Genomic DNA, 55,621 nt, shown 5'->3' on the forward strand with positions numbered 1-55,621 from the left:
CGAAAAGAAGATCGCCGATGAAAGATTGGCTGCTCTCACCCATGAGAACGAAAACGACAAGATGAACCTTTCGAAAGTGAACGCCAACCTTTCACAGCTTACGCTGCAACAGGCATCGGAACAGATACAGCTCGATGTCCAGAGGCAGGAATGCGAGGACCTGAGAGCCGAAATCGCGACACTGAATGCCCGGATCAAGGAATTGCTGCCCTACGAGCGGCTCCACAAGGCCACCAACGGCAGACCGCGCGAGGGCGGCGTGGTCGAGATTGCCGGCGTGGTGGCGGAGAAAGCACGTGCAACGGGCAGGCGGCGTATCCGCAGGAACCTCCGCGTGGCGCCGTAGCCGACTTCGCCGATCCCTGGTTCCCGCGACGTCGCCTCGCTCTCCGTCTCGACTTCGCCGAGGCCCTGCCGGGGCGAGCCATGGGGTCTCGCCCGTCCTTCGGACCCCACAAGGGGGAGGTGGGACGCCAGTTCACACCGCCGCGAACACCACGGTCTGGGCCAGTCCGCCGCCCTTGCGGTTTTCCAGCGTCACGGTGCCGCCATAGCGCTCGATGATTTCCTTGGCGATGGCCAGCCCCAGCCCGGCGCCCGGGATGGATTGCAGGCGGCCGGGATCGGCGCGGAAGAAGGGCTCGAACGCCTTGTTCAGGAGCTCCTGCGGAATCCCCGGTCCATGGTCGGAAATGGTGAGCACGGCGCGGCCGTCGGCCGCGGCAAGGTCGACGCGGCACGCCTTGCCATGGGTGGCGGCGTTGATGATCAGGTTGCGCAAGGCGCGGCGCAGGCCGAGCGCGCCGGCGCGCACCGAAACCGCATCCAGATGGCCGATCGCCACGACATGGCCGAGCGATACCATCTCGGTCGCGATGTCTCGCACTATCCTGTCCAGTTCGACCGGTTCCACGGCATCCTGGTTGACCTCCTCGCGCACCAGCCGGATGGCGCTGTCGGCGATGCGGTCGAGCTCGTCGAGGTCGTGAAGCCATTTGTCGCGCTCGTCGTCGAGGAACTCGGCGCGCAGGCGCATGCGCGTCATCGGCGTGCGCAAATCGTGGCCGGCGGCGGCGACCAGCCGCATGCGGCTCTCCATGGCGGTCCGCAGCCGCGACGAGAGCTGGTTCAGCGCATGCGCCGTCGCCTTGACCTCGGCCGATCCCACTTCCGGCACCGCGGCCAGCACGCCATCCGATCCGATCTTGGAGACGGCCGCCTCCAGCATCTCGAGCGGCCGGATCAGCACCGAGGTGAAATAGACCGAGACGGCCGTGGCGCCAGCCACGATCAGCGAGATCCAGCCGGCGAGCACCAGCCATTCGCGATTTGGCGGGTCGATGTGGGGAACCTGCATGATCGCCCAGCGACCGTCGGGCAGGCGCACCGAGGCGATCTGGCCGGGCTTGTCCACCCTGTCGCTGACGATGGCGGCAACGTCGAGGCCCCGGCGGTGCAGGATATCGCCAAGCATCGCCGTTTCCGGCCCGGCCACCTTGCCGCCGACCGGATGATCGCTGAATTCGACCCGCAGGACGTCCGGCAAAGGACCAGGCAGCAGCCGCATCACCAGTTCCATCTGCTGGGCAACCCAGGGCACGGTTAGTTCCGGCGGCGGCCCTCCACCCCGGACGCTGATGACGGCGGCCGTCGCCGGGCCGACGACGCCGACGATCGAGATGACCAGCAAAAGGATGAGGCGACGTCGCAGCGAGTTCACGCGTGGCCCTCCACCGTCTCGACGCGCGCGGTGAGCTGGTAGCCGCCATTGCGCACCGTCTTGAACAGCGGCCCGTCGCCGGTCTCGGTGAATTTGCGGCGCAGCCGGCTCATCAGCACGTCGACCGAGCGGTCGAGCGGATCGCGCTCGCGGCCCTGCGTCAGGTCGAGCAGCTGGTCGCGCGACAAAAGCCGGCCGGGGCGGTCGAGGAACACCTGCAAAAGGTCGAACTCGGCGCCGGTGAGGTCGACGGCCACCCCTTGATCATCCGTCACCTTGCGGGTGTCGGGCTCCAGCCTGTAGCCGGCGAAACGGTAGGCGCGGGGGCGGGGCGCCACGGGCGCGTCCTCGGGCGATGAGCGCCTGAGCACGGCGCGGATGCGGGCGGTGAGCTCACGCGGATTGAAGGGCTTGCCGAGATAGTCATCGGCGCCGAGCTCGAGGCCGATGATGCGGTCGACATCTTCCTTCAGCGCCGTCAGCAGGATGACCGGCATATGCGGCTTGCGGTCGCGCAAGCCGCTGCAGATATCGAGGCCGGAGCCGTCGGGCAGCATGACATCGAGCACGAGCAGGTCGAACTGGCCCGCGCCGAGCTTCTGTTCGCATTCGCGCCGGTCCGCCGCCACCGAGACGCGAAAGCCCTGGCCGTCGAGATAGCGCTGGAGAAGCGTCCTGATCTCGCGGTCGTCGTCGACGACAAGGATATGGGGTTGTACCTGCATTGCTTGCCCGTTTGCCTGTTCGTTTCGGATTATAGGGAGAGCCGCCGGCAAACGGCATGGAAAATTGCAACGCAATGTTGCCAGTGCCCCGCTGGAAACATTGGGAAACAAATCTCCTTTTTGCGGAAACCTTGGGAAACACACCGAAACAAAGCGGAAAAGGATGGTTCCTATCCTCCTGGCCATACGAAGCATGAGAGAAAGGAACAACATCATGCGAAGCACACTTCTCGCGCTCGGCCTGTTTTCCGCCGCGGCCATCCATCCGGCGCTGGCGGCGCAGCCTGATCCCGCCGCGCCCGGCGATGCGCCACCGATGATGGCAATGCAGGATGGGGCAATGCAGGATGGACCGGACCACGGCCCGATGGCCTGGTTCAGCCAGAATGGGCCCGGCCCGCACGGGCCGATGCGGCATGGCCCGCAAGGCTTTGGGCCGCAAGGTTTTGGCCCGGAAGGCTTCGGCCCGCACCGCATGGGACCGCCGCCGGAATTCATGCTGGCGACGCGGCTTGCCGCGCTCGAGACCCGCATTGGCGTGCGGACCGAGCAGCTCGATGCCTGGCGCGACTACACCAGCGCGTTGCAGGCGATGCTTTCGCCGCCACGTCCCGATCACGGACCCGGCGGTCCGGGCGGACCTGGCGGGCCGGAGGCGAAAGGCCCCGACGCGGCGGGCGGCAAGCCCGATGCCTTCGCCTTCCAGGAAAGGCTGGCGGACGACGTCACCGCCCGCGCGGTTTCGGCCGGCAAGCTGAAGGACGCCATCACCGTGCTGCGTACCAAGCTGACCCCCGACCAGCTCGAAATCCTAGCCTCGGCGGAACGCCCCCACGGACCACCCCCCGGCCCCTGGGGCGGCCCGCCGAATGATGCAGCCGGGCCCCGGGGCCTGCCCGACAGGCAGCTCCCGCCGCCCCAGCCCGGGAACGGCGAGCAACCCTGACCGGCTGCGCCGGCCGGCCCGGTACCCAACCCGTTCCCGGGCCGGCCGGTCCCCTTGGCGGGATGGCGCCCCGCCATCCCACCACTCGAAATCCCCGAAATGGAAGCACGGCAATGTGGGAAGCCATGATACCGCACCGGCTGATCGCATCGGTCGCCCCCAAATTCTCGGTCGGCCCCAAATTCCCTGTCAGCCCCAAATTCTCGATCGGCCATGCCAGACGCGGCTTGCCGCTGACCGTGCGTGCCATGCCGACGGCCCTGCCGGTCAACGGGTGAAGGGCCCGATCCGCCTGAGCTTCGCCGCCTGGTGCTTCCGCTTTCGGAGCGGCCCATGGCGGCCATGGCCGCAAGATCGCGAAAGGCTTGGCTTGTCGCCGCTGATCGGGATACTGATGCCGATGGGCAGCGCGGCCAGGAACTCGATTTTCGTCGGGTACGCTCCGGGGGCGGAGAAGGAACGCGACATGAGCCGCCTCAGGGCATTGCTCGACGCCGCCCACGGATTGGCGCGGTCCGTCATCATGACGGCGATCGCCATGATGGCGGCCCCGCAACCGTGCCAGGCCTCGCCTCGATTGGCTGGCTCCTGGCGGAACCATCCGATGCCGACAGCCAGGCGGCGACCGCAACTCCAGCGAAACATCATCCAGGACATGTCCATGCAGTCTAGCCAACCCCCTTGCCGGCACGCCGGCGCGCGCCCCGGGCCGCAATGCTGGCCGTCGCCCTTCTTCTGGCGGCTTGCTCGCAGGAGGAAAGCAAGGCTCCCGCCGGCATGGGCGCGGCCGGGCGTCCCGAAGTCAGCGTGGTGACGGTGCATCCGCAGTCGGTGGCGATCACCGCCGAATTGTCTGGGCGCACGTCGGCTTCGCTTACGGCGGAGGTGCGTCCGCAGGTCAACGGCATCATCCAGGCACGGCTTTTCCAGGAAGGCAGCGAGGTCGTCGCCGGACAGCCGCTCTACCTCATAAATCCGGCGAGCTATCAGGCGGATTACGACAGCGCGGTGGCGTCGCAGCAGAAGGCCGAGGCCTCGGTGCCGAGCGCGCAGGCGAAGTTCGACCGCTATGCCGGCCTGATCCAGCAGAATGCGGTCAGCAAGCAGGACTATGACGATGCGGCGGCATCGCTGGCGCAGGCCAAGGCCGACGTCGCGTCCGCCAAGGCAAGCGTCGAAACCGCGCGCATCAACCTCGATCACACCAAGATCACCGCGCCGATCGGGGGCCGCATCGATAAATCGTCGCTGACGCCCGGCGCCCTGGTCACCGCCAACCAGGACACCGTGCTGACCACCATCCGTGCGCTCGATCCGATCAATGTCGATGTCACACAGTCGAGCACCAATTTGCTCAACCTGCGCCAGGCCATCACGGAAGGAAGGCTGAAGTTCAGCGGCCCCAATGTCAGCGTCAAGCTGAAGCTCGACAATGGCACCATCTATGCGCAGACCGGCAAGATGGAGTTCGCCGGCGCGAATGTCGACCAGACGACCGGCACATTCGCACTGCGGGCCGAGTTCCCAAACCCGGACCGCCTGCTGCTGCCGGGCATGTATGTGCGCGCCGTCGTCGAAGAAGGCGTTGCACCGAACAGCTTCCTGGTTCCGCAGCGCGCCGTCAGCCGCAACGCCAAGGGCGAGGCCACGGCAATGGTCGTCAAGGCCGACGGCAAGGTCGAGGAACGCATCCTTGCCGTTGGCAACAGCGTCGGCAACAACTGGCTGGTGAGCCAGGGGGTCAGCGATGGCGACCGGATCATCGTCGAGGGCATGCAGCTGGTGCGCGCCGGCGCCGAAGCGACGCCGGTCGAGGTGACGATCGACGAGGCGACCGGCGAGGTCAAGGATCGCGCGCAGGGGACTTCGGCCGTCACCACCCCTTCCAAGACGGCCAGCACCGGCCAGTCGACCGGGAACTGAGCCATGTCCGCATTTTTCATCAACCGGCCGATCTTTGCCTGGGTGATCGCCATCGTGATCATGCTGGGCGGCCTGCTGGCGCTCAACTCGCTGCCGATCTCGCAGTACCCGCAGATCGCGCCGACCACGGTGAGCATCAGCGCCACCTATCCCGGCGCCGACGCCCAGACCGTCGAGAATTCGGTGACCAAGGTCATCGAGCAGGGCATGACCGGCATCGACAATCTCGACTACATGACGGCGACCTCGACCTCGACCGGCTCGGCCTCGATCACGCTGACCTTCACCACGGCCGCCGATCCCGACACCGCCCAGGTGCAGACGCAGAACAAGCTGCAGCTGGTCCAGTCGCAGCTGCCGCAGGTGGTGCAGAACAACGGCATCACCGTCTCCAAATCCTCGACCGGCTTCCTGATGGTCATCGGCTTCGTCTCCAGCGACGGCAAGATGAACTCGACCGATCTCGCCGACTATGTCGACGCCACCGTCAACGACACGCTGAAGCGCGTCGAGGGCGTCGGCACGACCCAGCTTTTCGGCTCCGGCTATGCCATGCGCATCTGGCTCGATCCCGACAAGCTCGCCAAATATGCCCTGATGCCGAGCGACGTGGCCTCGGCGATCGAGGCGCAGAACACGCAGGTCTCTGCCGGCCAGCTCGGCGGCCTGCCGGCGCGCAAGGGCCAGCAACTCAATGCCACGGTGACGGCCAAGAGCCGGCTGCAGACCGCCGAACAATTCCGCAACATCATCCTGAATTGCCAGACCGACGGCTCGCTGGTTCGCCTCAACGATGTCGCCACCGTCGAACTCGGCGCCGAAAGCTATACGACGCAAGCCCACTACAATGGCAAGCCGGCGGCGGGCCTCGCCGTCAGCCTGGCGACCGGCGCCAACGCCATCAACACCGCCGAGGCCGTGCGCTCGACGATCAACCGCCTGAGCTCGACCCTGCCGCAAGGCGTCGAGGTCGTCTATCCCTACGACACCTCGCCCTTCGTGCGGCTGTCGATCGAGGAGGTGGTCAAAACGCTGGCCGAGGCGATCGTGCTGGTGTTCCTGGTGATGTTCATCTTCCTGCAGAACCTGCGCGCCACCATCATCCCGACGATCGCGGTGCCGGTGGTCCTGCTGGGCACGTTCGGCGTGCTGTCGCTGTTCGACTATTCGATCAACACACTGACCATGTTCGCCATGGTGCTCGCCATCGGCCTCCTCGTCGACGACGCCATCGTCGTCGTCGAGAATGTCGAACGCGTGATGCAGGAGGAGGGCCTGTCGCCGAAGGAGGCGACGCGCAAGTCGATGAACGAGATCACCGGGGCGCTGATCGGCATCGCCACCGTGCTGTCGGCGGTGTTCGTGCCGATGGCCTTCTTCGGCGGTTCGACCGGCATCATCTACCGGCAGTTCTCGGTCACCATCGTCTCGGCGATGGTGCTCTCCGTGCTGGTCGCGCTGGTGCTGACGCCGGCACTTTGCGCCACGATCCTGCGGCCGCCCAAGGACCATGCGACGCAGACCGGCCCGTTCGGCTGGTTCAACCGCGTCTTCGACCGCGGCGCAACAGCCTATCGCGACGGCTCGCATGGCATCATCAACCGCGCCAAGCGCTTCCTCGTCGTTTTCCTCGCCATCGTCATTGCCGTGGGCTGGATGTTTGCGAGGCTGCCGAGCTCGTTCCTGCCGGAAGAGGACCAGGGCATTCTGATCACCAGCGTGCAGCTGCCGGTCGGCGCGACGCAGGACCGCACCGAGCGCGTGCTGACCCAGGTCACCGACCACTATCTGAAAGAGGAAAAGGACGCGGTCGAAGGGGTGTTCAGCGCCTCCGGCTTCGGCTTTGGCGGCGCCGGGCAGAATGTCGGCATCGCTTTCGTGCGGCTGAAGGATTTCAGCCTGCGCAAATCGACGGCCATGGCCGCACAGGCGATCGCCGGCCGCGCGATGGGAGCCTTCTCCAGGATCAGGGACGCGCAGGTGTTCGCGCTCGCCCCGCCCGCCATCCAGGGGTTCGGCAACACCAACGGCTTCGATTTCTACCTGCAGGACGTCAATGGCGCCGGCCATGACGCGCTTCTCCAAACGCGCAACCAGCTTCTGGCCCTGGCCGGGCAGAGCAAGGTGCTCGCCAACACCAGGCCCAACGGCCAGGAGGACCAGCCGCAATTCTCGGTCGACATCGACCAGGAAAAGGCCAGCGCGCTCGGCGTTGGCCTGTCGGACATCAACGACACGCTTTCCACCGCCTGGGGTAGCGATTACGTCAACGATTTCATCGATCGCGGGCGGGTGAAGCCGGTCTACCTACAGTCGGACCCGAATTTCCGCATGCAGCCGGAAGATCTGGAGAAATGGCAGGTCCGCAATTCCAGCGGCACCATGGTGCCGTTCTCGGCCTTCGCCTCCAGCCACTGGACGTTCGGCTCGCCCAGGCTCGAACGCTACAATGGTTCGGCGGCCGTCGAGATCCAGGGCGCGGCGGCGACGGGCGTCAGTTCGGGCGCCGCCATGGACGAGATCGACAAGCTTGTGGCGCAACTGCCCGCCGGCTATTCCCACGAATGGACCGGGTTGTCGCACCAGGAGCGGCTGTCCGGCAACCAGGCGCTGTCGCTCTATGCGATCTCGGCGCTGGTCGTGTTCCTGTGCCTGGCCGCGCTCTATGAGAGCTGGTCGATCCCGTTCGCGGTCATGCTCTCGGTGCCGATCGGCATCTTCGGCGCGCTTCTGGCGGCGACCCTGTTCGGCCAGTCCAACGACGTCTATTTCAAGGTCGGGCTGCTGACCACGATCGGCCTCGCCGCCAAGAACGCCATCCTCATCGTCGAGTTCGCCATCGAGCGGCAGACCGCCGGCATGGGGCTCGTCGAGGCGACGCTGGAGGCGGCGCGACAGCGCCTGCGGCCGATCCTGATGACTTCACTGGCCTTCATCCTCGGCGTCACGCCGCTGGCGATCGCCAGCGGCGCCGGCTCGGGGGCGCAGAACTCCGTCGGCATCGGTGTCATGGGGGGCATGATCGCGGCGACGGTGATCGGCGTGTTCCTGGTGCCGCTGCTGTTCGTGACGGTGCGCCGCATCTTCAGGGGCGGGGCGGCGACCGAGACCAGGCCCGAGGCGACGATCCATGACAATTGAGGGTAAGGGTATGACGGGTGATGATATCGCCAGCAGGGGGGCCTCGGCGCAGATCAGCAGCGCACCGGCAAGACGCGCTGTCGGGGCGCGGCTGATCGTCGTGACGCTGACGGCAACGGCGCTCGCCGGCTGCGTCGTCGGCCCGGACTACCAGAAGCCCTTGCTGGCGATGCCGGCAAGCTGGAGCGGTCACAGCAAGGCAACGCCGGCCAAGCCGGCGCAATTGTCGAAATGGTGGCAGCGGCTGCGCGATCCCGAGCTGAACACGCTCGTCGACGAGGCGGTTGCCGGGAATCTCGACGTCGCCACGGCGAAGGCCAAGATCCGCGAGGCGCGCGCCAGCTATCGCCAGAGCAGCGCGGCGCTGTTCCCGTCACTCGACGGCTCCGGCTCGGCCACCCGCAACAAGTCGGCCGCGACCACGTCGGGCTCGAGCGCCGTCTACAGCGAATATCAGGCCGGCTTCGACGCCAGCTGGGAACTCGACCTGTTCGGCGCCAACCACAGGAGCGTCGAGGCCGCCCGCTATGGGCTGGACGCGTCCGAGGAGGAGCTCCGCTCGACCCTTTTGACCCTGGTGGGCGATGTCGCCTCGTATTATGCCCAGGCGCGCGGCTATCAGGCCCGCGTCGCGCTTGCCCGGCGCTCGGCCGCATCGCAAAGGCAGACCGCCGAACTCACCCGCACCATGGCGCAGGCCGGCACCGCGACGGCGGCCGATGTGGCGAAAGCCATGGGCCGGGCAAGCAGCACCGAAGCCGATATCCCGACGCTGGAGGCAAGCTATGCCGAGGCCGTGCATCGTCTTTCCGTGCTCACCGGCCGTCCGCCGGCGGCGCTGAGCGAGCGGCTGAAGCGCGGCGCCCCGATCCCGGCGCCGCGGCTGCCGATGCCGACCGGCATTCCCGCCGACATCCTGTTGTCGCGCCCCGACGTGCGCATGGCGGAACGGCAATACGCGCAATACACCGCCAAGATCGGCCAGGCGGAGGCGGCGCGCTATCCCTCGGTCAGCCTGACGGGGGACATCAGCACTTCCGCCTACAAGCTTGGCGACCTCGGCAAGAATTCGTCGATCGGCTGGTCGTTCGGGCCGACGCTCAGCGTGCCGGTGTTCAATGCCGGGCAGTTGAAGGCCGCCGTCGAGGTCGCCGAGGCCCAGCGCGATCAGTATTTCATCGCCTACCGGTCATCGGTGCTGAGCGCGCTCGAGGATGTCGAGAATGCGCTCGTGCTTCTGTCGCAGGAGCGTATCCGGATCGGCAAGCTTGCCTCGTCGGCGAAATCCTACGGCGAGGCGGCACGCATCGAAGGCACGCTGTTCAAGGCCGGCGAGACGAGCCTTCTCGACGTGCTCGACGCCCAGCGCTCGCTCTACTCGGCCGAGGACACGCTGCTGCAAAGCCGCGTCCTGCTGGCGACCAACTACATCGCCCTCAACAAGGCGCTCGGCGGCGGCTGGGACGGCGTCGTCGACACCACGACGCCCGAGATCATCGACGTCAAGACCGGGCCACGCCCGGCGAAGCTGGCGGCGCCCTGACCGGTTGCACGCTGCAGGGTGAGGTATCGAACGGCCCCCATCCGGCACGGCCTTTCGACGCCCCACCGCTGTTCATGCTCAGGCACGCCTGCGGCGCGCCCAGCCCCGCTCGAAGACCACGCCGCGAGGGGCACCTGCAGAGCTCTTGTACGACTTCTCCGGGCCCCCTGCACGTGTATCGCCGAGGTCGTTCGCAGATCTTGTGAACCTCCTCCCGGCAGGCGGTTTTCTCACCATGAGGAGCTCTCATTTTTTCTTGCTCGAGGCTCTTGAAGCTGTTTTCGACGGTCCCCAAATCGTTTGCCGTCGAGGCTTCAAAGCTCGACAGCAGGCGGCGCCGCATTGGGCGGCGCACCTTGTACCCATGTTGCTTCAAGGAGAATGTGGCTATGAGAACCTTTGACTCGCTTTATCGCACCACCGTCGGCTTCGACCGTCTTTTTGACATGCTCGACAACAGTAACCGGACCGACTGGCCGCCTTACAACATCGAGAAGACGGGCGAAAACGACTATCACATCGCCATGGCCATAGCGGGCTTCAGTTCCGATGAGGTGGAATTGACGCAGAACGGTCACGAGTTGGTGGTCGTCGGCCAGAAAGCCACCAGCACGGAGGGGCGCCAGATCCTGCACCAGGGCCTTGCCTTGCGGAACTTCAAACAGGTATTCAAGCTGGCCGACCATATGAAGGTGGTTGCGGCGAGCCTCGAAAACGGCCTGCTCAGCATCGACATCGTCCGGGAAATCCCCGAGGAACTGAAGCCTCGCCGCATAAGCATCGGCGCCAGCGATGCCGTGGCGGTCGGCAAGCAGATCAGCCAGGACGTGGAAAAGTCGCGCAAGGTTGCCTGACGGCCAAGCTTTCAACCCCTAACGCTGCGGTCCCCTCCCGGTTTCGGCCGGGAGGCCCTGATTGCGGAGATTGGAGATGAACCAGCAGACTGAAATATCCCGCGCTGCAACCCAGCGCGCCACTTTGTTCGAAGGTCTTTCCTTCCTTCTCGACAGTCCCGAGCGTGTGCTCAACCATCCGCGCATGAGCCTGGATGAAAAGCGTGCCTTGCTCGCATCGTGGGCGTCGGACGCTCGTGCAGTCGAAAACCAGCCCACCTTACGAAAACTGGACAACGGGACGATTATCCCGCTCGAGGAAATACTGCGTGGGCTGCGGGCTCTCGATCAAGACGGTGGTCGCGGCAAGCGTCCGTTGAATCGGGTCATGCCGTCGCACACCGCGTTTGATCGCCGCAGCGCCCTCATCAGTGGATGGAGGCATAAATGGCGGTTTACGGGCAAGGATGATGACGATGATCCACCGCCATGCCCGGCGTCGGTCGCCCCACGCTGGCCCCGCGGGGGGCAAAGTGGCCCTTGCGTGGCGGCTGACCGCGAACCAATTTATGCCTGACGGATAGGCTTCTCGCTTGACGCAAGCCAAATCAAACCCGCTGCGCAGGCCCGTAGCGGGTTTGGTGTCACGTCCTTGCGCTGCGGAGCATAACAAAAGAGCACACTGCGCCGACGGATTTCAAGAAGATGATCCGACGCCTCCAAGAGGCTATTTCTTCCGGATAGTGCCGTGATTCAGGTCGAAGGCCTGGGTGTGTCCGGCCTGCTTTTGAAAATCATCCTGCAACTCGCCCCATTCACCGAGATACGCGCCGCAAAGACTGCAATGAATAGCGGTGTGTTCTTCCGCCTTGTCCGGGATGTCCATCAGGATTGTGCCGCAAGCCTTGCAATCCAGCTTGTGGTCGAGCCGCTTGCCGTCCATCGTTGCTGGAACCCTCCGCTCGACAAGGGCTATTTTATCCGCCTGCCTGTGTACAGTCCATACGTTTCACAGCGGGGAGCGGGGCGGTCACCATTGTTGACTCCGGCGACCACGAAAGCGTAAGTCGTGGTTCGCGTCTCGCGTCCAAGGCGCTGCGTTTCAACTGTAAAGGCACAAAATGGACGAAAAATATTCCAATGCGCGCGAGCACTTTTTCGCTGCAATCAGGACGCTGGCAGCCTCTGCCGACAGCGTTCAAACCCGCCTGATCGATGCCAATTTGAACATTTTGCACGTTACGATCGACGAATTCGATGGTGATCGCGAGCTCAAATTCAAGTTTGCAAAGATACTGGACCTAATGGCCATCGATCAGGACGATATGGAAACGGTCGCTGTCGAGACAGCCGCGCACATGACGGATTTTGAAGCCATTAAAGTCGCGGATCTGATTTGCGATTTCTACTACGAGCTAACATAGTTCGGCGGCATCGGCGGACGTTTGAGCTTCGCCCGCCCGCCGGCCCGAATGTAGGATGTCGGCCAATCAAAAACGCTATTTGCGGTTGAGGTTGATCTCGCTGATGGTGATGTTCTTGCCGGTCGCCGGGTCCTTGTCGATGGTCGTCAAACGCATCCCGTTGTCTCCAACCTTTTCCAGTTTCAGCTGGGCGGCCCGGTCGCCATTGACTTCTTTTGCCCAATGGATGCCGAGGACCAAAGCGTTGCCTGAGCGATTGCCGCTCAGGCCTGCCGGGCCTGTGCTCGATCCGGTGTATGTGCCGGCATATGTTTTGCCATCGGTCTTGACGTCGGCGCCGATCGCTCGCGAGAAGACCACATAACCCGTACATTTGCCATCAAGGGACAACGAGCTCTCGGTTGCGTCGGACGCGAATTTACAGTTGATCTTGATGGGCTGAGAATCTGCGTCGACTTTGACCGTGCCCTTGCCAACCCAGCTGCCTGCGAAAGATTTCAGAAAGGACCCGTCAGACGCCTGGGCGGGGACCGCGATGCAAAGCATCGCTGTGGCCAATAAACCAAATAATCTTGTCATGATTGATTGTTTCAATCCAATGGAGGAATAGTAAAATTGGGATGTGGATGGCTTAGGCGGCGGCAACGACTTTCTCGATCTCCTGCGCCGAATGACCGGTGAGATCTTTTGCGATTTCGCCAACAAGCACCGCCGAAAGTTTCTGATGATAGTGCTTGCGCAGTTCCCCAAGCGTCCGGGGAGCGGCGATGATGATGAGATTGGCGATCTGTCCGCCGAGCACCTGCCGGTTGAGGAGATCGGCTGTTCCCGCAGCGAAACTATCTTCCTCGATCTGACTGCTGTCCGGATTGGCGGAACTGCTCTGATGGCGCGCGCCCGACCCCTTGTTGTCGTTTGTCACGTCTTCAGCCACCGAGGCCGTGAGCTTTGGATTGGCCTCGTCTCCCGAGTTCCGGAACAGGTTGAGCCTCTCGCCGTCAGCTACCGCGACGGTCGCACCCTTGGGAATGTCCATTTGTTGAGTCTCCGCTGTTGCGCCAGTCGTTGGCTAAACCGATGGATTGCCTGCTGACATTGTTCTCAACGCCTCAAGTCGACATTGGATGCCTTGTGTCGGAGCCTTTGTTGCAATCGCTCCATCATGGCTGACCGAAGATTGCCCGGCGGATTGCTGATGAGGCTCGTCGCGATGTCGAGGCAGCGGCGCCTGCCCCGCGAACAGGGAAGCGACCGATCCCGGCAGGCGTTTGTCCCGTACTTGCTCTCCGGCACCTTGCCCTACTAGCCAGCCGCCTGCTGCCTCACGACAGCCATGCCGGTTCAGCCTATCCCCATGCCGCCGGGCCGTGCGGATGCCCGACAGGGCAGGGAAGGATGAAACCAAAGTGACATCGACGCCGATTGCCCGTCGTGAAGCGGCGCCCTTGCCCATCGCGGCGCTGATGGGCGCCATGGTGTCGATCCAGATCGGCGCCACCTTCGCCAAGGGGCTGTTCCCGCTGATCGGCGCGCAAGGCACGACGACGCTGCGGCTGGTCATCGGCGCGCTGATGCTGGTCGCGGTGCTGAGGCCGTGGCAGAGGCGGCCGTCGCGCGCCACCTTGCCGTGGCTGGTCGCCTATGGCGTGACGCTCTGCGCGCTCAACCTTCTGTTCTATGCCGCGCTCGCCGGGATTCCGCTCGGTATCGCGGTGGCGCTGGAATTCTCCGGCCCGCTCCTGGTGGCGACGGCGACCTCGCGGCGCGCCAGCGACTTTGCCTGGATCGCGCTGGCGGTGGCCGGCATCGTCCTGTTGTCGCCCTTCGTGCGTTCGCTCCAGCCGCTTGATCCGACCGGGGTGATGCTGGCGCTGGCGGCCGGCGGCTTCTGGGCACTCTACATCGTGCTCGCCCAGAAGGCCGGCGCCGAGCTTGGCACCCGCACCACCGCCTACGGCATGGCGATCGCCGCCGTGCTGGTGTTGCCATTCGGCGTGGCGCAGGCGGGAACCGCGCTGCTCGCGCCGTCGATCCTGGTCAGCGCCTTGCTCGTCGGCCTGTTCTCCAGCGCGCTGCCGTTCTTTCTGGAGATGGTGGCGCTGACCCGGATGCCGGCGCGCATCTACGGTACGCTGACCTGCCTGGAGCCGGCGCTGGGCGCGTTGGCCGGCTTCCTGTTCCTGCATGAAACCCTGACCGCGCCGCAACTGGCCGGCATCGCCGCCGTCATTGCCGCCGCCTTCGGCACCGCGCTGACATCGCGGCCGCCGGTGCCGTCGCCGGAATAGGCTTTCCAGATCTCGCAATTTGCCGCGCCCAACCTTGCTCAAGGAGACCGGTGGGGCCGTGGCCGACCACAGCTTCGCAAGCTTGAAGGACACCACTGCTCCCCCATGGACTTCTCCAAAATACAACCCATATGGATTCCATGGAGCTTTGAGCGTGACCTTCGCGCGGGTGGCCCTTCTTGCCGCGGCCTTTGTCGCCGTGGCTGTCTTTTCTCCCTTCTCTTCGGCCGGGAGCGAGAGGGTCGCGCTGAGCGTCGCCATTGACGGCGCCATCGGGCCCGCAAGCACCAGGCAGCTCGAGGAAGCGCTTGACGTCGCCGCCGGGCGGGACGCCGCGGTCCTCATCCTTCAACTCGACACGCCCGGCGGGCTGGTCACCTCGATGCGCGAGATGATCGCCGCTATTCTCGCTTCGCCGGTGCCCGTCATCGGCTATGTCGCGCCGGCCGGCGGCCATGCGGCGAGTGCCGGCACCTATATCCTCTACGCCACCCACGTGGCGGCGATGGCGCCCGGCACCAATCTGGGCGCCGCGACGCCGGTCGAGATGGGCGGGCTGCCGTCGCTTCCCGGCGGCGAGAAGGACAACGGCCCGGCCAAGGACGAGAAGGACGCCACCGGGCAGCCGGCGGGCGACGCGATGATGGCCAAGGTGACCAATGACGCCGTCGCGCTGATCCGCTCGCTCGCCGAACTGCGCGGGCGCAATGGCGACTGGGGCGAGAAGGCGGTGCGTGAGGCGGCGAGCCTGTCGGCCAATGCGGCGCTGCAGGAACATGTGATCGACTTCGTCGCCCACGACACCACGGAGCTGTTGCAACTGGCCGATGGGCGTACCGTCGACGTGGCCGGCAAGAAAGAGGTGCTGGCGACGAAAGGGCTGCCGGTCGAGACGCTGGAGCCCGGCTGGTTCATCCGGCTGCTCGCCATCATCACCGATCCCAACACCGCGATCATCCTGATGCTGGTCGGCGTCTATGGCATCATCTTCGAATTCACCAGCCCGGGCGCCGTGGCGCCCGGCGTCATCGGCACCATCTGCCTCGTGCTCGGCCTCTACGCGCTCAACCTCCTGCCGATCAACTATACCGGCCTTGCCTTGATGCTGCTCGGCATCGCCTTCCTCGTCGTCGAGGCCTTCAATCCCACCGTCGTGCTTGGGCTCGGCGGCGTGGCCGCCTTTCTGTTCGGCGCCGCCATGCTGCTGAGGGTCGAAGGGCCGGGCTTTGCCATGTCATGGGCCATCATCGGTCCAGCCGCCGCGCTGACGCTTGGGCTGGCGCTGCTGACCGGCACCTATGTCTGGGCGGCGCGCAGGAACCCGCCGCGCGTCGGCGGCGAGGCCATGCGCGGCTTGCCGGCCAAGATCCTCGACTGGCAAGGCGGCGAGGGCCACGTGCTGGCCCTGGGCGAGCGCTGGCGGGCGAAGGCCGACGAACCCATCGCACCCGGCGACAGCGTCGAGGTGACCGATGTCAGCGACCTCGTGCTGACGGTGCGGCGGCGCGATGCGGCAAGGAACGGAGCAAAACAATGAGCATCGGTTACGTGGCCTATCTGTTGCTTGCGCTGGTCGTGGTCATATTCCTGTCCGCGGCCATCCGCATCCTCAGGGAATATCAGCGCGGCGTGGTCTTCACGCTCGGCCGCTTCACCGGGGTCAAGGGTCCCGGTCTCATCATCCTCGTTCCCTTCGTCCAGCAGATGGTGAAGGTCGACCTGCGCGTGGTGGTGCAGGACGTGCCGCCGCAGGACGTCATTTCGCGCGACAACGTCTCGGTGAAGGTCAACGCGGTGCTCTATTTCCGCATCGTCGACGCCGAGCGGGCGGTCATCCAGGTCGAGGACTTCATGGCCGCCACCAACCAGCTGGCGCAGACCACGTTGCGTTCGGTTCTCGGCAAGCACGAGCTCGACGAGATGCTGGCCGAGCGCGACAAGCTCAACAGCGATATCCAGGAGATCCTCGACCAGCGTACCGACGCCTGGGGCATCAAGGTCTCCAATGTCGAGATCAAGCATGTCGACCTCAACGAGAACATGATCCGCGCCATCGCCAAGCAGGCCGAGGCGGAGCGGCTGCGGCGCGCCAAGGTGATCAACGCCGAGGGCGAACAGCAGGCGGCGGCGAAACTGGTCGAGGCGGGCCGGATGCTGGCGGCCGAGCCGCAGGCCATGCAGCTGCGCTATTTCGAGGCTTTGCACGACATCGCCGGCGAGCGCTCGTCCACGGTGGTGTTCCCGCTGCCGGTGGATCTGCTCAGCCAGTTCATGAAGGGGCAGGGTGGAGGCGGAGGCGGCTGAGCGCGCAATCTCCCCGCAAGGGGGGAGATCGGCAGTTTCGGCGTCGGCAGATACTTAAATCAGTTTCTCCAGCGTGATCGGCAGGTCCCGCACGCGCTTGCCCGTCGCGTGGAACACCGCGTTGGCGATCGCGGGCGCGACGCCGACGATGGCGAGTTCCCCGACGCCCTTGCCGCCGAGCACCGAGGAGTGCAGGTCGGGGATGCCGACCGAGATCACCTCGATGTCAGGGATGTCGGCATTGGTCGGCACCAGATAGTCGGCGAGGTTGTTGTTGATGATGCGGCCGTGGCGGCGGTCGACGATGCCTTCCTCAAGCAGTGCCTGGCCGATGCCCATGATGATGCCGCCCTTCCACTGGCTTTCGGCGAGCTTCGGATTGTAGAGCCGGCCGGAATCCAGCGCCGACACGACGCGTGACACGCGCACCGTGCCGAAATCCTCGTCGACGCGCACCTCGACGAAATGCGCGCACCAGGAGTGGCGGGAATAGTCGCCCTCGGTGTGCGGCAGCGACATGGCGATGGTGGTGTAGTTCTTGTAGCGATCCTCGGCGGTCGAATTGGCCGGCATCGTGTCGCCGGTGGCCTCGATGTGGTCGCGGCCGATGCTGGCCAGCAGTTCGGCGATGGAGAGATCGGGGCCGTCACAGCGCGGCGAGGCGATGCGGCCGTTGGCGACGACCAAAGTGTTGGCCTGCAGCGCGTGGAAGGGCGAGCGCGGATCGCTGATCGCCAGCCCAACCAGCTGGTCGAGCGCGGAGGTCGCCGCCTTATGGACCGCGCCGGTCATGACGCCGGCCAGCCGCGAGCCGCCGGTGACGCCGGCGCGGGGAAAGCGGGAGTCGCCCAGTTTCACCACCACGTTGTCGGCCGGCACGCCGACCGTCTCGGCGGCGGTCTGCGCCAGGATGGTGTAGGTGCCCTGGCCCATGTCGATCGAGGAGCTCTCGACCTCGACCGAGCCGTCGGCGAGGATGCGCACGATCGCCTCGCCATAGGCGCGCCGCACCGGATAGGTGCCGGCGGCGACGCCCCAGCCGATCAGCTGGTTGCCGTCGCGCATCGAGCGCGGTTCGGGCGTGCGCCTGGCCCAGCCGAAGCGTTCCGCTCCCGCTGCAAAAGCCTCGCGCAACTGCCTGGTCGACCAGGCTTTTTTCGCATGGGGATCCTGCTCGGCATAATTCCGCAGCCGAATCTCCAGCGGGTCGATGCCGACCTCGTAGGCGAGTTCGTCGATGGCGCTTTCGATGCCGAAGGCGCTAGGGTTTTCGCCCGGCGCGCGCATGGCGCCCGGCACCACCGAATTTACCCGCACGACGTTCTGCCGTGAGGAGAAATTCGGCGTCGCGTACATGATCGAGGTGACCGATCCAAGCGGCTCGACCCACATGCCGTCCATGGATGTTTCATTGACGCCGCGATGCACGATCGACTGGATCACGCCGTCATGGTCGGCGCCGAGCGCCACCGTCTGCCGCGTCGCCGCGCGCCCGCCATAGCTGGTGAAGGTCTGCGGCCGCGTCATCACCAGCCGCACCGGCCGGCCGAGCATCTTGGCGGCACATGCCGCCACCGCGCCATGGCTGAGCGCCAGCGCCTTGGAGCCGAAACCGCCGCCGATATAGGGCGAGACCAGCCGGACATTCTCGAACGGCACGGCGAACCATTCGGCATAGGTACGCGCCATGCCGTCCAGCCACTGGCTCGGCTCCCATACGGTCAACTGATCGCCTTCCCAGTGGGCGATCAGGCCATGCGGCTCCATCGGCGCCTGGTATTCGCGCGGCGTGTTGTAGGCGGCGCCGACCCGGACCGGGGCCGAGGCGAAAGCGGCTTGCGCGTCGCCCCATTCCTTGGTCATGGTGTCGATCGGAATGCCGTCGCCGGCCTTGCCGTCGCTGAGGTCGACGATGGCCGGCGTCTGGTCGTAACTGACCTTGACCAGGGCGGCCGCGGCGACCGCTTGCTCGAAGGTTTCCGCCACCACGGCAGCGACGTGCTGGCCCGAGAAGGTGATGTCGCGCGCCAGCGGGCAATAGGGTCTGTCGGGTGGCGGCGTGCCGAACCAGTCCGAGGCGGTCCTGAGGCTGATGATGGTGTCCGGCGTCAGCACTTGCAGCACGCCGGGCGCGGTTTCAGCGGCGGTGGTGTCGATCGCGCGCACCTTGCCCGATGCAATCGTGCTCTCGACCAGTACGGCATAGGCGAGGCCTTCGAGCTGTTGCTCGACGGCGTATTTCGCGGCGCCGGTGACCTTGGCCGGGCCGTCGACGCGCGACAGCCGGCCGCCGACGGCTTCCGCCGTCACGCCATCCGAAGCATCGCCATGTCTTGTGTGAACGGTCATGCCGTCTCTCCCAATTTGAGGATGGCGCGCGCGACGACGCGCGGCGCGAGCTCGATCTTGTAATGGTTGGCGCCATGGTCGACGGCGCCTTCGACGGCGAGCAGGCTGGCCGCGTGGACGGTTTCCGGCTCCAGCACCTTGCCTTTCAGCGCCGCTTCCACGGCGCGCGCACGCCACGGCTTTGTGGCGACGCCGCCGAGCGCCACGCGCAGGTCAAGGATGGTGCGGCCGTCCGCCTCGAACTCGATGCCGACGGCCGCACTGGCCGCCGCAAACTCGTAGGATTGCCGATCGCGGATCTTGAGGTAGGTCGAGCGGCGGGCAGCGGCGGTCCCGGGGATTTCGATGGCGGTGATCATCTCTCCCGGTTCGATCGCGTGTTCCCTGTCGGGCGTGCTGCCGGGCAGCAGGAAAAAGTCGTCGACCGAAACCCGGCGCTCGCCGAGATGGACGACCGCGTCGAAGGCGACCAAGGCCACGGCGAGGTCGCCGGGATACATGGCGATGCAGGCCTCGCTGGTGCCGAGCACGGCATGTCCCCTCGTGACGCCGCCGATCGCCGAACAGCCCGAGCCGGGCTGCCGCTTGTTGCAGGCGGGGAAATTCGAGGGATCGCGGAAATAGGGGCAGCGGGTGCGCTGCATCAGATTGCCGCCCATGGTCGCCATGTTGCGGATTTGTGCCGAAGCCGCCTGCCACAACGCTTCCGAGACGGCGGGGAAGCGGCTCTTGATATCGGCATGGTCGGCGACATGGCCCATTTTGGCCAGCGCGCCGATGGTGGCGCCGCGCTCGGTCACCTCGATCGAGTCCAGCCCCTTGAGATGGGTGATGTCGACCAGCGTGTCGGGCTCGGCCACGCCGCATTTGGCGAGGTCGATCAGCGTGGTGCCGCCGGCGAGCAGCATGGCGCCGGGCAGGGCGGCCGCCTCGCGGGCAGCATCGGCTGAAGCAGGGCGCAGGTAGGAAAAATCCCTCATGATGAGACCTCCAAAGCTGCCTGGCGGACAGCGGCGACAATGTGCGGATAGGCGCCGCAACGGCAGAGATTGCCGGCCATGTATTCGCGGATCTCGTCATCCGAGCCGGCATGGCCCTCGCGGATGCAGGCCACCGCCGACATGATCTGGCCGGGAGTGCAATAACCGCACTGGAAGGCGTCCTGCTCGAGGAAGGCAGCCTGCACGGGATGCAGTTCGCCCTCCCGTGCAAGCCCCTCTATGGTGGTGACGGCGCGGCCTTGGGCCTGAACGGCCAGCGTCAGGCAAGCCAGCACGCGCTCGCCGTCGACGTGGACGGTGCAGGCGCCGCACTGGCCGTGGTCGCAGCCCTTCTTGGTGCCGGTCAGGCCGAGCCGGTCGCGCAAGGCGTCGAGCAGCGTCACGCGCGGCTCGAGCTCCAGTTCGTGATGGTTGCCGTTGATGTCGAGATGGACAGGGATTTTCGTCATGGGCGTCTGGCTCCAGTTGCTTGACGCGAAGTCGGTTGATCTCATGTTGGGCAGGCGGGACAGCCGGCGGCCCTAGCGCCAGCCGTCCGGCCCATCGCTTTCGCTCCGGGTGTTCGTCGTTCGGAAAGCCAGGCCCTGGCTTTCCGGTTGTTACGCGGTCTCCCTCAGATCAGCAGGTCCTCGATGCGGATCGGAAAGCGCCGGGGCCGCACGCCGGTCGCGTGCCAGACCGCATTGGCGACCGCGCCGGCGGTGCCGGTGATGCCGATTTCGCCAACGCCCTTGATGCCGAGCGCGTTGACGTAAGGGTCGTCCTCGTGGACCAGCAGTGCCTCGACCGACGGCACGTCGGCATTCACCGGGACATGGTATTCGGCGAGGTTGGCGTTCTGGATGCGGCCCGAGCGCCGGTCGGTGATGGCTTCCTCATGCAGCGCGAAGGAGACGCCCCAGATCATGCCGCCATAATACTGGCTGCGCACCAGCCCGGGATTGATGACCCGTCCGGCGGCGAACGCGCCGACCAGCCTGGTGACGCGGATCTGCCCGAAATCGGGATCGACCTTGACCTCGGCGAAGACGGCGCCATGCGCGTGCTTGGCGTAGGTCTCCTGCGATGCCGGGTCCGGAGCGCCCTTGCCACGGCCTTCGATCTCCGTGAGGCCGGCGCGCGCAAGAATCTCGGCATAGCTTTCGCTGCGATTTTCATCGTCGCGCCGGTACAGGCGGCCGCCGCGTGCCAGCACGCCTTCGTTGCCCGCGCCGAACAGCGGCGAGGCCTCGTTGCCGGTGGCGAGATCGGCGAGCCCGGCGATGACGGCGGCACCCGCATTGTGGATCGCCATGCCGGCTGTCGCCGTGTGACCGGAGCCGCCGGCAATGCCCGCATTGGGCAGGTCGGAGCTGCCGGCCCTGAAATCGACCTGGTCGATGTCGAGCCCCAGTCCGTCGGCGGCGATCTGGGCAAAGGCGGTCCAGGCGCCTTGCCCCATGTCCTGCGCGCCAGTCTCCATCAGGCCGCTGCCATCGGCCTTCAGCACCGCACGCGCCTCGGCCTGGAACATGATGGCGGGGAAGGTCGCCGTGCCCATGCCCCAGCCGGTGAGGAAACCGTCGGCGTCGCGCATCAGCCGCGGCTGAAGCGGGCGGCTCGCCCAGCCAAACGCCTCAGCGGCTTGGCTGTAGCATTCGCGCAGCGCCTTGGAGGAAAACGGCTTGCCGGTCATCGGCTCGACCTCGGCATAGTTCCTCAGCCGGAATTCCAGCGGGTCCATGCCGCAGGCTTGAGCCGCCTCGTCGATGGCGCTCTCCAGCGCGATCGAGCCGGTGGCTTCGCCGGGCGCCCGCATGAACAGCGGCGTGCCGGTGTCGAGCCTCACTGCCTCGTGCGACGTGGTGATGGTGGGGCTGGCATAAAGCGTGTGCGAGGCGTCCGCCGCCGGTTCGAAGAAATCGTCGAACGTGCTCGACGCGGTCCTGGCGTGATGGTGGATGGCGGTCAGCCGCCCCTGGCCATCCATGCCCATGCGCAAGGTCTGGCGCGTCGGCGCGCGATGGCCGACCGGCCCGTACATCTGCTCGCGCCGCAGCACCAGCTTGACCGGGCGGCCGACCAGCCGCGCCGCCAGGATGCCCAGCACCTGCGGCCCGGAAATCATGCCCTTGGAGCCGAAGCCACCGCCGAGGAAGGGGCTGCGGATGTGGATGTTTTGCGGCGCGATGCCGAACAGGCCGGCGATGCGGCCCTGCGCCATGGCCAGGCCCTGGCTCGGCGTGTCGATCGACAGCCGGTCGCCATCCCAGGCGACGACGATCGCATGCGGCTCCATGGCGTTGTGGTACTGGGCCGGTGTCTCGTAGGTCGCCTCGATCCGCGTCCTTGCCGATTTGAGGCCGGCCTCGCTATCGCCCTTGTGCTGCACCGCCGGACCGCCGACGCCGACACCGCGCGGCACGAAGCTTTCGGCGTCGTCGAGACCGACGCGCGCCGGCAGCGCTTCGTAGCGCGGCGACAGCAGCGCCGCTCCTTCGGTCGCCGCCTCAAGCGTCTCGGCGATCACCACGGCGATGGTCTGGTTGGGGTAGCGGACCTGATCGTTCTGCAACAAGTCGAGCCGGAACATGAAAGGATGGTCCTTGGCATCCGGATCGGCGGCCAGCGCCGGCCGGTTCGTGGGCGTCATCACCTCGACCACGCCCGCATGCGCCTTGGCCGCCTCGATATCCAGCGCGGCAACGCGGCCGCGCGCGATGCTGCTGACGGCCAACACAGCATGGAGCATGCCGGGCGGATGGTTGTCGGCCGCGAAGCGGGCCGCGCCGGTGACCTTGAGGAAGCCATCGCGACGGGTCAGCGGCTGGCCGATGCTGGAGCCCTGCCGGGCATGGGTGGGTTGCTGGTTGAGGCTGAGTTCAAGCGTCATGGCGCGCTCCAGGAATGTTCGAGAACGGGGAGGCGGGAAGGGCCGGCAGCCGCTCGGGCGTTCCCGCCAGGGCAGACATTAGCGCCCTGACCACGATGCGGCGGGCAAGCTCGATCTTGAAAGCATTGTCGCCGGAGGGGCTGGCGTCGGCCAAAGCGGCGTTGGCCGCGCTGGCGAAGGTTGCCTCGTTCGCATCGGCGCCGAGCAGGACGGCTTCCGCCGAACGCGCCCGCCATGGTTTGGCCGCGACGCCACCCAATGCCAGCCTTGCGGCGCGGATCTTGCCGCCGTCGACGACAAGTGCCGCGGCGGCCGAGACGACCGCGAAGGCATAGGAGGTGCGTTCGCGCACTTTCAGGTAACGGGCATTGGCGGCGAAGGAGGCCGCCTCCGCCGGCAGCCGCACCGCCACGATCAGCTCGCCGGGCTCCAGCGCATTCTCCCGCTGTGGCGTGTCGCCGGGAAGCCGGTGGAATTCCGCCAGCGTGACGTGGCGCCGGCCCTCCTTGCCCTCGATTTCGACCACGGCGTCGAGCGCCACCAGCGGCACGCAGAAGTCCGACGGATGGGTGGCGATGCAGGCATCGCTCCAGCCAAGCACGGCGTGAAGGCGGTTTTCGCCGCCAAGTGCCGCGCAGCCGGCGCCGGGCTCGCGCTTGTTGCAGGCGCTGGCGGTGTCGTAAAAATAGCTGCAGCGCGTGCGCTGCAGGAGATTGCCGCCGACGGTGGCGGCGTTGCGAAGCTGCGCCGAGGCGCCCGACAGCAGCGCTTCCGCCACCGCCGGATAAGCCTTGGCGAACGCCGCGTCATGGGCGAGATCGGCGTTGCGCACCAGCGCGCCGATGCGCAGGCCGCCATCGTCGAGCCGTTCGATGCGGTTGAGCTCCGGCAGCCGCGAGATGTCGACGATGCGCTCGGGGCTGGTGATGCCGCCCTTCATGAGATCGAGCAGATTGGTGCCGCCGGCGAGATAGGCCGAACCCGGCGCGGCCGCGGCCGCGATGGCATCGGGGATGGTGGCTGGCTTGATGTAGTCGAAGTCTTTCATGCCGCGGTCCTCCGGTCGGCTTGGGCAAGCTGCTGCTGGGCTTCCAGGACGGCCTCGACGATGCCGCCATAGGCCGCGCAGCGGCATATGTTGCCGCTCAGCCCCTCGCGGATGCGTTCGGGATCGTCGCCGGCCTGCCCCTCGGCGATCAGGCCAAGCGTGCTCATGATCTGGCCGGGTGTGCAGAACCCGCACTGGAAGCCGTCATGGGCGATGAAGGCGGCCTGCACCGGATGCAGTTCTTCACCACGGGCGACGCCTTCGATGGTCATGACATTGGCACCGTCCTGGCTGACCGCCAGCGTCAGGCAGGAATTGATGCGCTTGCCGTCGACCAGCACCGTGCAGGCGCCGCACTGGCCACGGTCGCAGCCCTTCTTGGTGCCGGTGAGATCAAGCCGTTCGCGCAGCAGGTCGAGCAAGGTTACGCGTGGATCGACCTCCAGTTCGTGTCGGTGTCCGTTGATGGTAAGCGTGATGGGAAGGCTGGTCATGGGCGTCTGGCTCCAGTTTGCTTGACGCGGATGGGAAATGAACTGGTGCCTTGCCGGCGAAGGGCAAGGTAACCTTGTGGTCAGGTGTTGGCGGAAGTGGAGATGGCAGCGAATCTCGCGTGAGACAGGCGGGCAGGGGAGATGTCGGCTTGCAGGTTTGAAAGACGTGACATACCGGTTCCCCTGATTATATGATAAAGGTGCTCCACTAAAGCGGAGGCGCCTCCGTTTATTACGTGGGGGTTGACCCGGCTGGGTTCAAGCCCTCGACACGACGTGGAGAAAGAAATTGGCCGCAGAGCCGTCCAGCGCTGGACAGAAGACCGACGCCGCCGAGGCCAAGCGGCTGCGTGCCGATGCGCAGCGCAACCGCGACCGGCTGGTCGAGGTGGCCGCGATCGTCTTCGCCGAGCGCGGCATCGATGCCTCGCTGGAAGAGGTCGCGCGGCGTGCCGGCGTCGGCATCGGCACGCTCTACCGGCATTTTCCGACGCGCGAGCATCTGGTCGAGGTGGTCTACCGGCGCGAGGTGGAGGCGCTGTGCGCGGCCGCCGGCGAGCTCGCCGAAAAACATCCGTCCGATGTCGCGCTGGAACAGTGGATGCAGCGCTTCGTCGACTACATCGCCACCAAGCGCGGGCTGGCGACCAGCCTGCGCATCCTGCTCACCACCAATTCGACGCTGTTTTCCGACACGTCGGGAAGGGTATCGCAGGCCCTGCGGCAACTGGTTGACGCAGCGGTGGCCGACGGCACCATCCGCGGCGACGTCGACGCCTCCGACGTGCTGCACGCGCTTTCGGGTATCTATTCGGCCCCCGACACCCCGGAATGGCGCGACCGCTCGCGCCGACTGGTCAAGCTCTTGATGGACGGGTTGCGGTTCGGGGCGGGGAAGGGCGCGAAGGGCGGGTGAGGGAGATATGGTGGCTACTGTCGTGCCGCCGGGTTCGTTCTTCGGTTGATATCACCGAGTCGGTTTGGGATTTCCGGTAACTTGCTCGATGCCAGTTCGCATTGGCGCCATGCGACGAGCAGCATTGTCTTTTCCGAAGGACGTTACGATGGTACACTCACGAAGCCTACGGGAGTCGCGAATGGGCCGTTCCAATCAGCCGAAAATGCCAAGTCTAGACCTTCTCTCGAATGCAGAGCCGCTTCGAGATCGGCTTGAGACGGAGAAAACCACGAAAGCCGATAGGCAAGAGTTTTTTCTGCCGTTTACGGGGTTCGCTTGGTTTTATCCCGAAGAAGTTAGAATCATTGATCATCCGGCGTTTCAGCGACTCGGCCGTATTAATCAACTTGGTCAAGCAGTCTATGTATACCGTGGGGCCACCCATAAGCGGTTGGAACACGTCCTGGGCGTAGTCGCGCTCACTCAGCGGATGATATCCGCCATCGAGTTTAACTCTGAGAAAATAACATCCCGCAAGTGGAAACGCGGTTCTGCCAATTCGGTGCCGTTAACTGAAAGCGAAGAACGATTCGTGCGACTGGCCGCTCTGCTGCATGATATTGGACACATCGCTGCGGGACATACAATAGAAGACGAGCTTGAGCTCGTCGGTAAACATGATGCCGACGAAAGGCTAACACTCATCTTCGACAAGAAGGATTGGAGTCAGCACACAGCGGTTGGTCGGGAGTCGCTAAGCGATCTCGTGAACCGCTTGTACCGAAAGTACCTTCCTGATTCTTTGGTGGGATCTATCGATCCTACCGACATAGCGCGGCTTTTGATAAGGAAATCCCCGCCTGGTGACGACGATAAGCACGCCAGAGAGCGAATTATATTGGATGGGAGTGCTGATATACGGCGCGAGGTCTGTGCAAATATTGTTGCAAACACAATATGTGCCGATCTATTAGATTATATACATAGGGATTGGCATCATGTGGGGAAATCTCGATCTTTTGACGATAGAATATTTCAATACATGGAAATCCGCTCCCAGCCGTCGGCAAATCATGCACCGATAACAGAGCTTCGCAAGCCGACGCCGCCGTCACCCCATGACCGTTTTGTAATCGCGCTGGAAAACAACGGACGCATCAGGACCGACGGGGTCTCGGCAATACTGGGTCTGCTCGAATGGCGTTACGAGCTAGCTGAAACGGTGCTTTTTCACCGCACGAAATTAGCTGCGGGCGCGATGTTGGACCGTGCGTTGTTTGAGCTGTGGGGACGGACAGCGGAAGAATCGAGCCAATTCGAACAATCCCTAGTTGAACGAATTCTAATGATGAGTGATGAGCAGTTGATCGATGGGGCGCTGTCTGACGCTGCAATAAACAAGACGGGAAGTCAAAGCGCTAGGATCATTTTGGAGAAGCTTAAGTACCGTGAATTATTCAAAGAATTCGAAGTTGTACAATTGGAGGCTCTTGAAGAGCGACCGAGAAAGACGCTGAAGCAGTTCTACGCTGGACTTGACGCCGGCAGAGGCGTTGGCGCCGCCAATCGTGCTCGAGCAGCACGCTTGATGGAAAAGGATTTGTCACTTCCTGCGGGAAGTGTCGCGCTCTATTGTGCAATTGTGAAGCCGAAAATCGCCGAGGTTTCGATTGCTGTCGACGACGTAGTTCAGAAACTCAGCGATTTCGAGCTTGAGAATAACGACAAGCTTTCCGGTGGACACCTAAGCGCCCAGATTAAGCGTTTTGGGCGACTAAATAAGCTTTGCGTCTTCGTGGACCGGGTTACGCTTGCCGGTCTGTCGGAGCCAGAAAAAATGGAGATGTCGGACTACGTCTTAAATGTAGTCTTGAGCACTGATTCAGTCGATCGACTTGAGCGTCGTGTATCCGAGCGTGCTGAACTTACTGTCCAACGAAGGGCCGCAAGGGGGGCCAATAGTTTGCGTTTTCGCCCCGATCCTGCGGATGTCGCCCGGAACGACCCGTCAGTTGCGGAAACTTATCCCAACGGGGCTCCGAGCGTGTGGAGGTTCATCGAGCAAAACTGAGGACAGACGATGGGTATTCAAGAATATCGGTCCGTATTGGAGCAAAAGGCTTCAGAACTGCTGACGTGCTATCCGGCAGTTCCTATCCAGATCGGCCGAATCTGCGATTACCTAGGTGTACAAATTACACGCTCCGATAGTGTGCAGCCAAACAAAGCATATATGCGCTTTTCACGACGGTTAGGCGAGAAGACTGAAATTCGTCTGTCTTCAGATAGTCTCTCGCCTTCCTATGCCCGGTTTTGCGTTGCCCACGAGATTGCTCATCTGTTGGTCTATCGAGAGTTTTCCTACACCCCTCAAAGCGAGGTGGAATACTGGAAGCACGAGGCAATTTGTGACGAGTTTGCTCGCACACTTTTGGCGCCAAGAGCCTTCGTAGCTCGCTTCTTGCGAGACGAATGGAGTACTCGATTCCCAATAACGGATCGGGCAAGGGACCTCGCTCGCATAACAGAAATCCCGATTCTCCAAGCTGCTGCTCGCATCATGGCTGTTGGCACAAACGTATTTTATGTTGTCAAATCGTTCGAGAAGCGAATGACGATTTCCGTTCCTGGTGTCAAAGGGAAAGGCCGTGAGATACCGATCGGTTGTCAGTTGGAAGTCGACATACAGAGAGCCAAGACTGGCTGCCCAGCAGCACGAACGGAACGGGTCGGCGACTACTTTGGTGCTGTAAGACTTAAGCCATTCGAGCGCGATATGCACGTCAACATTGAGGCTATTGCATTTGGACCCAACGTGTTGGTAGGTGTTGCTTCGCCGACGTTAGCGCTATCGTCATCTTCGCTTTTCGAAAGGCCGTTATTGTTGTCGGATGACGCTGCCTAGGACATTACACCCGAGACCCATAGATTCGCGAATAATCGCGCTCTCTCCGTTAAAGAGCTGCACGCGCTCTCCGGCATCTACTCGGCCCCCGATACCCCGGAATGGCGCGACCGCTCGCGCCGGCTGGTCAAGCTCTTGATGGACGGGTTGCGGTTCGGGGCGGGGACCTCGGCGAAGAGTGGCGAGTGAAGGAAGCGGCATAGCCTCCCGCGACCGCGAAACCACCGAAACCACGCAAAGTCCGATGCACGCCCGAGCCTGTGATCCCTCAAGCCACGCATTCTTCCGACCTGCGCATCAGGACGCCACAAGGCTCGCACAAGCGCGGGGAGCCAGAGTGGAGACGCACATCGTGCAAGCGGCGTGGAGGCTGAACCGGCCGTAACCACCGCGTGACGGAAGGCTTGAGGGCTTGAAAAGCGCGGCAGTTCAAATCGAGGCCCTTGACGAACCGAATCTCATCATGGGCAAGGCGCCCATCGTGCGGGCCGTCTTCGAGGGGCGCGATATTTCTCCCTTGTGGGACGCGCTGTTCGGGCGCATTTCGGCCGATATCACCGATGCCGCGGCGTTCCTGGATGTGTCGATCCTGCTTCATGCGATCGGCGAGGAAGACAAGGCGGCGCTCAGCCAGAAGGCCGCGCTCGAGATCAGTCGCAAATATCTGATACGCAACGGACGCGGTACGGGACCGAACGTCCTTGTCTTCATGACGGCCGGCGACTTCATGGCCAACACGCCGATCGAATTCCTGCTCGAGCACTCCGACGCGAACCTGCTGCTCTACTATGTCGACGCCGATACGGCGGACCTCGGGGATGTTCCCGAGCACGATGTCGCCTTCGTGGCTGTCGGCGAGTCCGCCGAAAACCTGGCCGTGCTGGCAAACCTCGACCGGCTGCTGCGCGACTGGACCGGCCCGATCCTGAACAACGCGCCGCGCCTCATCATGGCTTTGTCCAGGGACGGGGTCGCGGAAGCGTTGAAGGACGAACCGTCGATCCTGGCGCCTGCCGCCGCGCGCGTCGATCGGACCGCGCTCGATAAGCTGGCTTGCGGGGACATCGAGGTCGACGCACTCCTCGTGGCGAAGGCGTTTCCGGTGATTGTCCGCCCGCTCGGCACGCATGCCGGCAAGGGAATGGAGAAGATCGCCACGCGATCCGAGCTTTCGGCCTATCTGAATTCGCACCCCGAGACCGAATTCTATGTCACGCCCTTCATCGACTACAGCGGGACGGACGGCAAATTCCGCAAGCAGCGCGTCGCGTTCATCAACGGGCGACCCTATGCCAGCCATCTCGCGGTTTCCGAGCACTGGATGGTCCATTATCTCAACGCCGGCATGACCCAGCACGAAGACAGGCGTGCCGAGGAAGCGCTGTGGATGGCTAATTTCGACAGCGATTTCGCGGTGCGCCACGCGCGTTCCTTCGATGCGCTGCATCGACGTCTCGGGCTGGACTACTTCGCCATCGATTGCGCCGAACTCGCCGACGGCCGCCTGCTGGTGTTCGAGGCGGATGTGGCGATGATCGTCCATTCCATGGATTGGGAGAGCATCTTTCCCTACAAGAAGAGCGCCATGCGCAAGCTCTTCGCGGCATTCGAACACGCGCTGGCACGGCGCGTGGCGCGGACGCTGCCAACACCGACGACCGAATGTGCCCATACCGGAAAACCGGCCGTCTACCAGAGAACCCACGACGACTGCCTGGTCTGTGCCCTGGCGATGCTCACCGGCCGAACCTACGAGGAGATCGAGGACATCGCGCGAGGCTGCGATCCGGCCTATCCGCTTGGCGGCCCGATGAGCCATTCGATCATGCGCGGCGTTGCCAACAAATGCGGTTTCGTCCTCCTGAGCAGCATCTACATGCTGTGGGCCAAGCCGGCGATCATAGGCGTGGTGTCGCCGACCGTTCCCAACACCGGCCACGCCGTTTTCTGGGATGGCGAGAAGATCATCGATCCGGGTTTCTGCGAACGCGTCGATCGTGCCTATGTCGACCGGTGCGGGTTGGAATTCACGCAGCGGGCGAGCGATCTGCAACCGCTGATCAGCCATGACATCCAGATCTCCTACCTGGCCGGTGCCGTGGCGGCCAATGAACCGCTTTGATCGCCTCGCTACCGCAGCCCTGACCACGGAGACCATCATGCCTGCAACTCAGCGCGGGATCCTGCAGGTGCCGGCGAACCCGGTCCCGGAAACGGAGGGCCCGGAGCGCCGTTCCCCGGCCTCCGTTTCCTTCCTGCTCGGCACGGGTGGCGACAGGCGCATCTGGCCGGATGCGATCACGCGCCGCAACCGCTATGGAACGCGCGCAACCCCGGCCGACGACGAGATCTCATTCTCATCGACAACGGCAAGCAACATCTCGCGTGAGGGTTTTCAGGCGGCTGGGGTCGAATTGGCGCGCCTCGTGGATATCGCGTCGCCTTTCCCTGTAGATCAATGGTTCGCCGACATTCGCGACCGGATTGCCGGCAATCTTGGCTGTGCGGGGGCGGACGTCGTTCTCGCCGCCTCCGGAACGGATGCGGAGCTTCTCGCGCTGTGCATGATTGCAGGCGTCTCCAGGCGCCCCTTGACCAATGTGCTTGTCGCGCCTGACGAGACGGGGAATGGCGTGCCACGCGCGGCAGCGGGGCGTCATTACTCGGATCTGACGGCACTCGGCAGCGCCGTCGAGGCTGGCGCGCCGCTTGACGGCCTGCCGCCGGACCGCATCGAAGTGCGCACGATTGCCATCCGCAACGAGACGGGCGAGCCTCGCCATCAGCACGAAATCGATGCCGAGATCATCGCCACCGTCGAGCTGGAATTGAGGCGGGATCGCGATGTCCTCGTCCACGTGCTCGATGCGTCGAAAACAGGTTTGCCGGCCGTAACGCGGCAGGCCGCGCGCCATGTCGCGGCGCTTGCTCCCGGACGGGTGCGGGTCATCGTCGATGCCTGCCAGTTCCGCGGCTCGATTTCGCGGCTGGGGCAGGATCTGGCGGATGGCTTCGTGGTGGCCTTGACCGGCTCCAAGTTCATCGCCGGCCCGCCTTTTTCCGGCGCGCTTCTCATCCCGCCGTCACTGGCCGAGGAGCTTGCGGCGAGGTCCGATATCCCGGCGGGCCTGGCGGAATACACCGCGGCGCAAGACTGGCCGGCGGCCCTTCGCCAAAGGATGAGCTTCGCGTTCAAGTCGGAATTGAATTTGGGGCTGGGTTTGCGCTGGATCGCGGCGCTCGCCCATCTCGAGCGCTATGCCGCGATCGACGAGGCCCGGCAAAGCCTCGTCAAGGAAGAGTTCGTCCGACTGGTGCGGTCTCGCATCGACGCCGTGAAAGGCATCTCACTGCATCAGGACGATGAAGGCGATCATCTCGGCTCACGCGCCATGGTCCCGTTGACCGTCACGAACCGCGCCGGCGCTTTCGCGTCGTTCGAGGAGTGCCAGGCTATTCAGCTGTCGATGCGCGGTCTCAACGGAGGCCCGATCTGCCATGTCGGGCAAGCCGTGCGCCTGGGCTCGCGCACGGTGCTGCGTGTTGCCGCCTCCGCTCCCGATGTGATCGGCGTTTCGACGCGACTGTCGGCCGGCCAGTCGCTGCAGCAGGCGTTTGGTCCGATCGAATCCAGGCTCGACGTTTTCTTCCAGAAACTGGCGGCGGTCCTGCACCATCCGCGAGATGCCTGATGCCGCGATCCACCGAGCAGAGCGACCCGGCCGCCGATAGTGCGGCCGAGACCAGCCTCGATCCAGCGGACTGGGATCAGTTTCGCAAGACCGCGCACGGCATGCTGGACGACATGATCACCCACATCGAGACGATCAGGCAGAGACCGGTGTGGCAGCGGCCGAGCGATGAAACGCGCGCGCGGTTTGCCCGGCCGCTGCCGAACGAACCTCGCGAACTGGGTGATGTCCTCGATGATGTGCGCACGCACATCATGCCGTTCGCAACCGGCAATTTGCATCCGTCATTCATGGGTTGGGTTCACGGCGCGGGTACGCCGATCGGCATGGTGGCGGAAATCGTCGCGAGCGGCCTGAACATGAATTGCGGTGGCCGCGACCATGCCGGTCTCGTGGTCGAACAGCAGATCGTGCGCTGGATGAGCGAGGCGCTCGGCTACCCCCGTGGCGCGAGCGGCTTGTTCCTCACCGGATCCTCGATGGCAAACTTCGTCGCGCTGACGATCGCCAAGACCGAGGCGCTGAGCCCATCCGTCAGGGAGACCGGCCTGCGCGACTGCGACCGCCAGCTGGTCGCCTATACGTCCACCGAGGCGCATTCCTGCATCGCGCAGGCAATGCAGCTGTCCGGCATCGGATCGGCAAATCTGCGGACCATCGCGGTCGACGATGCCGGAAGGATGCTGCCGGGCGCGTTGTGTGCGGCGATCGAACAGGACCGCGCCGACGGGTTCCTGCCGTTTCTGGTCGTCGGCACCGCGGGAACGGTGAACACCGGGGCCATCGATCCGCTGGCCGACATCGCCGAAATCGCATCGAGGGAAAAACTCTGGTTCCATGTCGATGGCGCGATCGGTGCGCTCGCCGTGCTGTCCGATTCCTTGCGTGGACTGTTCAAGGGCATCGAAAAGTCGGCATCGGTGGCGCTCGACTTCCACAAAGGGGGCCAGGTTCCCTACGATGCCGGGTTCCTTCTGGTGCGCGATGGCGATGCCCACAAGCGCGCGTTCGCGCAGCCGGCCGCCTATCTGCAGCGGGCGAATCGCGGGCTTGCCGCCGGCGAAACATGGCCCTGCGATCTCGGCCCCGACCTGTCGCGCGGATTCCGCGCCTTGAAAACATGGATGACAATCGAAGCGCTTGGGACGGATCGTATCGGCGGCTCGATCGCACACACATGCATGCTCGCCCGCCATCTCGCCGAAGCTCTGCAACGCCATCCGGCATTTGAATTGAAGGCGCCCGTGGCGCTCAATATCGTGTGTTTCGGCATTCGCGGCGCGGACTCCGAATTTGTCCGCAACCTGGTGCTGGATCTTCAGGAATCCGGCCTGGCCGCGCCTTCGTGGACAACCGTCAGCGGCGAGCTGGTCGTGCGCTGCGCCATCGTGAACCATCGCACGACGGTGGCCGACATCGACGCGTTCATGGATACGCTCAACCAATATCTGGCCGATCGCTGCCTTCCTTCTGCCTCATCCCCCGAACCGTCAATTCGGCCTGTCCGTTCATGACGGCAGGGCGGCTCGGCACACCGCGCTTGCAACTGAATGCGAGCAGTTGTTAAGTTCCTCACATTTCACGTGACCGACAGGCCCGACGCATGACTTCTCGCAAAGCGCAAAGGACAGCCCGGCTGATCCATCTGCTGTCGGAACGGCGGGTCATTCATCTCAGCGAAGCGGCAATTCTTCTTGGCGTCTCCGAGATGACGGTGCGGCGTGATATCGCCACCAACCAGGGACAGATCGCCTATCTCGGCGGGCATATACTGGCAGCGGCCGAGATCGACACCGACGCTCCTTACGAACTGGCGACCGCGGCCGACAGCCATGCGGCCGCGAAGCGCGAAGCCTGCCTGCACGCGGTGCGCAAGATACGGCCCGACGAGACGATCTTCATCGACTGCGGCACGACGCTGATCCATCTGATCGACCTCATTCCCGATAATTATCAAATAACGGCAATATGTTACGCCATGAATGTCGCGGAACGCCTGACCCGCAAGGCCAATGTGACGATCATCATGCTGGGCGGTGTCTATCACCCCGCCTCGGCGTCTTTCTCGGGCACGCATGATTTCGACATCTTGAAGAGCGTTGGCATCAACGTCGCTTTCCTGTCGGCCTCGGGCGTCGATGCCAAGCGCGGCGCCACCTGCGAGCATTTCCACGAGGCGGTGGTGAAGCAGAAGGTGATGAGCCTGACGCGCGAGAACTACCTGGTCGTCGACTCGAGCAAGATCGGCAAGCTCAAGCGCGCCTTCTTCGCGCCGATGGACGGCTTCGACGCCGTCATCACTGAACATGGCGAGGTCGGGCCGGAATCTTTCAGCGAGGCCTGAGCTTGTTTCAAAATGCCTCATGCGGCGACCAGCCTTCATTTGACATTTCGTATCACTGATGGAAAAGTCACAAAAAAAGTAAGAGAAGTCTCAAAAAGACGATCTCGTCATGAAGGGTGGGGGGACGCGTCAACGGGAGGAAGCGCAGGCGTCATGGTCGAACAGGGTTCGATTGTGCTGATGTCCGAGGCCCCCTTGCTGCGCGTCGAGGGCGTCAGGAAGCGGTTCGGCGGCGTCAATGCGCTGCGCGGCGTCAGTCTCGAAATCCGATCCGGCGAAGTTCACGCCCTGCTTGGCGAGAACGGGGCCGGCAAGTCGACGCTCATCAAGATCCTGAGCGGCGTGCATGTGCATGATGGCGGCTCGATCGAAATCGACGGCAAGCCGGTCTCGTTCGTTTCGCCCGCCCAGTCGCGCGACGCCGGCGTGGCGGTCGTCTACCAGGATCTGAGCCTGGTAGAATCGCTTTCGGTTGCCGACAATCTGCTGCTGGGGCGAGAGCCGAGGACGCGCTTCGGCTTCCTGAAGAAGCGCCAGCTTGTGGCGCAGGCCGAAGCCTTCCTGAAATCGCAGAACATCCCGCTCGACGCCCGCGCCATGGTCGGCTCGCTGCCCTTTGCCTATCGCCAGATGACCGAGATCGCCAAGGCGCTGATGGGCGACGTTCGCCTGCTCATCCTGGACGAGCCGACCTCGGCGCTGACCGACGATGAAGAGAAGATCCTGTTCGAGGCGATCCGCGCGGTCGCCGCGCGGGGCGTCGGGGTGATCTACGTCACCCACCGCCTCAACGAGGTCTTCCGCATCTCGAACCGGGTGACCGTGTTCCGCGACGGGCAGAACGCCGGAACATTTGTCACGGCGCAAACCAATATGAGGCAATTGGTCGGCGCGATCGTCGGGCCGGATCACGCCGTTCTGAAGGCGGACGGCGGGCCAGCTGGGCAAAGCGTGCCATCCTCCACTGGTTCTCCTGAAAAGCTGGTGCTCGAACTGAAGGGCGTCGGCAACGACCGGCTGGACCGGACCGATCTCGAGCTGCACAGCGGCGAAATCCATGGCCTTGCCGGACTGATCGGCAGCGGACGCACCGAAATCCTGCAGACGATCTTCGGCCTGCGGCCCGTGCAGTCGGGCGAGGCCAGCCTGGATGGCGTTTCGCTGAAGGGAACCGATCCCGCGGCGGCAATACGACAAGGCATCGCCCTGGTGCCGGAGGACCGCCACGTCCAGGGCCTGGTGCTCGAACATTCGATCGAGCGCAACCTGACCCTGCCTCGGTTGCCCTATTTCTCCCGCCTTGGCTGGCTGCAGCGCCGTCCGGCGAACGAGCACGCCAATGCCGCGATGCGCAGACTGGCCGTCAAGGCGCCAGGCGCGTCGACCACGGTGAAGAACCTGTCCGGCGGCAACCAGCAGAAGGTCGTGTTCGGCAAATGGAACGAGCCGCGGCCGCGCGTGCTGTTGCTCGACGAGCCGACGGTCGGTGTCGATGTCGGTGCCCGCGAGGAGATTTACGGCGTCATTCGCGCAGCGGCGACGGCTGGCAGCGGTGTGCTGCTGGTGTCTTCGGATCTGTCCGAACTGCTTCAGCTCTGCGACCGCATCTCCATCGTCGTCGATGGCCGGATCACCAGGACGATTGCCAGAAAAGACCTCGGCAGCGCCGAGGACCTTCATCACCTCATCCAACTTTCGCAGCCATCGGAAGAGCACGCGGCATGACCGACACAAAAAGCCCGGCGAAGGCACCAATGGCAAGCGTGGCAGGTGCCGCCAACCAGCCGGGCGGGCGCGCCACGCTGCGGCATCTGCTTCAGGGCGAGCGGCCCTACATGCTCTACGTCGCCTTCGCCATCATGCTGATCGTCTTCAGCCTGGCATCGCCCTGGTTTCTGTCGATCGACAATTTTCTCAACATCGGCCGGCAGACGACATTGGTTTCGATCATCGCCGTCGGCATGACGTTCGTCATCATCTCCAGGCAGATCGACCTGTCCGTCGCCTCGACGCTGGCGCTTTCGGGCATGAGCGCGTCACTGGCCATGGCTTTCGTCGCCAACAACTGGGTCGTCGGCGCGGTGGCGGGACTGGGCACCGGGGCGCTGATCGGGCTGATCAACGGTGTCTTGACCACCCGCCTCGAAATCCCGTCCTTCCTGGTGACGCTCGGCACGTTGAGCGGCGCGCGCGGCCTGGCGCTGATGGTCACCAACACCAAGCCGGTCATCATCACCAACGAGTATTATTTCGCGATCTTCGGCGAGGGCTCCCTGCTTGGCATTCCGGCGCCGATCCTGTGGACGCTTGGCGTCACCATCGCCGGCATCCTGCTCCTGCACTACAGCGTCTACGGGCGGCAGGTCTATGCGGCGGGCGGCAATCCGACGGCGGCACTCTATTCCGGCGTCCATATCAAACAGGTCACCACGCTGGCCTTCGTGTTGACCGGGACGCTCGCCGGCCTGGCATCGCTGATCCTGTCGGCGCGTTCGCACGCGGCGCGGCCCGACGTGGTGCAAGGCATGGAGCTCGATGTCATCGCCTCGGTGATCCTCGGCGGCTGCAGCCTTTTCGGCGGCCGTGGCTTCGTGCTCGGGACGCTGCTCGGCAGCCTGATCATCGGCACGCTCAACAACGGACTGGTGCTGCTCGGCGTCAGCTCGTCACTGCAACTCGTCATCAAGGGAGCAATCATCGTCGCCGCGGTCGCGTTCACGAGGAGGTAAGGCGCGCATCCACGGATATCAGCAGAAAATTGTCGGCTCCAAACGGCAACGAAACGTCAACGATCAACGGAGGAAAGTCATGAAACAATCGGCACGGATCCATTCGCTTTTCTGTACATTGAGCCTCGCCGCCAGCGCGTTCGCGCTGTCGATGTCCATGAGTTTTGCGCAGACTCCGGACACATGCGTTACCGGCGTCGACCTGGCCACGCTTGGCCCCAAGGGCATCGTCGGGCAGGGCCCGCATGGCGAAAAGGCAGCCTCGCCGGACGAGCTGAAATTGAGCGACGACGAAGCCGCCAAGGTCAAGGCCGGCAAGTTCAAGGTCGGCATTTCCATGCAGACGGTGAATCTCGACTGGTCGCAGCTGCAGGTGCAAGGCATCAGCGAAACGCTGGCCAAATATGGCGTGACCGTCACTGGCGTGGCGTCGGCCGAATATCAGGTCGACAAGCAGATCGCCGATATCGAGAACACCATCCAGCAGCATCCGGACGGCATCATTTCCATCCCCGTCGATTTCACCGCCACGGCGCCGACCTACAAGAAGGTGGGCGAGGCCGGCATCAAGCTGGTGTTCATGGACAGCATCCCGGTTGGCCTCGAATCTCCAAAGGATTTTGCCTCGATGATCTCGGCCGACAGCCAGGGCAATGGCCAGATCGCGGCGCAGATCCTGGCTTCCTGCATGCCCAAGGGCGGCACGATCGGCCTGGTGAATTTCGGCGTCGACTATTTCAGCACCAATGAGCGCACCAAGGGCGTCAGCGAGTGGATGAAGAAGAACCGGCCCGACATCGTCATGAAGCAGGTCGACTTCACCGACCCCTCGAAAGTCTCGCAGATCGCTGGCGACTTCCTGACCGGTAATCCCGACGTGAAGGGTGTGTTTGCGGTGTGGGATCAGCCGGCGCTCGACACGCTGTCCTCGATGCGCGCGCAAGGCATCGATATCCCGATCACCACGGTCGATCTCGGCCTGCAGTCGGCGATCGAGATCGCCAAGGGCGGCCCGCTCAAGGCAACCGGTTCGCAGCGTCCCTATGACCAGGGTGTCGCCGAGGCGCTGGCGATGATGAAGGCGCTTATCGGTGAAACCACGCCCGCCTGGGTTGGCGTGCAGTCGCTGCCGGTGGTGCAGTCTAACGTGCTGGAATCCTTCAAGACCGTCTTCCACAAGGATCCGCCGGCCGAGCTGGTCGACGCCTGCAACAGCGCCAAGCCGAAATGCAATTGAGGTCATGAGACAGCCATGGCACCGGGGCGATCCTGTGCCATGGCCGTTATGCCGTCCGTGGTGTCGGCGCCAGCCAGCACCACGGACCGGCGTCGCCCGCGCGTGCGGCCAGCGCTGAACAAAAGGCGCCAGCCGCTGCGTGCCGACACGCGCCCGCAACCGCAGGCCGAGGCCGTTCAATTGCCGATGGCAATGCCACCCCAGTCCTCCGGCGCGACATCGGCGATCGACTGTGAGAAGGTCCAGTCGTGGCCGCCGAGATCGCGGCAGGAATATTGGCGCTCGCCATAGGGATAGCTTGTCGGCAGGCTCAATATGGCGGCGCCATGGCGCGCGGCACGACGATAGTGGGCATCGACATCCTCGACGCGCACCATCACGGCGAATGGCTTGGCTGTCCGCGCCTCTATCCGTTCGCCACTCTTCAGTTCGGTGACGACGACAGCCCCGTCACCGAAGCCGAGCTGGGCCCGGTGGGTGCCGATCATCAGCCGCGGCTTGAAGCCGAAGGCCTTGCAAAACCAGCGGCTGGCCTTCTCGACATCGGGATAGGAAAGCACCGGTATGACCGCGCTCGCGGGCATGGAGCGATTGTCGATCATGTCGTCCCCCGTGCCGCGTTGAACAGGGCTCTTCGTGAGGAGCTTTCATCGCCTCAGCTATAGGGCGACCAGCACTGCTGGCGCGGTCCGTTGTAGGGCTGGTAGCTGTTGTCCCAGGCGCGGTAAGAGACATAGCGCTCGTGACACCAGCGCACATGCGCGGCGGCCAGCCGGGCGGCCGGACGTGGCGGCACGGGTGGCACGGTCGCCGCCGCGACGCCGGCGGCAAAGGCGGCGGCGGGGAACCAGTAGCCATTGTAGTAGCGGTAGCCGGGCCGCACGCGGACATAACCCCGGTAACCATTGTAGTAATAGCCGCCGCCGACGACATGGAAGCCGCGCCGGAACCAGACCGGCGTCGGCGCGGTGATGGCCGATACCGGACCCGAGGTCGGCACAATCGGCAAGGCCTCGGCCGGTGAGGCCAGCACCGAGGCGCCAATCATCAGGCCGCAAAACGCCGTGAGTGTCCGTTTCATCATCTCTCTCCTTTGTTGGGTGGTGTGGAAGGTCTCGGGGATCACTGGCGCCGGAGCGCCCGCAGTTCGGAAATCGAAAGCGCGCCGTCGCCGTTCGTGTCCGCCCGCAGCAGCCGGTCGGGAATGAAGGCGGCAAACTCGTCGCGCGAAATTTTTCCATCGCCATTGCGGTCCATGCGGTCCGCTTGCGCCTGGAAGCCGGCAAACTGCGCGGCCTGGAAGTCGCGCTGCGACTTCACCTGCTCCACGGCCGCGCGCACTTCGCCCGCATCGAGCAGGCCGTTGTGGTTGGCATCCATCCGGTCGAACATCAGCGCCCGTGCCGCCTGGATCTCGCTGAATTCGAGCCTGCGGTCGCCGTTGGTGTCGATGCGCCGGAAGAGTTCCCGGGCGTTGCCGCCATCCGCGGCACAGGCGCTGCCCGCGCCAAGCAGCAGGCCGGCAAAGGCCATGACGATCTTGTTCATGTTGGTCTCCGCGTTGGGTTGGACGACCCGCCGCGGCCCGTCCTGCTGGGCCTTCTACGCACCGCCTCGTCCGCCCCTACGCGGCACGCGGTGATTTTTTTGAGGGCGCCGCCGGGCGCAACCGCCAGCCTCACGGATTGGCAGCCTCGGCAAAGAATCTTTCGCGCCGGGCGTAGGGGCAGGGCGCTTCCTGCGTATCGGTCAGCAGTCGCCCCCGCGACCTGACAACGAAAGGACCATCATCATGAAACGCTCAACACTTGCCGCGGCCCTGCTTCTGGGGCTCGCACCGCTCTCCGCCGCGCAGGCACAAGACATGCCGGGTCAGCGCATCCTGCAACGCATCGACACCAACGATGACGGCGCCATCTCGAAGGACGAGATGGCGGCCGCCCGCGAGCGCCTGTTCAAGAAGCTCGACCGCAATGGCGACGGCGTCATCGACGAGAAGGAGATCGAAAGCGCCCGCGATGCCATCATGGATCGGGCAGATGCCGCGCAGGCGAGGCTCGGCAACCGCTGGCGGCGCCTGGACACGAATGGCGACGGCAAGGTCTCCGACCAGGAGTTCGCCAGCAGCATGCCGCTGTTCGACCTCGCCGACCGCAATGGCGACGGCAGGCTCTCGGCCGACGAGATCGCGTCGGTCCGCAAGCTGATCGCCGAGCGTGCCAACTGACGATCCACGGCGATCATCCCTATCAAAACCAGGAGTACAAAATGCTCTCTTCAGCCAAATTCCCTTTGCTCTGTCTTGGCGCGATGCTCGTCTGGTCGGCTGCCTCGCCAGCCGCCGCCGAGGAATGGAAACGGCCCACGGCGCATGGCGGCGAGATCAGCCGCAGCGTCAGCAAGGATGGCAACATCCATACCGGCTCGACCACCCGCACCGGCCCCAATGGCGGCACCTATACATCGAGCTCCAAATGCGTCGGAGGCGTTGTTGACCGCTGCGCCAGAAGCTATTCTGGAACCGGACCCGACGGGCAGTCCTTCTCCGGAGAGCGGGTGTCGGCGCGTGGACCTTTCCGTGGCCGTTCGGCTGGCAGCTTCACCGGCCCGAACGGCAATACAGTCCACGGCTTCCGCCGCTGGCGCCGCTGACATCTGGTGTGATGGATTTGCATCCGAAATTCGTTTCTGCGCTTATCCGGATCGATGCGTTTTTCGGATTCGCCAAGCCGACAGGTGCCTGCCGCCGTGTCGCATGAGAGGGCCCGTGGCGACGACGACCTTCTGGCGCGCATCGCGGCGGGCAGCCAGGGCGCGCTGTCCGAGCTCATCGCCCGCCATGGCCACGGCCTGCGGGTGTTTGCCGCGCGCTATCTCGGCAATGCCGGCGACGCCGAGGATGTGGTGCAGGAGGTGTTCGTGACTGTCTGGAAACAGGCCGCTCGGTTTGATCCCGCCAGGGCGCGGGCCTCGACCTGGCTGTACCGGATCACCGCCAATCGCTGCATCGACCAGCGCCGGCGCCGGGCGTTGCGCAGCTTCATCGGTCTCGACGACATCAGGGATGAAGTCGCCTCGCCGGAGGCCGACGCCGAGGCGACGACAGCGGCGCGGCAGGAATTGGCGATCGTCCGCGACGGCCTCTCGCGCCTGCCGGAGCGGCAGCGCATGGCGGTTCTGCTCAGGGCCGTCGGCGACCTCGACATCGCGGCGATCGCCCAGGTGATGGGCGGCAGCGTCGGTTCGGCCGAGCAACTGCTTGTCCGTGGCCGGCGCGCACTCAGGGATCATATGGCAATGGCGGCCGCGGGCCGCGAAAGGAAGTCCTCATGACACGGGACGAATTCGAACGAAACCGGCGCCGCTTCGGCGACATCGTCGAGGCATGGCCGGCGCCCTTCCGGCAGCAGGCATTGGCCTTCATGGCTGATGAGGCGGGACCTGAGGACGATCCGGACGCCGCTCTCGACCGGCTTGTGCTCGAAGCGACGCTGATCGAAGGCGACGACCAGGCGCTGGCGCGCAAGGTGCTGGCCCGTATCGACACCGGCTCGGCGCGCCCGTCCTTGCTGCCGCGCTTCCTGCTGGCGCCGGCAGGGCTGGCGGCCTGCGCGGCGGCCATTCTCATCGCGGTGACGCTGGCGGGCTACCAGGCGGCGCGGCTGCAGGACGATCTGCAGGATTCGGAACTTCTGGCGCTGGCGTCCGGGGCGCGACTCTCCGGTACTGGCGGGGCCGACATCGCGGCCGATCCAGCAGAGGAGGATTCGCTTTGAGGCGCTCCTGGCTATGGACGGCGACGTTGGTGCTGCTCGCCCTGTCGCTCGCCGTCAATTTCTTCCTGGTCGGTTATGCCATGCATGGCCTGCGGCAGGGCGCGGCGGCGCGCGTGCTCCTGTCGGAAATCGCCAGCAGCTATCCGCCCGAGGTAAGGAAGGAGTTCCGTGGCGTGCTGCGCGACAACCGGGCGCGCACCTTCCAGGCGCTGCGCGAACTGCGCACCGCACGCGCCAATCTGGCGGCGGCGCAAAAGGCCACGCCCTTCGACGAAGCGGCGGTGAAGGACGCGATGGCGGCGGTGCGCACCGCCACGACCAGCCTGCAGGCGACCATGCAGGACTATCTCCTGACCGCCCTGAAGAACGTCAATGCGAAGTCCGCTTCGGGAGACTGACCCGTCACGGCCCCACTGGTGGCACAATCGTCGCCGATCTATGTCGGGTGTCCAACTGGCTTGCGAGGCCTGATCGCGAAGATGGAACCATGCGGCACGACAGGCTTGTCCTGATACTGCTCTGGCGCGAGCTGCTGGCTGGCCTGCGCTCGATGCGCCGCCACGATCTTGCCTGGATCGGGCTCGGCGGCGGCGCTCTGCTGGCCTACGCGATTGCCGACATCGCTCTCGCCTTGCATAAGGCGGCGGCCACGCTGCGGCAAGCGCCGGCATTGTGGGCGTTCGGCCTGCCGACGGCACTACTTGGCCTGGGATGTTTCGCGGGCAGCGGACTTGCCGGCCTTTGCCTGTCGCGTGCCTTCGCGCCCTTCCTGAGGGCATTGCCGCTGTCGCGCGGAACGCGCCGGCGCATGGCGGCGGTTGCGGCTTTTTCCATCGGCGGCCCGCTGGCCATGATGGTCGCGGCGGCGGTCGGGGTTGGCTGTGCCGTCATCGCAAAACCGCTGGCGCCGGTCTGGGGCTTTGGCGCCGCGATCCTGTTTGCCGCCGGCTTCGGCGCGGCGGCCAGATGGCGCCTGCTTCGGGGCCGCGACATGATTTACATCGATACCGCGGCCTTGGCGGGCGAGGGGAGTGGGCGCCGGCCTTGGCTCGGTGCCTTCGATCTTTCGACACCCGCCTGGCTCTCGAGCTGGGCGTGGGACCTGCCTGCCGGCCGCATCCGGCCGTCATGGCGCCTGACCGGCGCCGCCGTCCTGCTCGGTGTCGCCGCCAGCCTGGCCGCTGCGACCAGCCTTATCCACCGCAACGCCGCCCCGGCAGCCATGGCCGGCCTGGCCGGCGGCCTTGTCGTGTTCATGCTGAGCGCGCGTTTCCACCCGCTCGGCTCGCCTGTGCTGCGCACCGCTCCGCTTGGCTTCGCCAGGGCCTGGTTGCGCCTGGCGCGGCTGCCCCTGCAATTGTCGGTCGCCTTCTTCGCACTGCCGGCGAGCGCTGCCCTGGCGGCGGAGCCATCGGCATGGGCGTTGCCGGTTGCCAGTGGTTTATGGCTGCTGGCGCTGAACGGCGCCTACGCGGTCTTTGCCGCCTATTTCATGACCGCGCCGTTCGTCGCCGCGCTGAGCTTCCTCGGCGCCATCGCCTACGCCAGCTACGAGTCGCTCGAATATGGGCGCACCGTGCTGATCGGCTTTGCCGCCCTTGTCCTGTGGCTGTGGCACCGGGCGCGACAGAGGTATCGCCATGGATAGTACCGCCGACGTGCCCGAGATCCTCGCCGTTCGCGGTCTCGGAGCCGGCTATGGTGGTCGGCCGGTTGTTGGCGGCATCGAGCTCACGCTCAATCCGGGCGACGTCCTCGGCCTTCTCGGCGCCAACGGATCGGGCAAATCCACCTTGCTGAAAGCCGTCACCGGTCAGATCCGCCTGCTCGCCGGGAGCGTCGCGATAAACGGCGTCGATCTCACCGGTGCGCCGGAACGCGCCAAGGCTGGTTTTGGTCTCGCCATCGATCCGCCCGACCTGCCGGCGGCGCTCACCGGCCGGCAATATCTCCAGCTCGTCGCATCGATCCGCGGCTGTGCGGAGGACGATTGGCCTGGCGCCGACGTCGCCATGCGGCTCGGGCTGGGGCGCTGGATGGAGCGGCCGATCGGCGAATATTCGCTGGGCACGCGGGCCAAGATCGCCATCGCGGCGGCACTGCTGGGCGTGCCGCCCCTGTTGATCCTCGACGAGGCCCTGAACGGCCTTGATCCGCTCGCGGCCTTTGAGGTCAAGCGCATCGTCCTGGCCCTTGCGGCGAGCGGCCGCCATGCCGTCATCATCTCAACCCATGTCGTGGAAGCCGTGCCGGGCCTGTGCAACCGCGCCGTGCTTCTGGCCGAGGGCCGCGTGGCGCGCGACTGGGATGCCCGGCATCTGGCCGAGGCCGGGCGCGTGCCTGGCGCCTTCGAAGCCAGTGTCATGCAGGCGCTTGCGACCCAGGGCGCCGAGGCATGAGGCGACAGTCGGAGGCATCGCCGTGTGCATCGTGGCGTTGAACCTCCCGGGCGGCACGCATCAAAAAACCTTGGTGTGCATGTCACATTGGCGGACGCTGTCTCGTCATGATGCCGGAACCAAGAGAAGGAAGCCAATCATGACCGCCAAACTTGATCTCTTCGCCGCCGCCCCCTCGCTGATGAAGGAATGGCAACGCGCATCCTTTGCCATTTCCTCAAGCCTCGAGCCCAGCCTGAGCGAACTGGTGAAGATTCGCGCGTCCCAGATCAACGGCTGCGCCAACTGCCTCAACATGCACACCGTGTTTGCCCGCGAAGATGGAGAAACCGAGCAGCGCATCTATTTGCTGTCGGCCTGGCGCGAGGCCCCTTGCTATACCGATCGTGAACGCGCCGCGCTCGGCTGGACCGAGGCGCTGACGCGGCTCTGCGAAGGACATACGCATGAAAGTGCCTATGAAGCCCTGAAGGCCGAGTTCACGCCGGAAGAGCAGGTCAAGCTGACGTTGATGATCAACGTTATCAACGGCTACAACCGCCTCGCGGTTGGTTTCGGTGGCTGGGCCGATCCGGCGGCGATAAGGTCCGCTGCCAAGGCGGCCGCCGCTTGACGGCGAATGCGGGATTCGAGGACGCAGCAGCGAATTTCGAGCCGCTGCGTCCAAAGCTCATGCGTGTTGCCTACCGCATGCTCGGCTCCGTGGCGGACGCCGAAGACATGGTGCACGAGGCCTTCATCCGCTGGATGAGGACCGACCGCGGCGAGGTGCGCGAGCCCGAGGCGTTCCTGCGCCGCACGGTCACCCGGCTCTGCCTCGACCAGCTCAAATCCGCTCGACGCCAGCGCGAGAGCTACGTCGGTCCCTGGCTTCCCGATCCCGTCGTGGAAGAGGACGACGAGGAAGACGTCACCTTGCCGCTGCTGCTTGTGCTGGAGCGTCTTTCTCCGCTCGAACGGGCAGCCTTCCTGCTGCACGATGTGTTCGGGCTGGGATTTGAGGAGGTCGCGGTCGCCATCCAGCGCGAACCCGCCGCGTGTCGCCAGCTCGCTGCCCGCGCGCGCACCCATGTCCGCGAGGCGCGGCCTCGTTTCAAGGTGGAAAAGCAGCAAGGCCTCGCGCTTGCCGAGGCCTTTTTCGCCGCCTCGCGCAGCGGCGACATGAAGGCGCTCGGAGCGATGTTGACGGCCGATGTCAGCGCCCATGCCGATGGCGGTGGCAAGCGTCCGGCAGCCATGGAAGTGGTCCTGGGCCACGATGCCGTCATGACCCAATATGAGCGTGTGGCGGCCTGGCTCCAGGAGAACGGCTCAAAACTCGTCCGCCTTGGTTTCGTCAACGGATTGCCCGGCTTCATCACGCTGGAAGCCGATGGCGAACTGCAAACGACCGCGCTCGAAATCGAGAACGGAAAGATCGCGGCAATCTACGTGATGCGCAACCCCGACAAGCTCAGGCATCTGCATTAGGTCCACCGCCGAACGGGGGAACAGCGAGCCGGAGCAGCTACCCCTTCTCTTCGACCAGGATCACCAGCGATTCCGGCACCACGCCATCGTGGGCCATCGCGTCGGCGGCTGCCTTGGTCTGCATCAGCGCGGCCATCTTGTCCATGTCCGGAACGTCCATCATCACGGCCACCCGCTTCGGGTTCTGCGGATCGACGAACGTGCGGATGTTGGTGATCCCAAGCGCGCCGAAAAGCTCCTTGCGCTTGGGTGAACCGAGCCAGTGCTTGCTATCTTTCGTGATGTTGTGATGGCCAATGACAGTTGGCATGGCATCCTCCCCAAGGTGACGCCGGCGGTCGATGTCGCCCGCCTGATGCTGCGATCCACCTATGCGTTCCAGTCAGCGCCGTTTCTTCCAGACTGTCAATTAGCTGTTGCTGATGGATTGTTTCCGGATCGGATGGCGCGGCCGCTATTGCCGGCCGGACATCACGCGCAGCCAGGGCGCCAGGTGGAAGGCACTCATCAGGAGATACATCGCCGCCATGCCGGTGAGCGGCGAGGCATTGGCGCCCATGCACAGCATGGCGGCGTCGCCACCCTGAAGACAGGAGAGCAGCGCCATCACGGCGAAGGTGGGTGCCGCCGCGAGGCACAGCCAGTCGGCGATGCCGAGGGCGGTGTTTTCAGGGGTCGCGCCGCCGGCGCTTGTTTGGATATTGCTCATCGTCTTTTTCCTTGATGGTTGCGACCCGTCAGAACTAGGGTTCCTCGCCCCTGCCAAAGGCGGGGGGTCCAAAGGACGGGCGAGACCCGTGGCTCGCCCCGGCAAGGTGGCCGCGTAGCGGCCGGAGAGGGGGCTCTCGTAGGGCGCGGCCCCTCTCCGTCTCGGCTTCGCCGAGCCACCTCTCCCCACTCCGTGGGGCGAGGAACCCAAGCTGGATAGGCGCCAGTCCTTCTTACTCACCCTTGTCCCGGAACGCGGCTTCGCCGGCAGCCGACACCTCGGCCCATTTCTTGTCGGCCCCGGCGTCGTAGTTGTCGTGCCAGTTCCACCACGAGTAGAGAGGGGTCTGCGGATAGCCTTCGGGCGAGTCCTCCCAGAGCTCCTGGCGGCCGAGCGGGGTGGCGTCGAGATAGCTCCAGACCGTGCCCATCGCCTCGTCGCCACGGCTGTTGATAAAATAGGTGCGGAAGATGCGGTCGCCGTCATGGAAGAACACGTTGTGGCCGTGCCATTCGTCGACGCCGAAGTCTTTGTCGAAGCTGTCGGTGATGGTGTACCAGGGCATCTCCCAGCCCATGCGCTTCTTCAGCCGTACGATGTCAGCCTGCGGGGCACGCGAGGCGTAGGCGAGCGTGGTGTCGCGGGCGTTGAGATGGGCGAGATGGCCGACCTGGTCAGCGCCGAGCGAGCAGCCGCGGCAGGCATGATCGGGCCAGCCATACACGCCGGGTTCGAAGAAGGCGCGGTAGACGATCAGCTGGCGGCGGCCTTCGAACAGGTCAAGCAGGCTCGCCTTGCCATTGGGGCCCTCGAATACATAGGCCTTGTCAACTTCCATCCATGGCATGCGCCGGCGCTCGGCGGCGAGCGCGTCCTTGGCGCGCAGCGTCGCCTTCTCCTTCACGAGCAGTTCTTCGCGCGCGGCCTCCCACGCCTGCCGTGAAACGATCGGTGGGGTCTTCATCGTGACGTGCTTGGTCATTGGTCGTCTCCTTGTCAGTTTGCCGTCGCGCCGTCGCGACGTGTTGCTGCTTGCTGGTCGTGAGGTAGGGTAGGGCGGTGAGGCTGAGCGGTGGGAGTTACAAGTGTGACGGGATTTGAATCGTCGCCACAGCAGGGGTGGCGCCCGGCGTGCTTGGCCGCGTCTATTGTCGCGTCGAGGGGCAGATCGGCTGAACTATTCATCTTCTTCTCCTTTGGCGCGCCGTCGGTTGCCAGCACGGCTTGCTGGTTGACGGTGCTGGCTTAAGCTAGGGCGGCGCGGCGCGGGGGTGGGAGTTACAAGTGTGACGGGATTTGAATGGACTCGCTGATCACGGCGGCAGGCATGGCACTGGCGGCGGGCGATCCGCTCGGCGCCCTCGACCGCGTCGCCTTGCGCGACGATGCGCCGGCGCTGGCGCTGCGCGGCATCGCCATGGCGCAGCTCGGCGACCTCGAACGCGCCAAGGCGCTGCTGCGGCGGGCCGCGCGCGCCTTTGGCCCGAAAGAGGCGGTGGCGCGCGCCCGATGCGTCGTCGCCGAGGCCGAGATCGCGCTGGTCTCGCGTGACCTCGGCTGGCCGGCCAGGGCGCTCGACGCGGCGCGGACAACGCTGGAAAAGCATGGCGACCGGCTGAACGCCGCGCATGCCGGCCACCTCAAGGTGCGGCGGCTGCTCTTGATCGGGCGGCTCGACGAGGCCGAGCACGTGCTGGCCGGGCTCGATCCCGCGCCGCTTCCGCCGGCCTCGAGGGCCGCGCACGAACTGGCCGTCGCCGGCATCGCGATGCGGCGGCTCAAGACGAAGACGGCGCGCACGGCACTGGAGTGGGCACGCCACGCCGCCCGCCGGGCCGGCATTGCCGGCCTCATGGCGGAGGTCGACAGTGCGTTCCTGGCGCTGGACACGCCGGCGGCGCGGCTGATCGCGCGCGGCCAGCAGCGCCCGCTGCTGCTCGAGGAGGTCGAGGCGCTGCAGGCGTCGCCGGGGTTGGTCGTCGATAGCTTTCGCTATGCCGTGCGCAGCGGCGAAACGATGATCTCACTGGCAACGCGCCCGGTGCTGTTCGCGCTGGCGCGCACGCTCGCAGAAGCGTGGCCGGGCGATGTGTCGAGAGAGGAACTCGTGGCGCGGGCCTTTGGCGGCAAGCACGCCGATGAATCGCATCGCGCCAGGTTGCGGGTCGAGATCGGCAGGCTGCGCGCCGAGTTGCGGACGTTGGCCGACATCGGCGCGACCAAGCGCGGCTTCGCGCTGGCGCCGCGCCAGGCCGGCGAGGTGGCGGTGCTGGCGCGGCCGATCGAAGAGCGGCACGCGGCGGTGCTCGCCTTGCTCGCCGATGGTGAATCCTGGTCGAGCTCGGCGCTGGCGCTGGCGCTTGGAACCGGCCAGCGCAGCGTGCAGCGGGCGCTCGAGCAGCTTTGCGAAACCGGCAAGGTGCAGTCGTTCGGCCACGGGCGGGCGCGCCGCTGGATGACGCCTCCGGTGGTGGGATTCACGACCACCTTGTTACTCCCCGCACCGCTGCCGAATGGTTAGAAAGGGGCACGACCAACACGGTTTGAGGATCAAGACATGAAACATTCAGCGGCCGAAATCCTGCGGGAGTATGGACCGTTTCCCGGCGTGGAGCGGGTCGGTGGCGTAAGCTTTGATGGCAAGAACGTCTGGTTTGCCTCGGGTGACAGGCTGAATGCCTTCGATCCCGCAAGCGGACAGTCGCTGCGCTCGATCGATGTGGCAGCACACGCCGGCACGGCCTATGATGGCAGGCATCTCTTCCAGCTCGCCAATGATCGCATCCAGAAGATTGATCCTGACACGGGCGAGGTGCTTTCCACGATCCCGGCGCCCGGCGGCGGCCGCGACTCCGGGCTGACCTGGGCCGAAGGGACGCTGTGGGTGGGGCAGTACCGCGAGCGCAAGATCCACCAGATCGACCCCGAGACCGGGGCAATTCTGCGCACCATCGAATCCAACCGTTTCGTCACCGGGGTGACCTGGGTCGATGGCGAGCTGTGGCACGCCACCTGGGAAGGCGATGACAGCGACCTGCGCCGCGTCGACCCGCAAACCGGCAAGGTTCTGGAGACGCTGGACATGCCGGCTGGCATGGGCGTCTCGGGGCTGGAATCCGACGGCGGCGACCGGCTCTTCTGCGGTGGCGGATCGGTAGGGGTGGTGCGGGCGGTGCGGCGGCCGAGGTGAGGGCGTGGCGCCGGTGACGATGGCGCAAGTTGGTGCTCCACGCAACCTTGCATCATATCGCCGGCAGACAAATGTCCCTCGATGGCTGGCCATCCGACCACCTCGCACCTAGTTAGGTTCTGCACCGGGCGGACCGCGCCCCGAGACATCATTGCAGAAGGACCTGACCATGCCCGAACAGATTGCGTTGAACGACGGCGCCACCATTCCTCAACTCGGCCTTGGCGTCTGGCAGGTCGATCAAGCCATCACCGCCCAGGTGATGCGCTGGGGGATCGAGGCAGGTTACCGCCTGATCGACACCGCCGAGGGCTACCAGAACGAGGAAGGGGTCGGGGAGGCGATCCGGACCGCCGGCGTGCCGCGAGGCGAACTGTTCATCACCTCGAAACTGCGCAATGGCGCGCACCAGCCCGATGCTGCTCGCAAGGCCTTCGACGAGACGATGAAAAAGCTTGGCATCGAGCAGCTCGACCTGTTCCTGATCCACTGGCCGGTGCCCAGCCAGGACAAATATGTCGAGGCGTGGAAGACCCTCATCGAGCTGAAGCAGGCCGGTCGCATCAGGTCGATCGGCGTTTCGAATTTCAACCAGGACCATCTGGAGCGGATCATCAGCGAGACCGGCGTCACGCCCGTCGTCAACCAGATCGAGCTGCATCCCCGGTTCCAGCAGCGCGGCATCAGGGAGTTCCACGCCCGGCACGGCATCCATACCGAAAGCTGGAGCCCGCTGGGCAGCGGCAGGCTGCTGAGCGACCCGACCCTATCAGGCATTGCCAGGAAACACGGCAAATCCGTCGCGCAGACGATCATCCGCTGGCACCTTCAGCAAGGGTTGATCGTCATTCCAAAGTCGATCCACCAGGATCGTATCGCCGCCAATTTCGACGTCTTCGATTTCGAGCTGGACGCGCAGGACCTGGCGCTCATCCGCGGCATGGATTCAGCCACCGGCCGCGTCGGAGCGGACCCCGCCACGGCTTCGTTCTTGTTCTGAGGGAACCGGCGACGAAGCGCCGATCTCCCCACGTGGGGAGATCGGCGCTTCGTCCTTTTCGCTAATCTTCAGCCATGGCGGTTGGCCTCGCGGCCCCTTAAATCCCCGAGCCGTCGAGTTGCTGGGCGTCGTCGCCTTGCCAAGGCGCCGGCATCGAGGCGCGGCTGAGGTTGGCCGTGGGCAGCGGCATCCAGCATTTCAGCTCCGGCTCGGCGTATTCGATGACGCGTCCGGGTGAGGAATCCGACGCGCGCCAGCCTTCGCTTGCGAACTGGTCGCCGCGCGACCAGTAGGCGAGATCGACTTCCGCCGGCCCCTGTTCGGACGGACGAACCGTGACCAGGATGCGGCTGCCATCCCTCGGCGCCGTCGACATGTGGCGCCACCGTTCGGGCTCGTCCATCGCAATTCCTCCTCGCGCCTGCGCGTCGGGCAAGTCCAGGCCAGCCATGGGCATCCCCGGAAGTGCTCTTCGGGTGAAGTGTCGCCTCGCGATCCGGGCCGGTCAACCCCGGCTTTGCGCCAGTAGACGGGTTTCAGTTGGCGGATCCAGCGCCGGGGCTCGACAGGCACCGTGAAGCTGGCTGTTGCCGCGCGAGAAGAACCAGGGGTGGCGACCGGCGCATACTGAATGGAGAGAACTTGAAGGCGCCGGCCGCCATTGGGGGCGTTGGGGACGCATCACATTGGGGGGTGATGCAGGGTCAGGCTACGCGGATGCCGGATGCCTTCAATCGAAACGCCGGCCCATGGTAAACATCTGGTTACTATCCACAGGCCTTGCACGGGCCGGCGTTGCCGTCCGGTTCATTTCGCCTGGGCGAGTTGCTGCTCCACGAGGTCGAGTTCCTTCCGGTAAAAGCCCTCGAAGCCGGATGAGTAATGCTGCTCGCGGAAGATGTCGCGGGCGGAGATGAAGGCGTCGCGGGCCGCCAGCAGGCTCGCTCTGTCGTGCGTTCTTGTGCCAATGGCGAGCAGGATCTCACCGCGCACCGAATGCGTCTTGCCCCAGATGACCGGCGACTTGTCGCGCGTCAGTTCGGTGAGCGCGAGGTCCATCCGTTCCAGTGCCTTGCGGTAGAGCGGCACGCTGTTTTCGGCATCGCCGATGAAGCGGTAGGCACGGCCCTGGTTGTAGGTGATGGTCGCCCAGGTGAAGGGATCCAGCTTGCGGGTGATCACCTCATGCGCCTTGTCGAAGGCAGCGATGGCCTGCGTGAAACAGTCGGGGCACTTGCCGCGCTGGCCGAGCGACAGGAGCACGGAGCCGAGATTGTTCTGCGTGTTGGCCCAGTCGACCGGCTGCGTTTGCCGGGTGCGGAACTCCAGTACGTCCTGAAAGGCGGCCCGCGATGCTTCCAGTTTCTCCGTGTCGTCCGCGATGTCGCCGAGCTTCTGCAAGGAGACCGCGAGGTTGCCCAGGGCCATGGCCCACTGCATCGGCACCTTGTCGCGGGTCCAGACGGTGAGCGCGGCGTGAAAGGCCTCGATCGCGGCGGTGTAGTTCTTTCGGGCATCACCGGCATCGCCAAGGGCGGTGAACTCGTTGCCGATGTTGTTTTGCAGTCCCGCCCATTCGTCGGGATTGGTCTTCTTCGTGTAGACCTTCGTTGCCTGACGGAAGACCTCCATGGCCTTGGCATAATAGGCCGTGCCGCCGGCGCGCTGGCCCATCAGGTCATAGGCGTTGCCGAGATTGATCAGCACGGTGGCCCACAGCACCGGCGTGCGCTTGCGGGTGAAGATATCAAGCGCGTCCTCGTAGACCTTGATCGCCTGCTCGACACGCGCCGTGCCGTTTTCGCGCGCGGCGAGCGCCGTCAGCGTGATGCCCTCGTTGATGGCGACGCCCGCCGGGCCGCCGGTGAAGACGGTGACGCCGGGCAGCAGCTTGGCCGCTTCATAGACGTCGACCGCCTCCGACAGCGCCGCGTTCTCGCCCTTGATCATGCCCTGGTCGGTCAGCGCGTCGGCCTCGAAGATCTTGTAGATGAAGGCGGTCTTCGGATCCCAGCGCTCGGCCTGGCGGAAGGCGTCCTCGTAGCGCCGGGCGGCGGTGCGATAGTCGAAATTCAGGATTGCGGTGCGGGCATGGTCGGCGAAGGTGTCGGCCAGTTCCAGCCGCCGCTGCCTGATGTTGGCCTCGGCCTCGTCGAGCTGCTTGTCGATCTCCTCGGCGCGGACGCTGGCCCTGGCGCGGAAGGTCAGCGCAAGCTGGATCGCGCCTTCCGATTGCGCGCGGTCGGCAAGGCCGGAAAGCCGAATCAATTCCGGATCCTGCCTGGTTTCGGTGTCGTGCTGGGTGAGGATTTCGCGCAGCTTCTGGGCGCCCGCCGCGAGCTGCGCCTGCAGATCGCCGGGTCCGGCCGATGTGTCGACCCGCAGGGCGCCCAGCATGCCGTAGAGCTGGTCGAGCGGCACTTCATTCTGTGCTGCCACCGTCTCGACCATGGAGCGCTGCTCGGCCGGTGTCGCGGCGATGGTCAGCAGCAGCTTGCGCCGCTCGGAGCGGATCGAGGCCTCGTCGCCGCCGGTCTCTTCCGGCGCCTGGCCGAAATAGAGCAGGCGCCGCAGGCTGGCATTGGTCCATGGCAACTGCCGGCCGCCGGTCTTCACATAGACCTCCTCGGCGACCATGGTCATGACATCGCCGAAAGCGAAGCCGCCGGCGGCGAGATGTTTCAGCAAGGCGGCGGCATAGGGGCTGTTGCCGCCGGGCTCGCCATCGAGCGCCGCATGGCCGGGCTCGGCGGCGAAACCGATCACCTCGCCCAGGCTTTGCGCTGCGCCGGATGCATCGGCCAGCGGTGCGGCGCCGCGCGCCAGATCGAGCCCGGCGGCGGCGACGAGGGCCGCGCCGGACGGGGCGGCAAGCATCGCGCCCGGCGGAAACGGATTGGTGCGGCAGGCGTCGAGCAGCACGATCGCCACCGGCACGCTGGCCTTGAGCTGGGCCAGCAAGGCCGAGACGGGAACCAGCCGGTTCGCCGGATCGGAAAGCGAGGAGGCGTCCGCTTCGACGGGGACAAGATAGTTTTCGCCGCCGGCCTCGATGCCATGGCCGGAATAATAGAGCAGTGCGACATCGGCGCCGGCCGCGTCCTCGACGAAGTGTTTCAGGCCACGCGCCAGGCGGGGACCGTCGCCATCGGGGATCGAGCTGACCTCGAAGCCGAGACTGCCGAGCAACTGGGCGACGGCACGCGCGTCGTTGGCCGGGTTGGGAAGCGCGGGCAGGGACTCGTATCTGGACTCGCCGACGACCAGCGCCACGCCGTGCAACGGCCTGGCGTCTTCAGCGGACGCCGGCCATGCCAGCAGCAGCTGCATCAGCAGCAATGCCGCGAAAACGGTGACGCGATGCCAGCCCGCCATGCACAACCCCGATAAGCCCAGCCCATGCTAACCGGCACAAAGTGGCGGCTCAATGACGGATGTGGGTTGCTTCCAGGCAATCGTTTTCCAGTTCGTGAGGGAGGTCGTCAATTGCCGATCTTGGCGCCGCCCCTCACCTGCCTGCCGGCATCCTCTCCCCGTATAGTGACGGGGAGAGGGGCACCGTCATCGCCGGTTTCGCCAATCACCAGCGTTGCAAGCAGGGCGCCAGCGTTGCGGCGAGCCCCTTCTCCCCGTCACTATACGGGGAGAAGTGCCCGGCAGGGCGATGAGGGACGGCGCTGGCGTTCGAAAAAGGGTGATGGTGAGAATTCGAGCCTGGGCGAGCGCTCTGGATAACCAGTCTGGCAAGCGACTTGCCGACAATCCAGACCGGCAGACGCCATTGGAGCTGTGCGCAACACCGGGCAGGCGGGCATCGGTGCTCGACGGGCTATCCTGGGGTTGATAAGTCCGTGGGCGAAGGAGCCTTGAGTCGAGACATGACCGTTGCGATCGAGATGGGACACACGACCGCCGGCGCCCCGGCGACCCTGGATCTCGAGGAACTGCTGGCGACCCGCCTTCTGGTGCAGGGCAATTCGGGATCCGGCAAATCGCATCTGCTGCGGCGTCTCCTGGAACAGAGCGCCCCCTGGGTGCAGCAGACCATCATCGACCCCGAAGGTGACTTCGTCTCGCTGGGCGACCGTTACGGCCATCTGGTGATCGATGCCGAGGAGCATACCGAGCGCGGCCTGCAGAGCGCCGGCGAGCGGGCGCGCATCCATCGCGTCTCCACCGTGCTCAACCTCGAGGGGCTCGACGCCGAGAACCAGATGCGGCGCGCCGCTGCCTTCCTCGGCGGCCTGTTCGAGGTCGCGCGCGACCACTGGTACCCGATGCTGGTGGTGGTGGACGAGGCGCAGCTGTTCGCGCCGGCGGTGGCCGGCGAGGTTTCGGACGAAGCGCGCAAACTCTCGCTCGGCGCCATGACCAATCTGATGTGCCGTGGCCGCAAACGCGGGCTTGCCGGCATCATCGCCACCCAGCGGCTGGCCAAGCTCGCCAAGAATGTCGCCGCCGAGGCTTCCAATTTCCTGATGGGCCGCACCTTCCTCGATATCGACATGGCGCGCGCGGCCGACCTTCTGGGCATGGAGCGGCGGCAGGCGGAGGCATTTCGTGACCTGGAGCGCGGGCAGTTCATGGCGCTCGGCCCGGCGCTGTCGCGCCGTCCATTGGGCTTGCGCATCGGCCCGACCGATACAAGCCCGCGCAATGGC

Annotated in this window: 55 protein-coding genes and 1 pseudogene (2 of these 56 only partly in view); 36 read left to right on the forward strand and 20 right to left on the reverse strand. The window is 65.0% G+C overall.

What is annotated here, in order from left to right; translation table 11 throughout:
• Nucleotides 1-346: the final stretch of a coiled-coil domain-containing protein gene (locus tag AC56QQ_RS12830; RefSeq protein WP_497127634.1), read on the forward strand. It extends 1,103 nt beyond the left edge of the window; only the last 346 of its 1,449 coding nucleotides appear in the window; its start codon lies beyond the left edge, outside the window; it ends in the stop codon at nt 344-346.
• 132 nt (nt 347-478) lie between these two features.
• Here the strand turns inward: AC56QQ_RS12830 and AC56QQ_RS12835 are convergent, their stop codons facing one another.
• Together AC56QQ_RS12835 and AC56QQ_RS12840 are read right to left on the reverse strand one after the other, a co-directional pair.
• Entirely contained in the window at nt 479-1,720 is a 1,242-nt protein-coding gene (locus AC56QQ_RS12835; protein ID WP_497127637.1) for an ATP-binding protein, read from the reverse strand.
• A complete protein-coding gene (locus tag AC56QQ_RS12840) occupies nt 1,717-2,445 on the reverse strand; it encodes a response regulator (RefSeq protein WP_497127640.1) in 729 nt (242 codons plus the stop codon). The genes AC56QQ_RS12835 and AC56QQ_RS12840 overlap by 4 nt, the downstream gene beginning before the upstream one ends.
• Nucleotides 2,446-2,659: 214 nt before the next feature.
• Here AC56QQ_RS12840 and AC56QQ_RS12845 point away from each other — a divergent pair, with 214 nt between their 5' ends.
• Both AC56QQ_RS12845 and AC56QQ_RS12850 read left to right on the forward strand, forming a co-directional pair.
• Complete coding sequence (locus tag AC56QQ_RS12845) at nt 2,660-3,391, forward strand: hypothetical protein (RefSeq protein ID WP_497127642.1); 732 nt, start codon at nt 2,660-2,662, stop codon at nt 3,389-3,391.
• Between the two features lie 113 nt (nt 3,392-3,504).
• Nucleotides 3,505-3,669 carry a hypothetical protein gene (locus AC56QQ_RS12850; RefSeq protein WP_497127644.1) on the forward strand — a complete coding sequence of 55 codons (165 nt, stop codon included), beginning with the start codon at nt 3,505-3,507 and terminating at the stop codon, nt 3,667-3,669.
• On the opposite strand, the gene AC56QQ_RS12855 is transcribed toward AC56QQ_RS12850, so the two are convergent.
• Nucleotides 3,659-3,931 (reverse strand): hypothetical protein, encoded by a 273-nt coding sequence (locus AC56QQ_RS12855; RefSeq protein ID WP_497127646.1) that lies wholly within the window; start codon nt 3,929-3,931, stop codon nt 3,659-3,661. The two genes, AC56QQ_RS12850 and AC56QQ_RS12855, sit on opposite strands and share 11 nt — an antisense overlap.
• A gap of 174 nt (nt 3,932-4,105) precedes the next feature.
• Between AC56QQ_RS12855 and AC56QQ_RS12860 the strand changes: the two genes are divergently transcribed.
• From AC56QQ_RS12860 to AC56QQ_RS12880, 5 genes are all read left to right on the forward strand, one after another.
• Nucleotides 4,106-5,314, forward strand: a complete 1,209-nt coding sequence (locus AC56QQ_RS12860; RefSeq protein WP_497127649.1) for an efflux RND transporter periplasmic adaptor subunit — start codon at nt 4,106-4,108, stop codon at nt 5,312-5,314.
• Between the two features lie 3 nt (nt 5,315-5,317).
• The gene (locus AC56QQ_RS12865; RefSeq protein WP_497127651.1) at nt 5,318-8,455 is read left to right on the forward strand and encodes an efflux RND transporter permease subunit; all 3,138 of its coding nucleotides are present in this window, start codon (nt 5,318-5,320) and stop codon (nt 8,453-8,455) included.
• A gap of 10 nt (nt 8,456-8,465) precedes the next feature.
• Entirely contained in the window at nt 8,466-9,998 is a 1,533-nt protein-coding gene (locus tag AC56QQ_RS12870; protein WP_497127654.1) for an efflux transporter outer membrane subunit, read from the forward strand.
• A gap of 389 nt (nt 9,999-10,387) precedes the next feature.
• Nucleotides 10,388-10,852, forward strand: coding sequence for an Hsp20 family protein (locus tag AC56QQ_RS12875; RefSeq protein ID WP_497127656.1), 465 nt, complete (start codon nt 10,388-10,390; stop codon nt 10,850-10,852).
• A 76-nt stretch (nt 10,853-10,928) separates the two neighbouring features.
• Complete coding sequence (locus AC56QQ_RS12880) at nt 10,929-11,408, forward strand: hypothetical protein (protein WP_497127658.1); 480 nt, start codon at nt 10,929-10,931, stop codon at nt 11,406-11,408.
• Nucleotides 11,409-11,558: 150 nt separating this feature from the next.
• Here AC56QQ_RS12880 and AC56QQ_RS12885 read toward each other — a convergent pair whose 3' ends face one another.
• Nucleotides 11,559-11,774, reverse strand: a complete 216-nt coding sequence (locus AC56QQ_RS12885) for a hypothetical protein (protein ID WP_489862370.1) — start codon at nt 11,772-11,774, stop codon at nt 11,559-11,561.
• Between the two features lie 178 nt (nt 11,775-11,952).
• Here AC56QQ_RS12885 and AC56QQ_RS12890 point away from each other — a divergent pair, with 178 nt between their 5' ends.
• Nucleotides 11,953-12,255 carry a hypothetical protein gene (locus AC56QQ_RS12890; RefSeq protein ID WP_489862369.1) on the forward strand — a complete coding sequence of 101 codons (303 nt, stop codon included), beginning with the start codon at nt 11,953-11,955 and terminating at the stop codon, nt 12,253-12,255.
• Between the two features lie 75 nt (nt 12,256-12,330).
• Here AC56QQ_RS12890 and AC56QQ_RS12895 read toward each other — a convergent pair whose 3' ends face one another.
• Complete coding sequence (locus tag AC56QQ_RS12895; protein ID WP_489862368.1) at nt 12,331-12,834, reverse strand: hypothetical protein; 504 nt, start codon at nt 12,832-12,834, stop codon at nt 12,331-12,333.
• Nucleotides 12,835-12,886: 52 nt separating this feature from the next.
• Nucleotides 12,887-13,291: a host attachment family protein gene (locus tag AC56QQ_RS12900; protein WP_489862367.1), complete on the reverse strand. Its 405-nt coding sequence runs from the start codon at nt 13,289-13,291 to the stop codon at nt 12,887-12,889.
• 370 nt (nt 13,292-13,661) lie between these two features.
• On the opposite strand from AC56QQ_RS12900, the gene AC56QQ_RS12905 reads away from it, so the two are divergent.
• The 3 genes from AC56QQ_RS12905 (at nt 13,662) to AC56QQ_RS12915 (ending at nt 16,847) form a co-directional block, all read left to right on the forward strand.
• On the forward strand, nt 13,662-14,543 hold the full coding sequence (locus AC56QQ_RS12905; protein ID WP_497127660.1) for an EamA family transporter: 882 nt from the start codon (nt 13,662-13,664) through the stop codon (nt 14,541-14,543).
• A gap of 154 nt (nt 14,544-14,697) precedes the next feature.
• Nucleotides 14,698-16,080: an NfeD family protein gene (locus AC56QQ_RS12910; RefSeq protein ID WP_497127662.1), complete on the forward strand. Its 1,383-nt coding sequence runs from the start codon at nt 14,698-14,700 to the stop codon at nt 16,078-16,080.
• Entirely contained in the window at nt 16,077-16,847 is a 771-nt protein-coding gene (locus tag AC56QQ_RS12915; RefSeq protein ID WP_489862364.1) for a slipin family protein, read from the forward strand. The genes AC56QQ_RS12910 and AC56QQ_RS12915 overlap by 4 nt, the downstream gene beginning before the upstream one ends.
• A gap of 54 nt (nt 16,848-16,901) precedes the next feature.
• Here the strand turns inward: AC56QQ_RS12915 and AC56QQ_RS12920 are convergent, their stop codons facing one another.
• From AC56QQ_RS12920 to AC56QQ_RS12945, 6 genes are all read right to left on the reverse strand, one after another.
• Nucleotides 16,902-19,196, reverse strand: coding sequence for a xanthine dehydrogenase family protein molybdopterin-binding subunit (locus tag AC56QQ_RS12920; RefSeq protein WP_497127665.1), 2,295 nt, complete (start codon nt 19,194-19,196; stop codon nt 16,902-16,904).
• Nucleotides 19,193-20,176: an FAD binding domain-containing protein gene (locus tag AC56QQ_RS12925; protein WP_497127668.1), complete on the reverse strand. Its 984-nt coding sequence runs from the start codon at nt 20,174-20,176 to the stop codon at nt 19,193-19,195. Before AC56QQ_RS12925 ends, AC56QQ_RS12920 begins: the two co-directional genes overlap by 4 nt.
• Entirely contained in the window at nt 20,173-20,646 is a 474-nt protein-coding gene (locus AC56QQ_RS12930) for a (2Fe-2S)-binding protein (protein ID WP_497127671.1), read from the reverse strand. Before AC56QQ_RS12930 ends, AC56QQ_RS12925 begins: the two co-directional genes overlap by 4 nt.
• 164 nt (nt 20,647-20,810) lie before the next feature.
• Nucleotides 20,811-23,069 carry a xanthine dehydrogenase family protein molybdopterin-binding subunit gene (locus AC56QQ_RS12935; protein WP_497127673.1) on the reverse strand — a complete coding sequence of 753 codons (2,259 nt, stop codon included), beginning with the start codon at nt 23,067-23,069 and terminating at the stop codon, nt 20,811-20,813.
• Complete coding sequence (locus AC56QQ_RS12940; protein WP_497127676.1) at nt 23,059-24,117, reverse strand: FAD binding domain-containing protein; 1,059 nt, start codon at nt 24,115-24,117, stop codon at nt 23,059-23,061. The genes AC56QQ_RS12935 and AC56QQ_RS12940 overlap by 11 nt, the downstream gene beginning before the upstream one ends.
• A complete protein-coding gene (locus AC56QQ_RS12945; RefSeq protein ID WP_497127678.1) occupies nt 24,114-24,611 on the reverse strand; it encodes a (2Fe-2S)-binding protein in 498 nt (165 codons plus the stop codon). Before AC56QQ_RS12945 ends, AC56QQ_RS12940 begins: the two co-directional genes overlap by 4 nt.
• A gap of 289 nt (nt 24,612-24,900) precedes the next feature.
• Here AC56QQ_RS12945 and AC56QQ_RS12950 point away from each other — a divergent pair, with 289 nt between their 5' ends.
• From AC56QQ_RS12950 to AC56QQ_RS13000, 11 genes and pseudogenes are all read left to right on the forward strand, one after another.
• Nucleotides 24,901-25,527, forward strand: a complete 627-nt coding sequence (locus AC56QQ_RS12950; protein WP_497127680.1) for a TetR/AcrR family transcriptional regulator — start codon at nt 24,901-24,903, stop codon at nt 25,525-25,527.
• A gap of 181 nt (nt 25,528-25,708) precedes the next feature.
• Nucleotides 25,709-27,580, forward strand: a complete 1,872-nt coding sequence (locus tag AC56QQ_RS12955; protein ID WP_497127682.1) for an HD domain-containing protein — start codon at nt 25,709-25,711, stop codon at nt 27,578-27,580.
• A 9-nt stretch (nt 27,581-27,589) separates the two neighbouring features.
• Nucleotides 27,590-28,414 carry an ImmA/IrrE family metallo-endopeptidase gene (locus tag AC56QQ_RS12960; protein ID WP_497127684.1) on the forward strand — a complete coding sequence of 275 codons (825 nt, stop codon included), beginning with the start codon at nt 27,590-27,592 and terminating at the stop codon, nt 28,412-28,414.
• 57 nt (nt 28,415-28,471) lie between these two features.
• Nucleotides 28,472-28,603: pseudogene (locus AC56QQ_RS12965) on the forward strand (TetR family transcriptional regulator); the annotation flags it as partial.
• A gap of 274 nt (nt 28,604-28,877) precedes the next feature.
• Nucleotides 28,878-30,536: an ATP-grasp domain-containing protein gene (locus AC56QQ_RS12970; RefSeq protein ID WP_497127686.1), complete on the forward strand. Its 1,659-nt coding sequence runs from the start codon at nt 28,878-28,880 to the stop codon at nt 30,534-30,536.
• A 37-nt stretch (nt 30,537-30,573) separates the two neighbouring features.
• Complete coding sequence (locus AC56QQ_RS12975) at nt 30,574-32,106, forward strand: hypothetical protein (RefSeq protein ID WP_497127688.1); 1,533 nt, start codon at nt 30,574-30,576, stop codon at nt 32,104-32,106.
• Nucleotides 32,106-33,620: a pyridoxal phosphate-dependent decarboxylase family protein gene (locus AC56QQ_RS12980; RefSeq protein ID WP_497127690.1), complete on the forward strand. Its 1,515-nt coding sequence runs from the start codon at nt 32,106-32,108 to the stop codon at nt 33,618-33,620. Before AC56QQ_RS12975 ends, AC56QQ_RS12980 begins: the two co-directional genes overlap by 1 nt.
• Nucleotides 33,621-33,709: 89 nt before the next feature.
• Complete coding sequence (locus tag AC56QQ_RS12985; RefSeq protein WP_497127692.1) at nt 33,710-34,450, forward strand: DeoR family transcriptional regulator; 741 nt, start codon at nt 33,710-33,712, stop codon at nt 34,448-34,450.
• 153 nt (nt 34,451-34,603) lie between these two features.
• Nucleotides 34,604-36,175, forward strand: coding sequence for a sugar ABC transporter ATP-binding protein (locus tag AC56QQ_RS12990; RefSeq protein WP_497127694.1), 1,572 nt, complete (start codon nt 34,604-34,606; stop codon nt 36,173-36,175).
• Nucleotides 36,172-37,179 carry an ABC transporter permease gene (locus AC56QQ_RS12995; protein ID WP_489862352.1) on the forward strand — a complete coding sequence of 336 codons (1,008 nt, stop codon included), beginning with the start codon at nt 36,172-36,174 and terminating at the stop codon, nt 37,177-37,179. The genes AC56QQ_RS12990 and AC56QQ_RS12995 overlap by 4 nt, the downstream gene beginning before the upstream one ends.
• A gap of 79 nt (nt 37,180-37,258) precedes the next feature.
• The gene (locus AC56QQ_RS13000) at nt 37,259-38,416 is read left to right on the forward strand and encodes a substrate-binding domain-containing protein (protein WP_497127696.1); all 1,158 of its coding nucleotides are present in this window, start codon (nt 37,259-37,261) and stop codon (nt 38,414-38,416) included.
• Nucleotides 38,417-38,592: 176 nt separating this feature from the next.
• Here AC56QQ_RS13000 and AC56QQ_RS13005 read toward each other — a convergent pair whose 3' ends face one another.
• The 3 genes from AC56QQ_RS13005 to AC56QQ_RS13015 are packed head-to-tail and all read right to left on the reverse strand — an operon-like array spanning nt 38,593 to nt 39,949.
• Nucleotides 38,593-39,018, reverse strand: a complete 426-nt coding sequence (locus tag AC56QQ_RS13005) for a VOC family protein (protein ID WP_497127698.1) — start codon at nt 39,016-39,018, stop codon at nt 38,593-38,595.
• Between the two features lie 53 nt (nt 39,019-39,071).
• Nucleotides 39,072-39,500 carry a BA14K family protein gene (locus AC56QQ_RS13010; protein WP_497127700.1) on the reverse strand — a complete coding sequence of 143 codons (429 nt, stop codon included), beginning with the start codon at nt 39,498-39,500 and terminating at the stop codon, nt 39,072-39,074.
• A gap of 38 nt (nt 39,501-39,538) precedes the next feature.
• A complete protein-coding gene (locus tag AC56QQ_RS13015; protein ID WP_497127702.1) occupies nt 39,539-39,949 on the reverse strand; it encodes an EF-hand domain-containing protein in 411 nt (136 codons plus the stop codon).
• Between the two features lie 259 nt (nt 39,950-40,208).
• Between AC56QQ_RS13015 and AC56QQ_RS13020 the strand changes: the two genes are divergently transcribed.
• From AC56QQ_RS13020 to AC56QQ_RS13060, 9 genes are all read left to right on the forward strand, one after another.
• The gene (locus AC56QQ_RS13020; RefSeq protein ID WP_489862347.1) at nt 40,209-40,643 is read left to right on the forward strand and encodes an EF-hand domain-containing protein; all 435 of its coding nucleotides are present in this window, start codon (nt 40,209-40,211) and stop codon (nt 40,641-40,643) included.
• A 41-nt stretch (nt 40,644-40,684) separates the two neighbouring features.
• Nucleotides 40,685-41,068 (forward strand): hypothetical protein, encoded by a 384-nt coding sequence (locus tag AC56QQ_RS13025; RefSeq protein ID WP_091581550.1) that lies wholly within the window; start codon nt 40,685-40,687, stop codon nt 41,066-41,068.
• A 96-nt stretch (nt 41,069-41,164) separates the two neighbouring features.
• Nucleotides 41,165-41,749 (forward strand): RNA polymerase sigma factor, encoded by a 585-nt coding sequence (locus AC56QQ_RS13030; protein WP_497127704.1) that lies wholly within the window; start codon nt 41,165-41,167, stop codon nt 41,747-41,749.
• Nucleotides 41,746-42,192, forward strand: a complete 447-nt coding sequence (locus AC56QQ_RS13035; RefSeq protein ID WP_497127706.1) for a hypothetical protein — start codon at nt 41,746-41,748, stop codon at nt 42,190-42,192. Before AC56QQ_RS13030 ends, AC56QQ_RS13035 begins: the two co-directional genes overlap by 4 nt.
• On the forward strand, nt 42,189-42,590 hold the full coding sequence (locus tag AC56QQ_RS13040; protein ID WP_497127708.1) for a periplasmic heavy metal sensor: 402 nt from the start codon (nt 42,189-42,191) through the stop codon (nt 42,588-42,590). Before AC56QQ_RS13035 ends, AC56QQ_RS13040 begins: the two co-directional genes overlap by 4 nt.
• 89 nt (nt 42,591-42,679) lie before the next feature.
• Nucleotides 42,680-43,840, forward strand: coding sequence for a hypothetical protein (locus tag AC56QQ_RS13045; protein ID WP_497127710.1), 1,161 nt, complete (start codon nt 42,680-42,682; stop codon nt 43,838-43,840).
• Nucleotides 43,833-44,591, forward strand: coding sequence for an ATP-binding cassette domain-containing protein (locus AC56QQ_RS13050; protein ID WP_497127712.1), 759 nt, complete (start codon nt 43,833-43,835; stop codon nt 44,589-44,591). The genes AC56QQ_RS13045 and AC56QQ_RS13050 overlap by 8 nt, the downstream gene beginning before the upstream one ends.
• A 139-nt stretch (nt 44,592-44,730) precedes the next feature.
• Nucleotides 44,731-45,204, forward strand: coding sequence for a carboxymuconolactone decarboxylase family protein (locus AC56QQ_RS13055; RefSeq protein ID WP_489863490.1), 474 nt, complete (start codon nt 44,731-44,733; stop codon nt 45,202-45,204).
• Between the two features lie 59 nt (nt 45,205-45,263).
• Nucleotides 45,264-46,061: a sigma-70 family RNA polymerase sigma factor gene (locus AC56QQ_RS13060; protein WP_497128982.1), complete on the forward strand. Its 798-nt coding sequence runs from the start codon at nt 45,264-45,266 to the stop codon at nt 46,059-46,061.
• 37 nt (nt 46,062-46,098) lie between these two features.
• On the opposite strand, the gene AC56QQ_RS13065 is transcribed toward AC56QQ_RS13060, so the two are convergent.
• The 3 genes from AC56QQ_RS13065 to AC56QQ_RS13075 all read right to left on the reverse strand — a co-directional run bounded on the left by AC56QQ_RS13065 (nt 46,099) and on the right by AC56QQ_RS13075 (nt 47,752).
• Nucleotides 46,099-46,371, reverse strand: a complete 273-nt coding sequence (locus AC56QQ_RS13065; protein WP_489862339.1) for a hypothetical protein — start codon at nt 46,369-46,371, stop codon at nt 46,099-46,101.
• Between the two features lie 144 nt (nt 46,372-46,515).
• Nucleotides 46,516-46,770, reverse strand: coding sequence for a hypothetical protein (locus AC56QQ_RS13070; protein WP_497127714.1), 255 nt, complete (start codon nt 46,768-46,770; stop codon nt 46,516-46,518).
• 232 nt (nt 46,771-47,002) lie between these two features.
• Complete coding sequence (locus AC56QQ_RS13075) at nt 47,003-47,752, reverse strand: DUF899 domain-containing protein (RefSeq protein WP_497127716.1); 750 nt, start codon at nt 47,750-47,752, stop codon at nt 47,003-47,005.
• A gap of 318 nt (nt 47,753-48,070) precedes the next feature.
• On the opposite strand from AC56QQ_RS13075, the gene AC56QQ_RS13080 reads away from it, so the two are divergent.
• From AC56QQ_RS13080 to AC56QQ_RS13090, 3 genes are all read left to right on the forward strand, one after another.
• Nucleotides 48,071-49,291 carry a helix-turn-helix domain-containing protein gene (locus tag AC56QQ_RS13080; RefSeq protein ID WP_489862336.1) on the forward strand — a complete coding sequence of 407 codons (1,221 nt, stop codon included), beginning with the start codon at nt 48,071-48,073 and terminating at the stop codon, nt 49,289-49,291.
• A gap of 36 nt (nt 49,292-49,327) precedes the next feature.
• Nucleotides 49,328-49,960, forward strand: a complete 633-nt coding sequence (locus AC56QQ_RS13085) for a Vgb family protein (protein ID WP_497100951.1) — start codon at nt 49,328-49,330, stop codon at nt 49,958-49,960.
• A gap of 169 nt (nt 49,961-50,129) precedes the next feature.
• Nucleotides 50,130-50,960 (forward strand): aldo/keto reductase, encoded by an 831-nt coding sequence (locus AC56QQ_RS13090; RefSeq protein WP_497127718.1) that lies wholly within the window; start codon nt 50,130-50,132, stop codon nt 50,958-50,960.
• A gap of 97 nt (nt 50,961-51,057) precedes the next feature.
• On the opposite strand, the gene AC56QQ_RS13095 is transcribed toward AC56QQ_RS13090, so the two are convergent.
• Complete coding sequence (locus AC56QQ_RS13095; RefSeq protein ID WP_091581511.1) at nt 51,058-51,363, reverse strand: hypothetical protein; 306 nt, start codon at nt 51,361-51,363, stop codon at nt 51,058-51,060.
• 404 nt (nt 51,364-51,767) lie between these two features.
• Entirely contained in the window at nt 51,768-54,335 is a 2,568-nt protein-coding gene (locus AC56QQ_RS13100; protein ID WP_497127720.1) for a caspase family protein, read from the reverse strand.
• 503 nt (nt 54,336-54,838) lie between these two features.
• Here AC56QQ_RS13100 and AC56QQ_RS13105 point away from each other — a divergent pair.
• A protein-coding gene (locus tag AC56QQ_RS13105) for a helicase HerA domain-containing protein (protein WP_497127722.1) crosses the window boundary here: on the forward strand, nt 54,839-55,621 show its 5' portion. It continues 720 nt past the right edge of the window; the window shows 783 of its 1,503 coding nt (coding positions 1-783); it begins with the start codon at nt 54,839-54,841; its stop codon lies beyond the right edge, outside the window.

Source organism: Mesorhizobium sp. RCAM 05099 (genome assembly GCF_059683685.1).

Coding starts and splice junctions, on each gene's coding strand:
- AC56QQ_RS12840 (WP_497127640.1), bottom strand. CDS start 2,445: ATGCAGGTACAACCCCATATCCTTGTCGTCGACGACGACCGCGAGATC.
- AC56QQ_RS12845 (WP_497127642.1), top strand. CDS start 2,660: ATGCGAAGCACACTTCTCGCGCTCGGCCTGTTTTCCGCCGCGGCCATC.
- AC56QQ_RS12850 (WP_497127644.1), top strand. CDS start 3,505: ATGTGGGAAGCCATGATACCGCACCGGCTGATCGCATCGGTCGCCCCC.
- AC56QQ_RS12855 (WP_497127646.1), bottom strand. CDS start 3,931: ATGGCGATCGCCGTCATGATGACGGACCGCGCCAATCCGTGGGCGGCG.
- AC56QQ_RS12860 (WP_497127649.1), top strand. CDS start 4,106: ATGCTGGCCGTCGCCCTTCTTCTGGCGGCTTGCTCGCAGGAGGAAAGC.
- AC56QQ_RS12865 (WP_497127651.1), top strand. CDS start 5,318: ATGTCCGCATTTTTCATCAACCGGCCGATCTTTGCCTGGGTGATCGCC.
- AC56QQ_RS12870 (WP_497127654.1), top strand. CDS start 8,466: ATGACGGGTGATGATATCGCCAGCAGGGGGGCCTCGGCGCAGATCAGC.
- AC56QQ_RS12875 (WP_497127656.1), top strand. CDS start 10,388: ATGAGAACCTTTGACTCGCTTTATCGCACCACCGTCGGCTTCGACCGT.
- AC56QQ_RS12880 (WP_497127658.1), top strand. CDS start 10,929: ATGAACCAGCAGACTGAAATATCCCGCGCTGCAACCCAGCGCGCCACT.
- AC56QQ_RS12885 (WP_489862370.1), bottom strand. CDS start 11,774: ATGGACGGCAAGCGGCTCGACCACAAGCTGGATTGCAAGGCTTGCGGC.
- AC56QQ_RS12890 (WP_489862369.1), top strand. CDS start 11,953: ATGGACGAAAAATATTCCAATGCGCGCGAGCACTTTTTCGCTGCAATC.
- AC56QQ_RS12895 (WP_489862368.1), bottom strand. CDS start 12,834: ATGACAAGATTATTTGGTTTATTGGCCACAGCGATGCTTTGCATCGCG.
- AC56QQ_RS12900 (WP_489862367.1), bottom strand. CDS start 13,291: ATGGACATTCCCAAGGGTGCGACCGTCGCGGTAGCTGACGGCGAGAGG.
- AC56QQ_RS12915 (WP_489862364.1), top strand. CDS start 16,077: ATGAGCATCGGTTACGTGGCCTATCTGTTGCTTGCGCTGGTCGTGGTC.
- AC56QQ_RS12920 (WP_497127665.1), bottom strand. CDS start 19,196: ATGACCGTTCACACAAGACATGGCGATGCTTCGGATGGCGTGACGGCG.
- AC56QQ_RS12925 (WP_497127668.1), bottom strand. CDS start 20,176: ATGAGGGATTTTTCCTACCTGCGCCCTGCTTCAGCCGATGCTGCCCGC.
- AC56QQ_RS12930 (WP_497127671.1), bottom strand. CDS start 20,646: ATGACGAAAATCCCTGTCCATCTCGACATCAACGGCAACCATCACGAA.
- AC56QQ_RS12935 (WP_497127673.1), bottom strand. CDS start 23,069: ATGACGCTTGAACTCAGCCTCAACCAGCAACCCACCCATGCCCGGCAG.
- AC56QQ_RS12940 (WP_497127676.1), bottom strand. CDS start 24,117: ATGAAAGACTTCGACTACATCAAGCCAGCCACCATCCCCGATGCCATC.
- AC56QQ_RS12945 (WP_497127678.1), bottom strand. CDS start 24,611: ATGACCAGCCTTCCCATCACGCTTACCATCAACGGACACCGACACGAA.
- AC56QQ_RS12955 (WP_497127682.1), top strand. CDS start 25,709: ATGGGCCGTTCCAATCAGCCGAAAATGCCAAGTCTAGACCTTCTCTCG.
- AC56QQ_RS12960 (WP_497127684.1), top strand. CDS start 27,590: ATGGGTATTCAAGAATATCGGTCCGTATTGGAGCAAAAGGCTTCAGAA.
- AC56QQ_RS12970 (WP_497127686.1), top strand. CDS start 28,878: ATGGGCAAGGCGCCCATCGTGCGGGCCGTCTTCGAGGGGCGCGATATT.
- AC56QQ_RS12975 (WP_497127688.1), top strand. CDS start 30,574: ATGCCTGCAACTCAGCGCGGGATCCTGCAGGTGCCGGCGAACCCGGTC.
- AC56QQ_RS12980 (WP_497127690.1), top strand. CDS start 32,106: ATGCCGCGATCCACCGAGCAGAGCGACCCGGCCGCCGATAGTGCGGCC.
- AC56QQ_RS12985 (WP_497127692.1), top strand. CDS start 33,710: ATGACTTCTCGCAAAGCGCAAAGGACAGCCCGGCTGATCCATCTGCTG.
- AC56QQ_RS12990 (WP_497127694.1), top strand. CDS start 34,604: ATGGTCGAACAGGGTTCGATTGTGCTGATGTCCGAGGCCCCCTTGCTG.
- AC56QQ_RS12995 (WP_489862352.1), top strand. CDS start 36,172: ATGACCGACACAAAAAGCCCGGCGAAGGCACCAATGGCAAGCGTGGCA.
- AC56QQ_RS13000 (WP_497127696.1), top strand. CDS start 37,259: ATGAAACAATCGGCACGGATCCATTCGCTTTTCTGTACATTGAGCCTC.
- AC56QQ_RS13005 (WP_497127698.1), bottom strand. CDS start 39,018: ATGATCGACAATCGCTCCATGCCCGCGAGCGCGGTCATACCGGTGCTT.
- AC56QQ_RS13010 (WP_497127700.1), bottom strand. CDS start 39,500: ATGATGAAACGGACACTCACGGCGTTTTGCGGCCTGATGATTGGCGCC.
- AC56QQ_RS13015 (WP_497127702.1), bottom strand. CDS start 39,949: ATGGCCTTTGCCGGCCTGCTGCTTGGCGCGGGCAGCGCCTGTGCCGCG.
- AC56QQ_RS13020 (WP_489862347.1), top strand. CDS start 40,209: ATGAAACGCTCAACACTTGCCGCGGCCCTGCTTCTGGGGCTCGCACCG.
- AC56QQ_RS13025 (WP_091581550.1), top strand. CDS start 40,685: ATGCTCTCTTCAGCCAAATTCCCTTTGCTCTGTCTTGGCGCGATGCTC.
- AC56QQ_RS13035 (WP_497127706.1), top strand. CDS start 41,746: ATGACACGGGACGAATTCGAACGAAACCGGCGCCGCTTCGGCGACATC.
- AC56QQ_RS13045 (WP_497127710.1), top strand. CDS start 42,680: ATGCGGCACGACAGGCTTGTCCTGATACTGCTCTGGCGCGAGCTGCTG.
- AC56QQ_RS13050 (WP_497127712.1), top strand. CDS start 43,833: ATGGATAGTACCGCCGACGTGCCCGAGATCCTCGCCGTTCGCGGTCTC.
- AC56QQ_RS13055 (WP_489863490.1), top strand. CDS start 44,731: ATGACCGCCAAACTTGATCTCTTCGCCGCCGCCCCCTCGCTGATGAAG.
- AC56QQ_RS13060 (WP_497128982.1), top strand. CDS start 45,264: ATGCGTGTTGCCTACCGCATGCTCGGCTCCGTGGCGGACGCCGAAGAC.
- AC56QQ_RS13065 (WP_489862339.1), bottom strand. CDS start 46,371: ATGCCAACTGTCATTGGCCATCACAACATCACGAAAGATAGCAAGCAC.
- AC56QQ_RS13070 (WP_497127714.1), bottom strand. CDS start 46,770: ATGAGCAATATCCAAACAAGCGCCGGCGGCGCGACCCCTGAAAACACC.
- AC56QQ_RS13075 (WP_497127716.1), bottom strand. CDS start 47,752: ATGACCAAGCACGTCACGATGAAGACCCCACCGATCGTTTCACGGCAG.
- AC56QQ_RS13080 (WP_489862336.1), top strand. CDS start 48,071: ATGGACTCGCTGATCACGGCGGCAGGCATGGCACTGGCGGCGGGCGAT.
- AC56QQ_RS13085 (WP_497100951.1), top strand. CDS start 49,328: ATGAAACATTCAGCGGCCGAAATCCTGCGGGAGTATGGACCGTTTCCC.
- AC56QQ_RS13090 (WP_497127718.1), top strand. CDS start 50,130: ATGCCCGAACAGATTGCGTTGAACGACGGCGCCACCATTCCTCAACTC.
- AC56QQ_RS13095 (WP_091581511.1), bottom strand. CDS start 51,363: ATGGACGAGCCCGAACGGTGGCGCCACATGTCGACGGCGCCGAGGGAT.
- AC56QQ_RS13100 (WP_497127720.1), bottom strand. CDS start 54,335: ATGGCGGGCTGGCATCGCGTCACCGTTTTCGCGGCATTGCTGCTGATG.